This window comes from Chryseobacillus diguaensis (assembly GCF_049220665.1).
Lineage (GTDB): Bacteria > Bacillota > Bacilli > Bacillales > Bacillaceae > Metabacillus_B.
The window spans coordinates 1-57,671 of record NZ_JBMKNV010000017.1 but is presented as its reverse complement, the minus strand read 5'-3'; the positions used below and the strand labels follow the sequence as shown (position 1 = coordinate 57,671).

At 40.1% G+C, this 57,671-nt stretch carries 47 protein-coding genes, 5 pseudogenes and 1 riboswitch (1 of these 53 running past the window's edge); of the genes and pseudogenes, 19 read left to right on the top strand and 33 right to left on the bottom strand.

All coding sequences use genetic code 11. The features are described 5' to 3' along the window. The 17 genes and pseudogenes from ACOT8F_RS18945 to ACOT8F_RS18865 form a co-directional block, all read right to left on the bottom strand. Positions 1-1,206: the 5' portion of an aldehyde dehydrogenase family protein gene (locus ACOT8F_RS18945; protein ID WP_421653500.1), read on the bottom strand. The gene continues 249 nt to the left of window position 1, outside the view; only the first 1,206 of its 1,455 coding nucleotides appear in the window; it begins with the start codon at positions 1,204-1,206; its stop codon lies beyond the left edge, outside the window. A 138-nt stretch (positions 1,207-1,344) separates the two neighbouring features. Further along, positions 1,345-2,406: a homoserine dehydrogenase gene (locus ACOT8F_RS18940; protein ID WP_421653499.1), complete on the bottom strand. Its 1,062-nt coding sequence runs from the start codon at positions 2,404-2,406 to the stop codon at positions 1,345-1,347. After that, positions 2,396-3,643, bottom strand: coding sequence for a M20 metallopeptidase family protein (locus ACOT8F_RS18935; protein WP_421653498.1), 1,248 nt, complete (start codon positions 3,641-3,643; stop codon positions 2,396-2,398). Before ACOT8F_RS18935 ends, ACOT8F_RS18940 begins: the two co-directional genes overlap by 11 nt. A 41-nt stretch (positions 3,644-3,684) precedes the next feature. After that, a complete protein-coding gene (locus tag ACOT8F_RS18930) occupies positions 3,685-4,884 on the bottom strand; it encodes a cystathionine gamma-synthase family protein (RefSeq protein WP_421653497.1) in 1,200 nt (399 codons plus the stop codon). Positions 4,885-4,898: 14 nt separating this feature from the next. Further along, positions 4,899-5,903, bottom strand: a complete 1,005-nt coding sequence (locus tag ACOT8F_RS18925) for a cyclodeaminase (protein ID WP_421653496.1) — start codon at positions 5,901-5,903, stop codon at positions 4,899-4,901. Between the two features lie 28 nt (positions 5,904-5,931). Next, positions 5,932-7,119, bottom strand: coding sequence for a M24 family metallopeptidase (locus ACOT8F_RS18920; protein WP_421653495.1), 1,188 nt, complete (start codon positions 7,117-7,119; stop codon positions 5,932-5,934). 580 nt (positions 7,120-7,699) lie between these two features. Further along, positions 7,700-9,412: a PucR family transcriptional regulator gene (locus ACOT8F_RS18915; RefSeq protein WP_421653494.1), complete on the bottom strand. Its 1,713-nt coding sequence runs from the start codon at positions 9,410-9,412 to the stop codon at positions 7,700-7,702. A gap of 307 nt (positions 9,413-9,719) precedes the next feature. Then, a complete protein-coding gene (gene eutB / locus ACOT8F_RS18910) occupies positions 9,720-10,724 on the bottom strand; it encodes a hydroxyectoine utilization dehydratase EutB (protein ID WP_421653510.1) in 1,005 nt (334 codons plus the stop codon). 239 nt (positions 10,725-10,963) lie between these two features. Then, positions 10,964-11,328, bottom strand: a pseudogene (locus ACOT8F_RS18905) (transposase); the annotation flags it as partial. A 390-nt stretch (positions 11,329-11,718) separates the two neighbouring features. Then, on the bottom strand, positions 11,719-13,824 hold the full coding sequence (locus tag ACOT8F_RS18900) for an ADP-ribosylglycohydrolase family protein (RefSeq protein ID WP_421653493.1): 2,106 nt from the start codon (positions 13,822-13,824) through the stop codon (positions 11,719-11,721). 26 nt (positions 13,825-13,850) lie between these two features. After that, positions 13,851-14,999, bottom strand: coding sequence for an ADP-ribosylglycohydrolase family protein (locus tag ACOT8F_RS18895; RefSeq protein ID WP_421653492.1), 1,149 nt, complete (start codon positions 14,997-14,999; stop codon positions 13,851-13,853). A gap of 16 nt (positions 15,000-15,015) precedes the next feature. Next, a complete protein-coding gene (locus tag ACOT8F_RS18890; RefSeq protein ID WP_421653491.1) occupies positions 15,016-15,327 on the bottom strand; it encodes a DUF4387 domain-containing protein in 312 nt (103 codons plus the stop codon). Further along, positions 15,311-16,690, bottom strand: coding sequence for an acyclic terpene utilization AtuA family protein (locus ACOT8F_RS18885; protein ID WP_421653490.1), 1,380 nt, complete (start codon positions 16,688-16,690; stop codon positions 15,311-15,313). The genes ACOT8F_RS18890 and ACOT8F_RS18885 overlap by 17 nt, the downstream gene beginning before the upstream one ends. A gap of 118 nt (positions 16,691-16,808) precedes the next feature. Next, positions 16,809-18,002 (bottom strand): nucleoside transporter C-terminal domain-containing protein, encoded by a 1,194-nt coding sequence (locus tag ACOT8F_RS18880; RefSeq protein ID WP_421653489.1) that lies wholly within the window; start codon positions 18,000-18,002, stop codon positions 16,809-16,811. 311 nt (positions 18,003-18,313) lie between these two features. Then, positions 18,314-18,417, bottom strand: a riboswitch (purine riboswitch). Positions 18,418-18,792: 375 nt separating this feature from the next. Further along, positions 18,793-20,424, bottom strand: a complete 1,632-nt coding sequence (locus ACOT8F_RS18875) for an MDR family MFS transporter (RefSeq protein WP_421653488.1) — start codon at positions 20,422-20,424, stop codon at positions 18,793-18,795. Between the two features lie 5 nt (positions 20,425-20,429). Then, positions 20,430-20,900, bottom strand: a complete 471-nt coding sequence (locus ACOT8F_RS18870; protein WP_421653487.1) for a MarR family winged helix-turn-helix transcriptional regulator — start codon at positions 20,898-20,900, stop codon at positions 20,430-20,432. 176 nt (positions 20,901-21,076) lie between these two features. Beyond that, positions 21,077-21,796 carry an SDR family oxidoreductase gene (locus ACOT8F_RS18865; protein ID WP_421653486.1) on the bottom strand — a complete coding sequence of 240 codons (720 nt, stop codon included), beginning with the start codon at positions 21,794-21,796 and terminating at the stop codon, positions 21,077-21,079. A 215-nt stretch (positions 21,797-22,011) separates the two neighbouring features. On the opposite strand from ACOT8F_RS18865, the gene ppc reads away from it, so the two are divergent. Continuing rightward, positions 22,012-24,780, top strand: coding sequence for a phosphoenolpyruvate carboxylase (ppc, locus tag ACOT8F_RS18860; protein WP_421653485.1), 2,769 nt, complete (start codon positions 22,012-22,014; stop codon positions 24,778-24,780). A gap of 248 nt (positions 24,781-25,028) precedes the next feature. Next, a complete protein-coding gene (locus ACOT8F_RS18855) occupies positions 25,029-26,825 on the top strand; it encodes a DNA/RNA non-specific endonuclease (protein WP_421653484.1) in 1,797 nt (598 codons plus the stop codon). A 42-nt stretch (positions 26,826-26,867) separates the two neighbouring features. Here the strand turns inward: ACOT8F_RS18855 and ACOT8F_RS18850 are convergent, their stop codons facing one another. Both ACOT8F_RS18850 and ACOT8F_RS18845 read right to left on the bottom strand, forming a co-directional pair. Beyond that, the gene (locus tag ACOT8F_RS18850) at positions 26,868-27,479 is read right to left on the bottom strand and encodes a sterol desaturase family protein (RefSeq protein ID WP_421653483.1); all 612 of its coding nucleotides are present in this window, start codon (positions 27,477-27,479) and stop codon (positions 26,868-26,870) included. A gap of 81 nt (positions 27,480-27,560) precedes the next feature. After that, a pseudogene (locus ACOT8F_RS18845) lies at positions 27,561-28,176 on the bottom strand (PH domain-containing protein). Between the two features lie 183 nt (positions 28,177-28,359). Here ACOT8F_RS18845 and ACOT8F_RS18840 point away from each other — a divergent pair. From ACOT8F_RS18840 to ACOT8F_RS18820, 5 genes are all read left to right on the top strand, one after another. Continuing rightward, a complete protein-coding gene (locus tag ACOT8F_RS18840) occupies positions 28,360-29,769 on the top strand; it encodes a sigma-54 interaction domain-containing protein (RefSeq protein ID WP_421653482.1) in 1,410 nt (469 codons plus the stop codon). Positions 29,770-29,913: 144 nt separating this feature from the next. After that, positions 29,914-31,254 carry an aminotransferase family protein gene (locus ACOT8F_RS18835; protein ID WP_421653509.1) on the top strand — a complete coding sequence of 447 codons (1,341 nt, stop codon included), beginning with the start codon at positions 29,914-29,916 and terminating at the stop codon, positions 31,252-31,254. Between the two features lie 27 nt (positions 31,255-31,281). After that, positions 31,282-32,658, top strand: coding sequence for an NAD-dependent succinate-semialdehyde dehydrogenase (locus ACOT8F_RS18830; RefSeq protein ID WP_421653481.1), 1,377 nt, complete (start codon positions 31,282-31,284; stop codon positions 32,656-32,658). Between the two features lie 48 nt (positions 32,659-32,706). Next, positions 32,707-34,101, top strand: coding sequence for an amino acid permease (locus tag ACOT8F_RS18825; RefSeq protein ID WP_421653480.1), 1,395 nt, complete (start codon positions 32,707-32,709; stop codon positions 34,099-34,101). Positions 34,102-34,291: 190 nt separating this feature from the next. Further along, positions 34,292-34,462, top strand: coding sequence for a hypothetical protein (locus ACOT8F_RS18820; protein WP_421653479.1), 171 nt, complete (start codon positions 34,292-34,294; stop codon positions 34,460-34,462). A 357-nt stretch (positions 34,463-34,819) separates the two neighbouring features. Here the strand turns inward: ACOT8F_RS18820 and ACOT8F_RS18815 are convergent, their stop codons facing one another. The 6 genes from ACOT8F_RS18815 to ACOT8F_RS18790 all read right to left on the bottom strand — a co-directional run bounded on the left by ACOT8F_RS18815 (position 34,820) and on the right by ACOT8F_RS18790 (position 38,745). Further along, positions 34,820-35,596, bottom strand: a complete 777-nt coding sequence (locus ACOT8F_RS18815) for a sulfite exporter TauE/SafE family protein (protein WP_421653478.1) — start codon at positions 35,594-35,596, stop codon at positions 34,820-34,822. Between the two features lie 48 nt (positions 35,597-35,644). After that, the gene (locus tag ACOT8F_RS18810; protein WP_421653477.1) at positions 35,645-35,872 is read right to left on the bottom strand and encodes a sulfurtransferase TusA family protein; all 228 of its coding nucleotides are present in this window, start codon (positions 35,870-35,872) and stop codon (positions 35,645-35,647) included. A 16-nt stretch (positions 35,873-35,888) separates the two neighbouring features. Next, entirely contained in the window at positions 35,889-37,019 is a 1,131-nt protein-coding gene (locus tag ACOT8F_RS18805; protein WP_421653476.1) for an MBL fold metallo-hydrolase, read from the bottom strand. Between the two features lie 192 nt (positions 37,020-37,211). After that, complete coding sequence (locus ACOT8F_RS18800) at positions 37,212-37,784, bottom strand: sulfurtransferase TusA family protein (protein WP_421653475.1); 573 nt, start codon at positions 37,782-37,784, stop codon at positions 37,212-37,214. A 68-nt stretch (positions 37,785-37,852) separates the two neighbouring features. Beyond that, positions 37,853-38,335, bottom strand: a complete 483-nt coding sequence (locus tag ACOT8F_RS18795) for a DsrE/DsrF/DrsH-like family protein (RefSeq protein WP_421653474.1) — start codon at positions 38,333-38,335, stop codon at positions 37,853-37,855. A gap of 149 nt (positions 38,336-38,484) precedes the next feature. Continuing rightward, positions 38,485-38,745, bottom strand: a complete 261-nt coding sequence (locus ACOT8F_RS18790) for a metal-sensitive transcriptional regulator (protein WP_421653508.1) — start codon at positions 38,743-38,745, stop codon at positions 38,485-38,487. Positions 38,746-39,086: 341 nt separating this feature from the next. Between ACOT8F_RS18790 and ACOT8F_RS18785 the strand changes: the two genes are divergently transcribed. From ACOT8F_RS18785 to ACOT8F_RS18765, 5 genes and pseudogenes are all read left to right on the top strand, one after another. After that, positions 39,087-40,634, top strand: coding sequence for a BCCT family transporter (locus tag ACOT8F_RS18785; RefSeq protein ID WP_421653473.1), 1,548 nt, complete (start codon positions 39,087-39,089; stop codon positions 40,632-40,634). 225 nt (positions 40,635-40,859) lie between these two features. Further along, complete coding sequence (locus ACOT8F_RS18780; RefSeq protein ID WP_421653472.1) at positions 40,860-41,087, top strand: hypothetical protein; 228 nt, start codon at positions 40,860-40,862, stop codon at positions 41,085-41,087. Between the two features lie 292 nt (positions 41,088-41,379). Continuing rightward, positions 41,380-41,514 (top strand): annotated as a pseudogene (locus tag ACOT8F_RS18775) (DUF2809 domain-containing protein); the annotation flags it as partial. Between the two features lie 70 nt (positions 41,515-41,584). Next, on the top strand, positions 41,585-41,719 hold the full coding sequence (locus tag ACOT8F_RS18770) for a hypothetical protein (protein WP_421653471.1): 135 nt from the start codon (positions 41,585-41,587) through the stop codon (positions 41,717-41,719). Positions 41,720-41,782: 63 nt separating this feature from the next. Then, positions 41,783-42,232 (top strand): TMEM175 family protein, encoded by a 450-nt coding sequence (locus ACOT8F_RS18765; protein ID WP_421653470.1) that lies wholly within the window; start codon positions 41,783-41,785, stop codon positions 42,230-42,232. 471 nt (positions 42,233-42,703) lie between these two features. Here ACOT8F_RS18765 and ACOT8F_RS18760 read toward each other — a convergent pair whose 3' ends face one another. Beyond that, entirely contained in the window at positions 42,704-42,922 is a 219-nt protein-coding gene (locus ACOT8F_RS18760) for a hypothetical protein (RefSeq protein WP_421653469.1), read from the bottom strand. 207 nt (positions 42,923-43,129) lie between these two features. Between ACOT8F_RS18760 and ACOT8F_RS18755 the strand changes: the two genes are divergently transcribed. Both ACOT8F_RS18755 and ACOT8F_RS18750 read left to right on the top strand, forming a co-directional pair. Beyond that, entirely contained in the window at positions 43,130-43,270 is a 141-nt protein-coding gene (locus tag ACOT8F_RS18755) for a MerR family transcriptional regulator (RefSeq protein WP_421653468.1), read from the top strand. Further along, complete coding sequence (locus ACOT8F_RS18750) at positions 43,270-43,392, top strand: hypothetical protein (RefSeq protein WP_421653467.1); 123 nt, start codon at positions 43,270-43,272, stop codon at positions 43,390-43,392. Before ACOT8F_RS18755 ends, ACOT8F_RS18750 begins: the two co-directional genes overlap by 1 nt. A 265-nt stretch (positions 43,393-43,657) precedes the next feature. On the opposite strand, the gene ACOT8F_RS18745 is transcribed toward ACOT8F_RS18750, so the two are convergent. The 3 genes from ACOT8F_RS18745 to ACOT8F_RS18735 form a co-directional block, all read right to left on the bottom strand. Then, positions 43,658-44,137 (bottom strand): SRPBCC family protein, encoded by a 480-nt coding sequence (locus tag ACOT8F_RS18745; RefSeq protein WP_421653466.1) that lies wholly within the window; start codon positions 44,135-44,137, stop codon positions 43,658-43,660. 3 nt (positions 44,138-44,140) lie between these two features. Further along, a complete protein-coding gene (locus ACOT8F_RS18740) occupies positions 44,141-44,464 on the bottom strand; it encodes an ArsR/SmtB family transcription factor (protein ID WP_421653465.1) in 324 nt (107 codons plus the stop codon). Positions 44,465-44,927: 463 nt separating this feature from the next. After that, positions 44,928-45,950 (bottom strand): alpha/beta fold hydrolase, encoded by a 1,023-nt coding sequence (locus ACOT8F_RS18735; protein ID WP_421653464.1) that lies wholly within the window; start codon positions 45,948-45,950, stop codon positions 44,928-44,930. Positions 45,951-46,074: 124 nt separating this feature from the next. Here ACOT8F_RS18735 and ACOT8F_RS18730 point away from each other — a divergent pair, with 124 nt between their 5' ends. Beyond that, positions 46,075-46,920: a LysR family transcriptional regulator gene (locus ACOT8F_RS18730; RefSeq protein ID WP_421653463.1), complete on the top strand. Its 846-nt coding sequence runs from the start codon at positions 46,075-46,077 to the stop codon at positions 46,918-46,920. 1,656 nt (positions 46,921-48,576) lie between these two features. On the opposite strand, the gene ACOT8F_RS18725 is transcribed toward ACOT8F_RS18730, so the two are convergent. Next, a complete protein-coding gene (locus ACOT8F_RS18725; protein ID WP_421653462.1) occupies positions 48,577-49,971 on the bottom strand; it encodes a sensor histidine kinase in 1,395 nt (464 codons plus the stop codon). Between the two features lie 25 nt (positions 49,972-49,996). Further along, complete coding sequence (locus tag ACOT8F_RS18720; protein WP_421653507.1) at positions 49,997-50,692, bottom strand: response regulator transcription factor; 696 nt, start codon at positions 50,690-50,692, stop codon at positions 49,997-49,999. A gap of 192 nt (positions 50,693-50,884) precedes the next feature. Between ACOT8F_RS18720 and ACOT8F_RS18715 the strand changes: the two genes are divergently transcribed. Genes ACOT8F_RS18715 through ACOT8F_RS18700 form a run of 4 tightly spaced genes read left to right on the top strand, consistent with a single transcriptional unit; the run spans position 50,885 to position 55,544 of the window. Then, entirely contained in the window at positions 50,885-51,526 is a 642-nt protein-coding gene (locus ACOT8F_RS18715) for a hypothetical protein (RefSeq protein WP_421653461.1), read from the top strand. A 1-nt stretch (position 51,527) separates the two neighbouring features. Beyond that, positions 51,528-52,193, top strand: a complete 666-nt coding sequence (locus ACOT8F_RS18710) for an ABC transporter ATP-binding protein (RefSeq protein ID WP_421653460.1) — start codon at positions 51,528-51,530, stop codon at positions 52,191-52,193. Further along, a complete protein-coding gene (locus ACOT8F_RS18705) occupies positions 52,183-52,890 on the top strand; it encodes an ABC transporter ATP-binding protein (RefSeq protein ID WP_421653459.1) in 708 nt (235 codons plus the stop codon). The genes ACOT8F_RS18710 and ACOT8F_RS18705 overlap by 11 nt, the downstream gene beginning before the upstream one ends. Continuing rightward, entirely contained in the window at positions 52,890-55,544 is a 2,655-nt protein-coding gene (locus tag ACOT8F_RS18700) for an ABC transporter permease (RefSeq protein WP_421653458.1), read from the top strand. The genes ACOT8F_RS18705 and ACOT8F_RS18700 overlap by 1 nt, the downstream gene beginning before the upstream one ends. A 356-nt stretch (positions 55,545-55,900) precedes the next feature. Here the strand turns inward: ACOT8F_RS18700 and ACOT8F_RS18695 are convergent. Continuing rightward, positions 55,901-56,584: pseudogene (locus ACOT8F_RS18695) on the bottom strand (serine/threonine protein kinase). A 720-nt stretch (positions 56,585-57,304) separates the two neighbouring features. Beyond that, positions 57,305-57,463 (bottom strand): annotated as a pseudogene (locus ACOT8F_RS18690) (thermonuclease family protein); the annotation flags it as partial. Positions 57,464-57,671 lie beyond the last annotated feature (208 nt).

Here is a 57,671-nt window from a genome sequence, read left to right as displayed (position 1 = left end):
ATTTGATTTTTCAATTGCTGTATCAACATCCGAAACTTGGTAAAGGAGAACGACTGGTCCGAAGATTTCTTCTTTTGCAATCAGACAATCCTCTGGTATATTTTTCAATACGGTTGGTGAATAGAATGCTCCATTCCGAATTCCGCCTGTCAATAAAACTGCACCTTTCTCACACGCTTCATTTACCAGCTTCTCGACGCGCATCGCTTCTTTTTCTGTAATAAGCGGACCCATATCAGTTTGTTCTGATTGCTTATCACCAATGTTATATTGGGTGGTGCGTTTCACAAATAAAGTTTCAAATTGATCCATAATAGTCTCTTGAACATAAATTCGCTGTACACCAAGGCAATTTTGACCTGCTGCCCAAAATGCTCCGGAAACAGTGGATTCTACAGCCTCTTCTACATTGGCATCCTCCAATACGATAACAGGTGAATTTGAACCTAGCTCCATACTGATTTTTTTCAAGCCGGCTTTACGGACAATTTCTTCACCTGCCTCCATTCCGCCAGTAAAGGAAATCATTCGAATTGCAGGATGTGTCACTAGAACATCCCCAATCTCACTTCCAAAACCTGTTATAACAGATAAGATTTTTGAAGGTAATCCTGCATGAGCGAATGCTTTTGCCAGCATCAATGCACTCAGTGGCGTTACAGTTGCCGGCTTTACGATAATGGCATTTCCAGAAGCGATGGCCGGTCCTACTTTGTGGGCAACAAGGTTTAGCGGGTCATTAAATGGTGTAATGGCCCCTATAATTCCAATTGGAAAACGATAATAATATCCAACTCGATTCTCACTGCCTGGCACTTGATCAAATGGAATCGTCTCACCGTGAATCCGTCTTGTTTCTTCTGCACAAATGCGAAGTGTTTCAACACATCTTTCTACTTCTTTCGTTGCTTCACGAATTGTTTTACTGCCTTCTCTGGCAATAGTCCGTGCGTACTCCACAGAATGCTGCTCGATATAATTTGCAGCAGCGCTGATAATTCTCATACGTTCATGTACAGGCATAGAGGCTGCAATCTTGGCACCAACTTTTGCTTCTTCAATACATTTCATCATATCTTCTGCCGATGCAGCTGGTACTGTATCAATAATACTGTTATCTTGAGGATCACGAACCTCAATGATTCGATCACCATTTACCCAATTGCCTGCAAGAAACATCTTTTGACCTGAAAGTTGAGTTGGCATTACATTACCGCCTTTCCATCATTAGACTTTTACTAATTCTGATTTCGCAAAGATTGTTGTCATTCGTACGAGCTCTAATCACGTTTATAGACTGGTTTCGGGTTTTAGTCCTAAATTAAGATTTATCAGCAAAAAAGTTTAAGAAAAGAGCCTTACTAATTGTCTTTCACGTTCTATGGTAATTAAGTCGATTAATAGGGAGAAACCTGTTTCAATTTTCCCGGCACCAGCACCGCTTAATGTCACTGTGCCTAAAAGATCACATTCATAAGTAATCGCGTTCATAGCACCGCTGATTGAGGCAAGAGGATCTGTTGCATCGACTTTTTCTGGAACAACTGAGGCAATTACCCTGTTGTTTTCTTTACGTGCTTTCGCTAATAGCTTCCAGCGTTTCCCCTCTGCTTTTGCTTCTTCAATATCTTTTAATGTGATGTCTGTGATCCCTTTGCAAAATACTTCTTCTACTGTCAGAGGTGCGTTCATGACATAGTTTGATAAGATAACAATTTTGTATCTTGCATCATAGCCTTCTACATCACTAGCAGGATCCGCTTCAGCAATCCCTAACTCTTGTGCCTCTTTTAAAGCTTCTTCATAAGACACACCTTCTTCTTCCATTTTCGTTAAAATGTAATTTGTTGTGCCGTTTAAAATTCCGCGTATTTCTGTGATATCATTTCCTGCTAAAGCAGCAATCGGCATACGCAGAGCAGGTGTTCCACTCATAACAGTTCCTTCAAAGCCCCAGTAAACACCATGTTTATTGGCAAGATCAGAAAGCTCTTTGTAAGCAAGTGCAACAGGTCCTTTGTTTGTCATGACAACATTTTTGCCACTCTCAAAGGCAGCCTTACAATGATCGATCGCAGGTTGACCTGTTTTTACATCTGTGTATGAAACTTCAATGATTGTATCCGCGTTTGTTTCACGAATCGTTTTTAGGCTATCCCATCCTGTCATAAGCCCTGACGTTTGAGGATAGTTTTCGAGGCTGCCAGTTTCTTTTAATACTTGTATAGCCGTATTGATATCAAGTCCGCTCGGAAGATAGATTGAACCTTTTATTAAATCAGAAATTGCTACTATTACAGCCTCAAAGCCTTCATCTTGTTTTAACACTTCTTTTTTATCATTCAGAATTTCAGCTAATCCTTGACCGACTACTCCAAATCCAATAAACGCCAGTTTATGCGCCATATGTTTGCACCTCCAAATGATGATTGCTTGGTAAGCTAAACTCGCCTTTTAAAAATTTAATAGCTGTTTGTCCGAGAATTGCAGCCCCTATCGGTAAGCAGGTTTCGTCAATATCAAAAATTGGCGTGTGCAAATCCCTTTGAACTCCATCTGGTGATGCACACCCTAGAAAAAACATCGAACCTGGAAGCTTTTGTGTCACATAGCCGAAGTCTTCTCCCCCAAGTCCGAATGGACGATTTGTGATCTGAAGGTCAGGATAGATCTCAAGCATCGTTTCGGTAATCCACTCATTGACAAGGGAACTATTGTTTAACGCTGGTTCGCCTCTTTGAACATTCAATGAATACTTACCACCAAGGTGTTCAACAATTGAAAACGCTTTCTTTATTTCTGATTCTAAGAAATTACGGATCTCAGGTGTATAACTGCGAATCGTCCCTTCAATGAAAACCTCGGTCGGGATAATGTTGCTTGCTGTTCCTGCATGAATTTGCCCTATGCTCACAACTGCTGAGTCTAATGCAGATACTTTTCGGGCAACAATCCCATGCAGTGCCTGCATAACAGGGCCTAGCATCCAAATCGGATCTGTGCCAAGCTCCGGATAAGCTCCGTGGCCGCCTTTTCCATAAATTTTCCCTTCAAACACATCCACATTGGCCATACTGTAACCATCGCTAATTTGGGCGGCACCGACTGGAAGCCATGGACACATATGAAGTGCGATTGCCGTATCTGCCTTGTCATAAACACCTGCCTGCACCATATAAGGAGAACCAGAAAGCCCCTTTTCATCTGTACTTTCTTCAGCCGGCTGAAAGATGAATTTAACCGTTCCTGTTATTTGGCCCTTTTTAAAGTGATCAGCAAGTATGGCAGCCACACCTAGTAAAATAGCTGTATGTGCATCGTGTCCGCATGCATGCATGACACCCTTGTTTCTTGAACGGTAACTTGTTGTATTTTCTTCATTAATTGGCAAGGCATCGATGTCAGCTCTGATCGCAATCGTCGGCTCTTCACCTGAAGTTAATGTTCCGACTACACTTGTTTCTACACCGATTCCTCTTTCTACTTTCATTCCATCAATCTTTTGTAATGTTTCAGCAATAAATAGGGCAGTCCCGAATTCCTGAAAACTGAGTTCGGGACGTTGGTGAAAAATACGTCTCCATTCAATCAGTTTGTTGTACAAGCTGTTTGCTTGTTTAACTATGGGATGTTTATTAGGCATTCACCACACACCTCACCTTGGACTAGAAAACTTATCATCTATTAAACTTGCAAGGAACTTTCAACGTGGTTAAATGCTAGTTCAAAATCAGTAATTAAATCTTCAATATCTTCAATTCCGCAAGAAACGCGAATTAACCCTTCAGGAATTCCCATTGCTGCACGCTCTTCTGGTGTACATTCAACATGGCTTGTCGTACGAGCAGGTCCTACAGTAGTTTCAACAGCACCTAGATTCGCAGCACGATTTGCAAATTGTAATTTGGGAAGTAGGTCTCTTACGGTATCTACTCCTCCTTTTACTGCAAAACTGAGCATTCCGCCAAAATCCTTCATTTGCTTTTTCGCGATGCCGTGATGCGGATGTGTTTCAAGACCTGGATAGTAAACACCTTCGACTAGTTCTTTTGTTTGCAAGTATTTTGCAAGCGCCATTGCATTTTCACATTGCTGGCGCACGCGAAGATGAAGTGTTTTCATCCCCCTTAAAATCAGGTAAGCTGCCATTGGATCCATTGTAGCGCCATTGATTTCACGAAAGTGGTAAATTTTTTCAACTAGTTCATGTGAACCGCATACAACACCGCCTAATGCATCAGCGTGACCACCGAGGAATTTCGTTGCACTATGAATAACTAAGTTTGCTCCCAGAGCAAGCGGGTTTTGGTTGATTGGAGTCCCGAATGTATTATCAACGATGACAAGTGCACCAGCATTACGGCCCGCTTTTGCCATGCGCTCAATGTCTGTAATCTTCACTGTAGGATTTGTTGGTGTTTCTAAATATAAAATTTTACAGCCTTTTGCCACTTCTCCTTCAATTGCCTCATGATTTCCTGTTTCACAAAGAACCACATCGATTTGTTGACGAGGAAGGAACTCAGTAAAGATCTTATTCGTACCGCCGTACGTATCTTTAATAGATACAATGCGATCACCAGGCAATAAAAATGTAGATAATGTGTTGCTGATAGCAGCCATTCCTGTAGAAAAGCTTGTTGCTGCCTCTGCACCTTCAAGAATTTTTATTTTGTCTTCAAATGCTTGAACAGTTGGGTTTGTGTTACGTCCATAAATGTGTCCTTTTTTCTTTCCAACTGCCACATCATACCACTCATCCATATCATCATAGCCATATGCTACGCTTAGAACGACCGGTACTTGTGTTGCTCCATGCACTAAATATTCTTTTTCTCCAGCCCATACTGCTTTAGTCCCTGCTTTAATGTTTTTGTTTGTCATATGACCACTCCTGATTAGTTTTTTAATGATAACGTTTTATTTTCAACTTTTAATCCTAGATTACGTTTGACCATCTCGTTGTAAGCAAACAATGCAATCGCTGTATCTTGTACACCTGTTCCTGTTAAATCACAAACAGTAATTTGTTCTTCATTTTCACGGCCGATCAGTTCCTTTGATGTTAATTGGCCTATTTCAGTAATGAACGAGTTTTTTGTTAATACACCACTGTCAAGGGCGTGATGCAATTCTCCAAGTTGAGCACATTGTGCTATCGAATCACACACAAGTTTATCCGCTCGTGCTAATACTTCAGCTTCTATTTCCTGCTTATGTTCAGCATCAGATCCCATTGCTGTGATATGAAGTCCAGGATGCAGCCATTCTGCTTTGATAATTGGCTTATTTGCTGGCGTTGTAGTGATGACCAAGTCACTATTCCGAACTACTTGTTCTGCACTTTCCGCTACTTGGACTTCAATGCCAATTTCGTCTTCCATTTCCTCCGCATATTTTTTTGCACGATTAGCAGAACGGGCAAACACAAGGATCTTCTTAAAATCGCGTACTAGCTTTAATGCTCTTATCTGGAATCTTGCTTGACTTCCTGCTCCAATCACACCTGCTGTTCCTATATTATTTCGTGAAAGATATTTAGCAGCAATTGCTCCTGCTGCAGCCGTTCTTACCTCGGTTAAATAGCCATTATCTAAAAGCAGCGCCTGAGGAATACCAGTTTGTGTACTAATCAGGATCATTAAACCGTTCCCGCTTGGAAGACCCAGATTATAGTTATTAAAGAATCCAGAGGAAACCTTTATCGCAAACATATCTTTGCCTTTGACATATGCTGTTTTTACGTCTACTTCGCCGTTTTGATCCTGAACATCAACACGCATAATCGGTGGCATTTTCACTTCGTTGTTTGCTAGTTTCGTAAATCCATCTTCAACAGTGGTGATGGCTTCAAGATTCAGTTTTACATATTGTTTAAGCTCCTGCTCAGTAAAGATAAGCATCGCTCTGCTGCACCTCCTTATACAGTGTCTAGTTTATTGTTAAAACTCCTTCTTTGATAAACAACTCTCTCGGGAGTTTTGCGAACGTTTCACACCCAGTTTCTGTAACTCGCAATGCTTCACTCGATTCAAATCCGTATTGATCTAACCAAATACCAGGAATAAGATGGAATGTCATATTAGGCTGAAGAATCGTTTTGTCCCCTTTTCGGATACTTGCTGTATGCTCACCCCAGTCGGGAGGATAGTTCAGTCCCATTGCATAACCAAGCCGTGATTCTTTTATAATGCCGCTTTTCTCGATTGTTTTCCTCCAAGTTTCTTCAATTTCTTCACATGCAATGCCTGGCTTTATCATGTCAAGACAAGCATTCAATCCTTCTACAACGACATTCGAAAGGTTTTTTATTTTATCTGAGGGTTTACCAATATGAACTGTTCTTGCAAGTGGCGAGTGATAGCGTTTGTAACAGCCAGCTAATTCTAAAATCACTGTATCCCCTTGTTTATAGCATTCATCTGTCCATGTTAGGTGAGGAGTGGACGTTTTTTCGCCAGATGGAAGCAGTGGCATAATCGCTGGGTAATCACCGCCGAACTCTTCTGTTCCAGTGACTTGCGTATGTAGAATTTTCGCTGCTACATCGCATTCACGAACACCTTCATTGATCAGTTCAATTCCATCTATCATAGCTTTTTCAACGAATAACCCAGCGCGTTTCATATACTCGATTTCTGTATTGGATTTCACTATGCGAACCCAGTTTACTAAAAGTGTTGCATCATGGAACACGGCATTTGGTAATCCTTTTTTCAGCTGCTCATAACATTTAGCAGTAAAATAATAGTTTTCCATCTCGACACCGATGGAACGCTTATCTTGACCAATTTGTTTTAAAATATCGGCAACAAAGTCCATTGGGTGTTTTTTATCTGATTGAACATAATCTTCTGGGTATGCAATAATGTTTTCATGATAAAGCCAAGTTGTTACTTTTGCTCCGTTTGCATCCTGGCCTCTGCCAATCCAAATAGGCTGATCTTCGTCATTAATAATCACTAACATTTGATGTACATAGAATGACCACCCATCATAACCAGATAAATAGTTCATATTAGCCGGATCTGTAATTAGCAATACTTCAATCCCTTTTGCTGCCATTCTCTCTTTTGTTTTTCGAATTCTCTCTTTATACTCTGCAGATCCAAATGACATGGAAAACTTCCTCCTATCCCAATAATGTTTATTGAATTTTTCGAATAATAAATCTATTAATTCATTATAGACGAGGATGACAAAGCAATCATCTGCAAAAATGTATGAATATTCAAATAGTTTGTAGTCAAATTATAAAAAAGTGTGAAATTTTATGACAAACGAGGATTATTTCGAAAAGGATGAGATATGATTGCATTTCATTACGTTCGGAAAAATGAAGATTTCTAATGATCTGTGAAAGTAATCGTTTATTACCTGCAAAATATCCTAATTATCAATTGTCCGTCATCACAATCGTATTTTCCCGGAAAAACAAAGACCGTCATGGAAATCTTTTGTAACTAGATTTTCATGACAGTCTTATTTTTTGGAATGCGCGTGAACAAGAAAGCAAACCTCCAGTATTCACCAGCATAGCTAACTAACCCTGTTACGGTAATTATCTTTTTAGCTGCAGCAAGTTTATCTTTGACATTAATCATCCTGTATGCTTGCTCATCATAGATGACATACATAATAAAGCTGTCTTTTGCATTAAAGCCATATTCTTTTTATCTACTGTTTCTCACTCCGAAGATTATCCTTCTTCTGTTATTTTGTCAGATACACCCATTTTCCAAGTCTTGATGCTTAAGTCTAATAAAAATAAATCATCAGGTTCAATAACCGAAAGACCTGTCAATGATTCTATTTTTCTTAGTCGATACAACAAGGATTGTCTATGCAAATTCAATGACCTTGCTGTTTGGCTTACATTTCCTTTAAACTGATTATACGCACTCAATGTATCAATTAAATCCATATTACGCTGGTCATCATATTGAATAAGCGGTTCAATCGTCGACATAATGACTTCTTTCATTTCCTCATTTTGAGCAAGGGTTAAGAGAACACGTTCAACGCGTGTGTCTTCATACATCATTCGACACCCTGCCCCTTTTTTACGCCTCCCAATGTTTAAAGCAACGTTTGCATTTTGATAGCTATCTGTAAAGCCCTTAAAACCTTCATTGTAGTTGCCAATTCCCCATGATAGAACAACCTCTGGAAGCAAATTTCCTAAACGCCGTTCGACAAGGTTCAAAAAATTTATAGCGTTTTCCATCTTATTTTCGGATGGAATCTCAAGGAAGATAAGCAATTGTTCTCCTTGGTATGTCATCATCACTTCTCGTTTAGTAGATTGTGCTGCGTAAAAAATTTCTTCTTCAATGTAAAGGATCATACTATCAAGCCACTGCTCAAATGAATGATCTTCTTGATGCTGCTTCCGAAAAAGCACCTTAAGATTTTCAGGAAATCCTAAAATGCAAACAAACGGGAGCTTTATATTGTAACCTAGTAATTTTGCTCTTGTATTTGCTTGTTCACAGGAAACAAATCCTCCTTTAGCAAGTTCTAGTACAAAATCACTGCGAAGACGCATTTTCGTCTCCTCGATGGCATTCTTTCTTGAAAGCCAAAGGGCGATTGTTGTTGCGGAATGCTCTAACACGTTTACGCGATACTGGCTTAAGAACTCGTCCGCAGATGTACCGGAAGGCAATATCACAAATAAATAGCCTTGTGGATCACCTAAAACTTGAAGCACTGGAAGCTGCAGGATCGTCTGATTTTCGACTTCAATCATTTGAAACTTCTGAAACATAGGATCACGCGTTAATTCAGATGTGTCTTTTCTTGAAGGAAGAATTCCTCTCAGTACATAATTTTTCCATTTTTCAATAAAATTTACAGAATGACTGCCATTTTCTTGGATCAAACCTGATCGGTCAGTAATAATGATTGAACAGCCAATTTGTTTTTGTATAAAATTTGAGATATGGTTAAGGTCTGTTTCTTTTAGAATTAACTTTAACAGCTCCTGCTGTACTTTCTCTGATTTCTCCCGCTCTTTATATTGAATATCGTTAATCTCTTTCATAACTTCTTCAATAATACTTGCAAATCGGATTTCCCATGGAATGGAAATAATCATAAATTTATGCAATTCAGCTAATTCAATGACCTCTTTTGGAATATCAAATATATACCTTCCCAAAGCAACCATTAGTGCTGATGCTTCAGAGTCAATAATGTCTTGTACAAACTTTTTAAATCCATCAACATTGTTGCTGCATCCAATTCCAGTAGTTAATACTACCTCATTTTTTCGTACGAAATTTTCAACAGGCATCTCAATCACGGAAATCCATTGAATAGTTCGTTCGTTTGCAGCAGCTCTTCCTGTAATAATTCTGGCGTTTTGCATAATCTCGTAATTTAAAACATCCTCTATTGTTAATCTCATGTCGTCCCCCCTCTGACCACTTAAAGATAAAACAAATAGAAAAACATGGCTTATCGGCAAACCAAAGCCATATTTTTTCTTGATATCATACATTATACATTTTATATAGAGGTAATGTTTTACTATCCTTGCAAGTCGTTCATATCAGTATAATAAATGAGGGAAAACGTTTAAAATACAGAGGCCTCAGTAAACTTTTGTCATTTTATAAGGGGTTGAAAATAAGATGGCATAGTATGCTTCCTTTGGCACTTCCTTCGATCTAAAAAAATGGTTTTCAATTTATTACATACCACTTGATATAATTTCACTTTCCAACAACAGTGTAGTTTTGAATTAACTGAAGCAGTATTGAAAGATCTACATTGTGACCACTTATAATAACAGCGATATCACCATCTTGATGAGGGATTTTGGTTCCTAAAACTGCCGCAATTCCGGTGGCTGCTGCGCCTTCCATAATGATTTTATGTTTGTCCATCATAAAAGCCATACTATAAGCAATTTCATCTTCAGGAATGAGTACCAGCTCATCCATATATTGCCGGACCATTGAAAACGTATATTGATTATCAAGACCGATTCCACCTAACAAACTATCAGCTAGTGTCTCACTTTCCTCAAGCATTATTGGTTTACCCGATTTTAAACTTTCATACATAACCGCGGATTGTTCCATTGAGACACCAGTTACTCTTATTTCATGATCATTCGATTTCAATGCCAAGCCAATTCCGGAGAGAAGTCCTCCTCCTGAAAGAGGAACGATCACATCTTTCAGATTAGGAAGATCCTCCAGCAATTCCAAGCCAATTGTTCCTTGTCCTGCAATGACATGAGGATCATCAAATGGCTGAATTACCGTTAATCCCTTTTCTCTCTCCAGCTCATAGCAGCGCTCTCCTGCGTCATCTTGGCTATTACCAACTATCTCAATTTTTGCTCCCAGCCTTTTTAAAGAATCTACTTTTGCTTTTGGCACTCGATTTGAAATACATACAAAAGCATCAATCCCGAGTTTTTTTGCTACATACGCCACAGCCATACCATGGTTTCCAGTTGAAAACGTTGCAACCCCTCGTTTTTTTTCTTCTTCACTTAAGCTCAGTATCTTATTGGCCGCTCCTCTTACTTTAAATGCTCCTATCTCATGAACATTTTCAAGCTTTAAATATACAGGACGGCCAATTTTTTCTGAAAGAATACCAGATTGGATCAATGGTGTTCTATTGACAATCGCAGTAATTCGTTTTCTTGCTTTCCAAATGTCGCAGATTTTTATATCTTTTTTTTCTTTGGCTCTAAAAGTCATATAGTTCTCCCCTCCTTGTATTCTAAGATAAATACTAATTCCTGCTATAAGAGATATCAATTGTAAAAATTGCCTATAAAATGGAGTAACTTTTCATACAGTTTTATCGGTGAAAATCTTAACCTGCTGAAAGTAACATTTATTTTACTAAATTTAAATAAAACTAATGTATTCCATTTTCTAGAACTTCTTTTAGCAATGAAAAAAGACAGTGGATACTATCGAAATGAACCAAGATTTATAAACAAAACCAGGAGGTTAACATCCTTTAACCTCAATTTCACGGAATTTGGTCAGGGAGCTCGGGTCTATGACTTCCTCTTCTGGAGTCATGTCCAGAAAATATTTGAAGGACATATCGTATTTGGAACGTTCGACGATATCCACGTCCGAAAGGTCATGGATCGTTTTTAATAATAGGTATTTGAACATGCGAATGGGATAAATTGCTTTCCTGCCATTATAAGGCAATCCTTATCCTTGAGCTCTTATAAACAAAGGTAAAGTCGAGGTCATTAATCCTGCGCAACCTATTATCCTTTGGCACGATGAGGTCATAGAGAATATAAGGACTTAGCTTGATCGACTGTTGTATTGGCATCATTGGAACCACCCCTACTCGAATAGATTATCTCCATTATAAAACAAAAAAGCCAGATCCCTTAAAAAGTAAGGGATTTGACCTCTAGCAGTTTGTTTAAAGTTATTGGTTTCTTAGCACTAGGCTGATTGAAACGGAAGGTGCGAGACTCCTGTGGTCAGCGGGACAGGTGAGACCCCGGAGGCGTATTAGCGCAGAGGAGGCTCACCGCACGCCCCGCGGAAAGCGAAGCATCCTGGAGTGGAAATCAACCGGCTAATTTAACAAAGGCTATCCTTTAAAGACTTTTTCAGTGGCCTCGTTCAATACAGAGATCATCTTCTTCTAGCTGCCTAGCCTTTTTATCAGTGTCCTTGACAAAGGATACAGATTATAACGGAGAGTCCTTCCTAATCAATTAATTTCCCTGATTTTAAAGTCCCCAATTATAAAGCTCCCTCTATTAAGACTTCCAACTCCATACATCCCTGACTGAAACCTGGGATCTTTCTGTTCCAACACTTTATCCCCATTGATTGAAATTGCAAAGCATTCTCCCTTGCATTCAACCTCAAATAGATATTTCTGGCCATGCGTCCATTTATAGGGAACAGTTTTTAAACGGGTGTATCCAAAGTCATTCAGAATAAAAGAAACCTTACCTTCTCCATCAAAACCTGCCAGATAGTGACGTTTTATTCCTCCTGCCCTTACAATAACGAGATGACTGTTTCCCGATAAAGGAGCAATGACTGCCGAAAGCTGCAAATCTTTCGCATAGTAATTACCTGTATAGGCTGAGCAATCATCAATGCTCTCGGATATCATATGTCCCCCGTCAAGCCTCCATATTCCCTTATGGTGAGAGAATGGCGTAATGGATTTAAACTCTTCACATTGTTTGGAGAAATCAATATGATAGTCTGCGTTTCCGTATATATGAAACTCATCCATCAAAATTCTCCCAAATGCCCTGTTTGCTAAGGTGGAGCTGCTTTTTATGATATATCCTACCTCATCTATGCAGGCTCCCTCTGTGTCTGGTATTTGAAATTCGATACAGTTCCAGATTTTACTGACTAACGACACAGGCTGAAGAGTTATTTCTTTTTGATTAAAGGTGTTTCTTACATAAGGAGTAATAATGATTTCTTCCCCGCTCCATTGATCAAAGTAAAGCTGTACAGAAACGATTTGCCCGCTATAAGCTTTAGGTGAAAAAACAGGCTTATATTTTTCATCATTGAAATCTGCTCTTCGGTAGAAAAGCTTATAATAGATTTTACTTTTATCTGCGGAGGTCATACGGTCTATAATGATTTCCAACGAGCCGTTTTGGCGGAAGCCTCTTTCCTTTGTATGCCGAAGGATCGTTTTAAAAGGATTGTCTGTTTTAAAACCATGTGTGGAGCCTGGAAGAATAAAATCAAAATACACTTCGCCTTTCTTAAAGGAAGCTTTCGTCTCCCTGGAAACCTTCGCCCCACTAAGTCTGGAGGATAGCAGAAGCAATTCCTTTGAAAAGGATGGGATATCAAGATTATTCAAATAACCCGATACACTGGAAGTAATCACCGTATCGTTTATTGGTTTTCTGTAATGATCCGGAATTCCCTCAATGCCATTTAAGACTCCCGCAATCGTACCCACGTTTCCAGCATTGCAGTCTGTATCCCAACCGCACATCACAGCGATTTCAATCATCCTGGAAAAATCCCCAGCACTATAAAGCAGAGCAAGTACGCATACAGCGGCATTCGGAATAATGTGGCATATTCCAGGGAATTTATCATATCCCCACTCAAGCTCGAGGTACTGTTGGCACGCTCTAAAGTCATCTGGGTTCATTCTATGAAAATCGGAAACGGCAGAAGCTGCTTTGTAATAAATAGAGTCATTCGGAATAACGCTCAATCCTGCTTCAAGAATTTCTGTTACGTTTTTAGCAAAAAAAGCCTTTGAAATACAGGCGGCCATAAAGCGCGCACCGTACAAACCATTCTTATCATGAGAAACACTTGCCGCCTTTTCAGCATAATCTGCTGCTTTTTCTATGTTTCCCGGGAACAGAAGGCCCCATGTATCGATAAAAATCTGACCGCCGATCTGCTCAGCTAGAATAATTCCATTTGTATCCGAGGAACCGGTTAAGGGCGGCAGCATTCCCTTTTTTAAATTAAGAAAGGCTGTATGCTCCGTGCTGATTGCCTCTCCTCCCCACCAGATCATCCCGATTCCATCCCGGATATAGTTCTGCCAGGCTTTTCCTACATCTTCGGGCTTCAGCTCACGGCCAAAGGCGTCATCAAGCAAAGCCCTGATAAAAAAGACCGGGCCATTCACATCATCATCAGCTGAAAAGGTTTTGTATTCCTTAACATAAGCCTTAATATCACCATACACTTCTCTTATTCTCTTATACGTCCATTCAATAGGTTCAATCGGGGCCCCGAGCCGAATGCCGGCATTCATTCCTAAAAAACCGGCATAAATCTTTTCCAGGTACTGTTCAGTAAGCAATTCTGTTCCCCCTGTTGTGCCCGTTTTTAATTCATTATATTTTCTCTCTTTTTGTTCAGCTCTATATCATTCTTAATGATTTTCATGGAGGTTGGAATAAAAGCCTCTGAAAGGTTCAGCAGGTTCAATTGATTTGTCCGTTCCAGAATTTCGATGTCTTCTTTTCGAATCACATTGTCTCCATGCATGGCCCCCAGAATAACACCAATCATCACACCGATCGAATCTGTGTCCCTTCCTGAGTTGATGCCATCATAAATGGAAGAATAGTAATCACCATTGTTTAGAAGAATGAAAGCAAGCGCCATTGGCAGCTCTTCAATCGATAATAGCCTGCTTGGTGTGTAATGGCTGGAAGGCAACCCTGTTTTATCAATGCTTCTTTTGACGTCATCCCTCATTGGTGAATAGGCTGCGATCACCCTTTGCAGCTGCTTTACGACTTCATCTCTGTCTGCATTCCGCGCTTTTAAGGAGCGAGCTGCATTTGCCATATCAATAATCGCTTGTTTCGTCCCATCCTTTGCAAATGTGATGGCTGTTTGTACTATATCCTCTGCTTGAGCATTCTCTTCAAAGGCTTTCGCAACACAAGCTGCAAGTACCCCAGCCGCTTCAAGTCCATAGCTGTTTTGATGACCCAGCGCAAACAGAATCGCTTCATCATAGGCACCTTTCGGGTTACCTGCATTCACAACTCCAATGGGGGCTATATACATAGCCGCACCGCAATTGACCATATTCCCGATTCCAGCCTCCCTCGGCTCGCAATTCGCAAGAACATGCCGTGTGAACAAATACTTTTCAGGATAAAATAGGCGATCAATTAAAGGAGCTTCTTTTCTAAACTCCGGGATATAGGTTTTGCGAAAAGCAATTTCCTTCATAAACTCATTTCCGAGATCATATGCGTCCAAATGTCTTTTTTCCTTTAGATAAACTCTTATCAATGCAAGCATCATCAGCGTGTCGTCTGTAACCGTTCCAAAGCCTCGCTCTTTCCCTTGGCTTTCTTCCGGCAAATCGGATTTATACCAGACTGTATTGAGGGATTCAACCCGGCCATACCGTTCCTTTATTTCTTCATAGCTCAGCTTTTCAACGACAGCTCCCAATGCATCCCCTAAGGCCGCTGAAAGGATGACTCCCCTTACCCGTTCCTGAAATGAAATCATGGCCTCACTCCATTTCTTACTGGATTTCGATTAAAAATAATGGAGCATGCTGCTGGGCTCCATATACATCCCTGTCCCCTACTGTTCCTGATGGGGTTTCTCTTGCTATCGTAATTTTTATTCCCCGCGCCTGATCAAAAAATACAAATTGATGAACTTGCTGTTCTGTAATATTGTAGAGCGAGCAAATTCTATGAATGCTGATTTCACCTGAGTTCTTAACTCTCTCGTAAGCTTCTTTTGATTCAAATAAAATATCGAGCGTCAATTCGAATGGTCCTGAATTTTTACTTCTTATCACATGGGCAAGTTCAGTTAGTAAGGCCATAGGATACTCCCCTTCTTGCATACTCTGCTTTGAATAGCCCTTCCTGATCTTCCATCAGGTGATAAATAGAAAATTCATAAACAGCTCCAAATTCAATATCGCTTGGAGCAAAAGGAAATGCCAGATTGCCAGCAGTCGATTTTCTATTTTCATAACCATAGTGCAAAAAGGTAGAGCGGACTGTCGCACAAATACTATTTGCCAGTTCCTGTGTCTTTGCCACTACCTCAAAGAGAACAGCCGCTTCGTGGCCTTTAAACAATTCGGTTTCCTTCGAACCTAAAACGCCGTTCATTCCGTAGTTATAAAAATGGATTCCGTAATCTTCCGGACTAATTTCCGAGTAATAGTCTGCTGTTTGCTGCTTCACCTGTTCTTCGACTTCATCCAGTTTCTCAAGCAAAAGGGGATCCCTGACTCCAGCCAAAACGAACGTGCGATAAGCTTTTTTTCTGGCGCCTTCCAATTTGATCATCCGCTTTTCAGCAGGGAAATATTTGCTATGAAAAACTTCAATCACTCCCGCATCACGCTCCACAAACTCACAGTCTTTTAAATGAAGAACAAAACCTGGTCCCTTTAATAGATAAGGATGCTCTTTTTCATAAAAGGTATGGGCTGCGACACTCACAGACGTGCATTTTCGTTTAGGATTCAGGGATTTTACAGTAAAGGAGTTTTCTTTGATGGTTCCTAAGATACAATCCTTTGTTGTTCCCGGCTCAGCACAAAGAGCCCCGCATTCAAGGATTTTGCCAAGATGGTAGCTAAGACCGGGTTCTTTTCCGTAATAGAGACCAATTGCTGCAAATGGAGAAGGATCATACGCTCTGCCGCACACAATAATATCGCTCTCGCAGTTTAATGCCTCAACGATTGGCTCATGCCCCATTTGTGCAACAATTTGCTCTGTTTCAAGAATAGTCTGCTCGGTTAGTGCGGGAATATTAGGGCTTAAAGAGATGATTTTTTCTTCTTTTAAGGCTTTGACAATGTGATGTTTAGGAATATCGGCTCGAATAACAGCAACTTTGGCATCAAGCTTGTCCTCCTGGAGAATTTCTTCAATAATCTCCAATGTCCAGTCAACATGGATGCTGGCCCCTGCGCCGCCAGCTGAGCCGATAATAATGGGGATTTTTCTTGGCAGCCCGTTCCTTATTAGGATTTGCAGATCTTTTTTAGCGGCTCTCTTACTAACGATCGAAACACCTGCTCCAAGCTTATGAGGTCCTGCATCTGTTGAGCCTGCATCCACAACAATCCCGTGGATCTTCTCTTTTAGCCCAATTAAAAAGGAGTTTTCAGGAAAGCCATATCCAAGCATTCCACAAGGAGAAAGGATGCGGATGTCTTCAGCCATATTTATCTCCCTTTCCTAAAACAGTCTTATTAAAGTTTAGGAGAAGCAAACGGGATTTATGCCAGAAAAAAAAGAGTGTGAACGATTTAATCGCTCACACTCTTTCAATGTCCTATGTCTACCAGACAAACAAACCAACAAACATGGCGCTTAGGAGGGAAACAGCCATACCGCTTACGAGCAGCTTCCATACATTTTTTCCGATGATAGAAGATTTTTCTTCTCCCAAAATGGAATTATAAGTACCGTAAATCATTCCCACAGTACTAAAGTTAGCAAATGAAGTCAGAAAGGTAACAGCTACAGCAATCGTATGAGGCGGCAAGCTTTTCAGCTGGTTCTTTAAATCAAGCATTGCCACAAATTCATTTGTTGCAATCTTGATACCCATCAATTGGGCTACGTACATAGCATCTTTGAAAGGCAAGCCAAGCAGGAACGCAAACGGACTAAATATGATAGAGAAAATCTTTTGAACGGTTAAACCGTGAATAAAGAAGCCTAAAATTCCGTTCAAGGCTGCAGTTAAAGCAACATAGCCAATAACCATTGCCATAATCACAATAACCATTCGTATACCAACCAGCATACTGTTTGAAATGGTGGAGAAGAAATCCTTTTTTTCCTCTTTAGGAGGGGTATAAACAATATCCTCCTCTTTGCTGACCTCAACGGGATGAAGAATGCTAGCCAAAAGCAAGGCATTTAAGCAGTTAAGCGGAATGGCACTGAAAATATACTGAGCAGGCATCATCGTTAAATAAGCGCCGATGATCGAGCCGCTGATGCTGCTCATGCTCATCAAACCAAATGTAAGCAGCCGATGGTTTTTTAGCGCAAGAAGCTGCTGGCGGATAACAGCAAGAGCCTCTGTATTTCCTAAAAACATCATTTGAATGGAGAAAAAACTCTCAAGCTTCGGCAGGCCAGAAATTTTTGAGATCAACCAGCCGACTTTATCTATAATCCAAGGAAGAATGCCGAAGTAGGTTAAAATATCAAAAAACGTCACAATGAAGATAATCGGTAAAAGAGCACTAAAGAAGAAATCAACATTTTGATTGGCCATAACAGACGGGAAAACGAAGGAAATCCCCTCATTAGCGCAGGATATTAGCCAAGAGAAAAAGGAAGCAAACACATGAATAACACTTGAACCAACTTTTGTTCCTTGCATAAACCAAGTAATTAGAAGCTCTGTAACCATTAAAACTCCAATAGACCGAAACTTTACCGTTGATTTATTCGGAGAACAGAGGTAAACCACACCTAACACAACAAAAATGCCAGCCAGATTCAATAAAAAGAACACAACAGCAACTCCTTTTTGTTTGGCTCTTTTCTTAAACTTTGTTGCTTTAAACTCATGATGGAGGAGATTCTAGGTTTAGGATTTACATATTTCAAAAAAAAAACACTCTATTTCATTCCAGCTATCCTGAGAACAACAAATTTTGAAAAAAGCCGAATTAAATTTCCAACATTAAAAAGCCCTTATTTTATTCTCCTTCGGCCACTGGACAGAAAGCATGAAAAAAATAAGAGCTGAATGTTTTCCATTATGCTGCAGAAATACTATTTTCACCATAGACAGCTGCAGTTGGGTTGGCATACATGTTCTTTGTTAAACTCACACTTCCTTGTAGTCCGGCATTTAGCGGCTGCCAGGTAGAAACTATCAGACCAATTGTCACTGATATTATACAAGGATATTAAACTATGGATAATACAGCTTATTTTAATATATTTTTCTAAAAGATACAATCCACCAAAAAAAGATACAATCCTCCAAAAAAAGGGAACAACCGGTTCTTGGAGAGGTACTGGTTTTGGAATTTGGTGGGGGTCTCTTGAATCGGGAATGGGTTCTGGAATTTCCTGGTGCGCTCTTAAAGTTTGTTGAGCGCTCTTAAATTTTTGTCAGCGCTCTTAAATCTTTGTCAGCGCTCTTAAATCTTTGTCAGCGCTCTTAAATCTTTGTCAGCGCTCTTAAATCTTTGTCAGCGCTCTTAAATCTTTGTCAGCGCTCTTAAATCTTTGTCAGCGCTCTTAAACAGGAAAATCCCTTCATAAATGAAGGGATTTTCCAATGGATGGTTAAATTAAACCTGATCGCTCAACGGTTTTAGCTCTGTAAGCTCCTGTTCTTCCTTAGGCTGCTCTTTTTCTTTGCCCTTTTTATTGGAAAGGTTGATTTGCTTAAGGAATAGCGTACAGAATGCACCGATTACGATAAACACAAGGCCCATGAAAAAGACGCTGTGCAATGAATTCATCAGAGATGTTTTCAAAATTGGAACCATTTTTTCAAGTAAAGCCGGAGGCAATTTTTTTAGAGCATCCGGACTGAATAGCATTTGGAACAAGCCTTCCGGATTGGTTCCAATCATTTTTTTGAAGCTTGTAACCATTGAACCAGCCTGAGCAGGCAATGTGTTTAAGAAAGGAACAAATTTTTCGTTTAATAAAGATCCTGCTCTGCTGTTCATAACAGCTCCAAGAATCGTTATTCCGAATGTTCCCCCAATGGACCGGAAAAATTGGCTTGAGCTTGTAACAACACCAAGTTCTTCTTTCGGGAAGCTTTCCTGCAGAGCCAATGTAAGGATTGGCATTACAAGGCCCATTCCGATCCCGATTACAGCCATATAAGAGGTTGCAATAAAGCCGCTTGTATCCATGCTTAATGTAGTCAAAAGGCCAAATCCGCCTGCCATCACAAGCATACCTGCAATAATCTGTGTTTTCATACCGATTTTATAAACAAGCTGACCGCCTAAAATACTTGCAACAATCATCGCAATCATCATTGGGGTCATAATTGTGCCTGACTCTGTCGCACTTACTCCGACAATTCCCTGCATAAAGAATGGAACAAATGTAATGGCACCGAACATTCCAATGGCCATGAAGAAACCAATGAGATTCAAAGATGTAAAGGTTCTGTTTTTAAATAAATACATTGGAAGAATAGGTTCTTTTGCTTTTGTTTCTGCAATAACGAAGCTTACTAATCCGATAGCTGCAAGTATGAATAAGCCAATAATCTGCCATGAGCCCCATTCGTAATCTTTTCCGCCGAAGCTGAGTGCAAGAAGCAAGCTGACTACACCAACAATCATCGTAATCATTCCAGCAATATCGAAATTGATTTTTCCAGTTTGTTTGCGCCCTTGCAAGCCTAATGCGATAAAAATAGTAGCCAGAATCCCAACTGGAAGGTTAATGTAGAATACCCATTTCCAGTTCAGTGCGTCAACAATCCAGCCGCCGATCTGCGGACCAATAACAGAAGCAAGACCGTAGATACCGCCAAATACCCCTTGAAATTTCGCACGCTGCTTACCTGAAAACAGGTCCCCGATCACAATCATTGCCATCGGCATCATAACACCGCCGCCAATACCTTGTATGCCGCGGTAAATAATTAATTCTGTCATATTGCCTGCCAATCCGCATAGGATAGACCCTGCCATAAAAATGACTAAACCAGAAACATAAATGGCTCTGCGCCCAAGTAAATCCGACAGCTTCCCAGCTATTGGAACAACAGTAGTGGATGTCAGCAAGTAGGCAGTAGTCAGCCATGTCATCATGCTTAATCCGCCTAGGTCTCCTACAATTCTTGGCATTGCTGTTCCGACAATTGTTCCGTCAAGCGCTGAGAAAAACATCGCAATAATAAGTCCAATAAGCAATAACGTTCTTTTCTGTTTTTCATGACCAGTTGTCATTTTTCCTATTCTCCTTTTACGGTACATTCCGCTGTTTCTTTTACAACAGGCTCTGTTAAGGCCAGTTTTTCTACAATATCCGCCATATTCAAAAGCTCTTCCTCAGATAAAACGGCTAAGTAGCGTTCAACTATCTTTTTTCTGCCTTCCAAGACTTTCTGGAATTTTTCTTCTCCGAGATCCGTAAGGCTGATGTTCACTACCCTGCGGTCTTTTGTATCATGCTGCCGGATGACCATTCCGTTTTGTTCCAAACGATCGATCATAAATGTGACGGCACTCGGTTTAACCTCCATCAGCTCAACTAATTGACTAATTTTGCAGGAGCCGTTTTTCTTGAGAAAGCTCAATACAAACAACTGGGTTGGCGTTACACCCTGTTCCTGAAAATTCTCCAGCATCTCAGGCTGAATTTTTTGGACAGTTGCATTCAAGCCATTTTGTATTCGTTCGATTGCACGGCTGCCTTTACTCATATGATGAATCACCTTATTTCTATGTCTTAAATATTCAACGGACAAATTATTTTTAGTGTTAATATTTAATGCTAGTTAAATGTATAGCTAATTTAACTATTTGTCAATATAAAACAATTATATTTTTCCAAAAAAAAATAGCCCCTTAGTTGGAACTATTTCAATAAAGTATTTACTTAAATCAGCTGAGCCCCGCCATCATTCAGAACGACTGTCCCAGTTGTAAATCCATTCTTAGCGAGATACACATAAGATTCAGCAATATCCTCCGGCTGGGCAACCCGTCCGACAGGCAGCGTTTTAGCCATTTCTTCGAACATGTCCTTCCTATTCTCTTCAGGCATTCCTGAATAAAGCGGAGTATCCACAATGCCTGGAGATACAACATTTACTCTTATTGGAGCCAAGTCACCTGTTAAGCCCCTCATTAATCCTTCTACAGCTGAATTAATAGAGGCCAGAGTTGAAGCACCTTTAGGCGGACGAACTCCATACACTCCAGAGGTTAAAGTAATGGAACTTTCGTTGTTCAAATAAGGCAATGCTGACAGCACTGTTATATACTGCCCCCAATATTTACTGTCAAAAGCTTCTTTAACATCCTCTATCTTCAATTCACTGAAATGGCCCATTGCTCCATCGCCTGCTGTAATGACCAGATGATCGAACTTCCCTATTTTTTGAAACAGCTGCTTCGTTTTTTCCTCACTGCGAAAGTCCAATTCGTGAGCTTCAACGTTTCCGCCTAATGTTTCTTTAGCTTCTGAGAGCTTTGACTCATTGCGGCTTGCAATGATCACTTCTGCAGATTCATCTAAAAATGCTTTCGCCGTGGCCAATCCTATCCCAGAAGAACCACCGATCACAACGACTCTTTTTCCTTTTAATGAAGACATTTTTCATTCCTCCTAAAAAATCACGTTACTCTTAAAAGATTTTACCCCTTGCCGCTATTATTAAAAAGAATTTGAACTTCAAACAGCAGATCTATATATTACCAAATGCAAGATATCTGAAATACAGACTGCTTTATGATACAATGCAAATAATCTTAAAATTCACAAGAATGTAATTTGTGAATTTTTTCAAATTCAATGAAGAAGGTGATTATATGACAACGATCCCACAAATTATAAAAGAAGAAGATAATAGCTCACCGCTGCGCCGTGACGTAAAGATGCTGGGGAATTTACTTGGACAAGTTCTTGTACAGCAAGGCGGTCAGCCTCTTCTTGATACTGTAGAAAAGATTCGCGAAACGACCAAGTCTCTCAGAAGCACTTCCGAAAAGACGTTTTATAATGAACTGAAAAATGAAATTGCCCATCTGAAGCAGCCAATGAGACAGCAGGTGATCCGTGCATTCGCCGTCTATTTTCATCTTGTCAATATCGCAGAACAAAATCACCGGATCCGCAGACGCCGCCAATATCAGCTTGAAGGAGACTCCGTTCAGCAGCCGGGTTCCTTGGAATATGCTGCAGCGTCTTTGAAAGAAAAAAATATATCTCCTGAATTAATAAGAAATATACTTGAAAACTTATCAATGGAATTGATTATTACTGCCCATCCTACAGAAGCAACAAGAAGAAGCGTCCTTGAGATCCACAAACGAATTGCTCTCGTACTTGATAAATTGGATCAGCAGGTTTTAAGTGACAGGGAAAGAAATGAATTAAACAGCGAATTATTCAATGAAGTAACCGTGCTTTGGCAAACGGAAGAACTCCGTGACAGAAAGCCAACGGTTATGGATGAAGTAGCCAATGGACTTTACTATTTCGATGAAACGCTGTTTGAGGTGCTCCCAAAAATTCATGAAGACCTTGAGGATTGTTTAAAAGAAAATTATCCTTCCGAAGAATGGAATGTTCCGAACTTTCTTCGTTTCGGCTCATGGATTGGCGGAGACCGCGACGGAAACCCAAATGTAACAGCAGAAGTGACTTGGAATACACTTGATAAGCATCGCACGTTAGCTATTAAAAAATATGAACAATCTCTTTTGAAATTAAAGCGCCAGTTAAGCCAATCCTCTAAGCAGGTAAAAATGGATGATGAGCTTCTTGCTTCTGTTGAACAGGAAAGCCATATCCTGGAAGAAGATGAAAAATGGGCTTTAGAGTACGAGGTGTATCGCCGCAAAATTTCCATTATGATTAAAAAATTGAAGCTGGCAGGAAAAAATGAAGCAGGCTATCAAAGCTCTGACCAATTTCTTGACGATTTGCATCTGATCAAAAAAAGTCTTGAGCTGCATTATCCTGAAGGATTTAAGCAGAAAAATCTGGATCATTTAATCCGGCAGGCTGAGCTATTCGGGTTCCATCTGGCTTCACTGGATATAAGAAATCACAGCGGAGAACATGAAGCAGCCGTTAGTGAAATTTTGTCAGCTGTCAATCTTACAGATGATTATCGTTCTCTCAGTGAAGACGAAAAATCAGCTCTGCTTGAAAAAGTGCTGCAGGATCCAAGACCGCTGATTACCAATATCGAAAACTACTCAAAGGAAACGCAGGAAATGATCGGCGTTTTCCAAATGATTAAGAAGGCACACCAGGAATTCGGTGAACGCTCCATACAAGTTTACTTGATAAGTATGACTGAATCGGCTAGTGATATACTTGAAGTGCTCGTTCTTGCAAAGGAAACAGGGATTTACCGAGTATATAAAGACGGAAGCATTGAGAGCAAAATCAGTGTCGCTCCATTGCTCGAAACGATTGATGACCTTACTGCAGGACCTAAGATTATGGAAAAGCTCTTTAAAATGGAGTTTTATCAAAAGCAATTATCTCAGGTAAACCGGGTCCAGGAAATCATGCTTGGGTATTCGGATGGAAGCAAGGATGGCGGAACGCTGACCGCCAATTGGAAGCTTTATCACGCCCAGCAGGAGATTCATGCCATGGCAAAAAAATACGATGTCAGGCTGAAGTTTTTCCACGGCCGCGGCGGATCGCTTGGACGAGGAGGCGGACCTCTTCATAGAAGTATCCTTTCCCAGCCGCCAGAAACGCTTGGAGATGGCTTTAAAATTACGGAACAGGGAGAAATTCTCTCTTCCCGCTACCTGCTTTATGATATTGCCTACAGAAGCCTTGAGCAAGCGGCTTCTACCCTGCTTACTTCTGCTGCCAGTGTAGCGAGCGGTGAAGACCAGACGATTGCTGAAAGCAAGGACTGGGAAAACGTTATGGACGGTATTTCTGCGGATTCCCTTAGAAAATACCAGCAGCTTGTCTTCGGCGACAAGGATTTCTTAACCTACTTTAACCAGGCCACCCCGCTACCGGAGCTTGGATCGCTGAATATCGGATCTCGTCCAATGAGCCGAAAAGGCAGTGCGAAATTTGAAGACCTTCGAGCCATTCCATGGGTTTTTGCCTGGACGCAGAGCCGCCAGCTGATTCCTGCATGGTATGCGGCAGGTACAGGACTCGCCGACTATGCAAAAGACGAAGACAATCTTGCGCTGCTTCAGGAAATGTATGAAAAATGGTCGTTTTTCCATTCCACAATTGATAATCTGCAAATGGCTCTGATGAAGGCAGATTTAACAGCTGCCAGGGAGTACACAGCCATTGTAGAAGATCAGGATATGGCAAACCGAATCTTTTCTGATATCGAACAGGAATACAATAAAACAAAAAAAATTATCTTAAGTATCACGAAAATGGAAAATCTGATGGATAACATTCCAAACATTAAGGATTCAATCCGTCTCAGAAACCCTTATGTCGATCCGTTGAGCTTCCTGCAGGTTGAAGTAATTTCAAAACTTCGGAAAGCAGAGGAATCTGACAAGGAGGACCTGCTCAGAGAAGTACTGCTTACGATTAATGGAATCGCTGCAGGACTTCGCAATACAGGCTGATCTCTTATACACGAACTCCGGCAAAAACCGGGGTTCTTTTTTTGTGTTCTTATATTGATAAAATCAATCATTTTTTATATAATGATTTTGACGAACGCTTGTTCGTATTTTAATCGAAATCAGCTAATCATTCCAAAAATATGCTGATTTTCCCTGTTGAGTTTTCTTTTTAAAAGTTATGGTTGAAGAGCAAGAAGAATTATCTCACCACAAATCCTGATGAAAAAACGAGGAGGTTCCAGTTAATTATGCCCAAAACGGCGGAATGGCAACATGTAAATGAAGAGCTTCGCGAAAAACAGCAGCAAGAAGCAAGGAAACGCTATGAAAAACGCTCAAAGGAACGGGAAACAATAGCCGAACAGCTGCAGACGAAGAACCCTTTTGAAGTGGACACGCCTGAAAGAGCCGCATTTAGGTCAGCTATTATCCATCCCCGCGACGGATTTGCGATTGAACGGATTATCAATAACGATGATTTGTTTCCGATTAACTATTTAGAATCAGGACTTCAAGCAGCTAAATCAGTCTGCAGAATTGAAGTACGGGACCGAATCGGAAGGATACAAGGGTACGGAACAGGATTTCTGGTCTCTCCCTCTCTTCTATTGACAAACAACCATGTATTGAATGATGAAAATGCCGCCGAATCTAGTATGGCTCAGTTTAACTATGAGCTGGACCTGGAGCTTAAGGAACGTAAAATTGAAAATTTCCGTATTGAACCAAAACGTTTTTTTCTGACAGATGAAAAGCTGGATTATACACTTGTAGCAGTTGAGGCATCGTCCACGGGCGGCACCCCTCTTACCCATTTCGGATTTTTGCCGCTTTTTTCAAAGTCCGGGAAAGGGCTTGTTGGAGAATATGTTTCCATTATTCAGCATCCTTCTGGCGCACCGAAAGCTGTCGCCTTGAGAGAAAATAAAATAACAGACGTATTTGATGATTTTATCCATTACTCGACTGATACAAAAGAAGGGTCATCAGGTTCGCCCGTTTTTAATGATGAATGGGTTGTTATGGCGCTTCATCATTCCGGTGTCCCTGACCCGAAGGATGATTCGAAATTTATTGCGAATGAAGGTATTCGAATTAGCAGTTTAATGAAAGCTCTTATGGAGCAGCGCGATAACCTTAGTGAAGAGATGCAGAAACTTGCCAATGACCTGTTAAAAGACACAAAGCTCCCTTCGTACGAGGAAAAGCCTATTATAACAGAGGAATTGAGCAAAGAGCATTATAAGGGATCTGCAGGCTATGATCCTGATTTTCTTGGAAAAAAGAATAGTGTCCCCCATCCTTCTTTCCGTGCTGATCTCGAAAAAGATATTACTCCTGTAGATGGAGAAAACAATATCCTGGATTACATCCATTTTTCGATTGTCATGAGCAAATCCAGACGAATAGCGTATTATACAGTCGTTAATATCGATGGAAAACAATCCAAGGATATAAAGCGCCAGAATGATAAATGGTATTTTGATCCCCGAATTGATCAAAGCCTGCAATGCGGACCGGAATTATACAAGAACAACCCACTCGACCGGGGCCATCTAGTCAGAAGACAAGATCCAAACTGGGGAACAGATGCTGAAAAGGCCAATGAAGATACTTTCCATTTCACAAACTGCTCTCCACAGCATAAAAACCTAAACCAAAAAACATGGCTTGACCTTGAAGATTATCTTCTGACACATGCTGAAAATGAAAAAATGAAGGTCACAGTCTTTACAGGTCCCGTATTCCGTGAAGATGATCTCAAATACAGAGGGGTTCAGATTCCGGCTGAATTTTGGAAGGTTGCTGTCATGGTAAAAGCAGACGGGACCCTATCTGCAACGGCGTATCTTCAATCTCAGAAAAACCTAATTGGGGATTTGGAATTTGCTTATGGCCCGTACAAAACCTATCAAATTCCAGTAGCCAAAGTAGAAGCACTGACAGGCTTGCAGTTTAAAAACCTTACGAAATATGACCCTATCGGTAAAATAGAATCTACAGTTGGTCATGAGATTCAAGGTTCCGCCGATTTGAAGCTTTGATTCCTAGAGGACGCTGACAGCTCTGCAGTGTCCTCTATCTCTTTAAAACCTCCCCTCCAAATCTCTCGCTGTCTGACTCGTTTCCACTTTCTTTTCATCCTTCAATGTTCCAAACAGGGCATCAACAAAAGGAGTCGACACCCCATACCAGTAATTTTCATTTTTAAAATGGTGAAGGATGTGCGTTTTTTTCAGCCATTTTCCAAATCGGGATATCGGTTTCATTGGCCGATGCGCTACATAATGCTTCCATTCGTAGAAAAGCAGCATGGTAATCAGCCCCAGCCCAAATGCCAATGATACATTTACACTTTTCGAGATTAAGTAAAAAAGAAAAACAAGAACGGAAAAGTTCGGCAAGATGTACCAAACTGGTAGAAACAAAAGCTTCAAATCATTTGGATCCACGTGATGATCATAATGTAAGCGCTTCAAAAACTTTAGGAATAAAGGATTTTTTGGAGCTCTTAAATGGAATAGAAAACGATGAGTAAAGTACTCGCTAAACATGAAGGTGATAAGCCCGATTGCCCAAGAAAGAATTAGAAAAACAGATAATCCATAAACAGCTAAATATCCTAATAAAGCTAAACCCAGCAGGAACATGATCAAAACATCCGTATGCAAAAAGAATTCTCTGCAGAAGTTTTTCATACCTTCTCCCCCTCTATTGGTACTCTCCATATCATTCTATTCCTAGCCATATAAAAAAGGCCGCTTTCTGCGGCCCTCTCCTCAGTTGTTAATATATTTTTCAAAAACAGCCCCGAAATCCTTTTCATGATACTGCTCACGGACAGAGGTCATCCATGTAAAGCCAAAATCGGTTAATTCCCTATATGTAATAGCCATCTTGTTATCTTCATTTCTAGTATTCTGCATAACCGTTACTGCCTTTTCAAGGCTTTGATTCGCCATATCGGTATAGATGCTGTTCTCGTGAGTGATTTCCTCTATCCGGAGCAGCGTTTTATAGAGATCCTTCAGCTGTTCAATTTGATCCTTCCTCACATCGATATCAAACTTCACTTTTCCAACCATAAATTTAATTTCAACATCCATATCAATTTTTCCGGCTGTTTCAAGCAAAACATCAGAAATTCTATGCCGTGAATACGGATATCGTTTCAGCGTTCTTTTTGAGGATACGGCACTTTCTCCATCAACCATGGATGATTGCGAGATTCGTAAAGCAATACTCATCCGCTTTTGTTTTAATCAAAAAAAAGATTTTCTCATTATCCTCATGCATAACATAATCATCAGCATCTGTTTTATCGTAGTCAGCAGGGGAAATAATCGTTCCAATATCAGAGAGTCCTAGTGCATCTGCTGCAAGCTTTTTAAACATGGCAACATTCCTTTCTAATTTTGTTCTCTTCCTAATATTAACAATAGATTGGAACGATGGGTAGACTTAGTGAGCAATTCTTGCAATTCCTCAACTCCTTAGACCATTCCGTCTTTTCTTATGTTATCCTTAGTGAAAATTATCAGAATAATGTTTCAATAAGTTAAAGGGGTTGGAATCTAAATGAAGGAACAGCTTAAGCAGCTTGAGCTTGAAATAGAAGGAATCATAAATGGATCTGGCGAGAACATCATCGTTACAAACAAAGAAGGCATTATTTTAAGAGCTGTAAAAAACAGCGAGGAGATGTATGGGATTACATCAGAGGAGCTGGTTGGAAAGTCCGTAAGAAAGCTTGAAAAGGAAAAGATTTTTAATCCATCTGTTACTCTTCGCGTGCTCGAGCAAAAAGTGCCGGTTACCTTTATGCAAAAAACAGGTACAGGAAAGAGCATTATGACTAGAGGCATCCCCATCTTTGATGAACAAAATGAAATCTGTTTTGTCATCAGCTTTTCACATGATAGGACTGAGATTGAAAATTTGAAAAATGAGTATGAAAAGCTCCAGCTGAAAATGAAGCAATACAAAACAGAAATCGCTCAGCTGAGAAACAAAGAAAGCAAGCCTGGCGCTGTTGTTATTAATAGTAAAACGATGCAAACTGTTTGGGAACTCGTAAACAAAGTGGCCCGAAGCGATGCCACAGTGGTGCTCCAGGGTGAATCCGGAGTAGGAAAAACAGTTTTTGCAAAAGCGCTGCACGAAGGAAGTGAACGGAAAAGCCAGCCCCTGATTGAGGTCAATTGCGGTGCGATCCCTGAAAGCCTCTTTGAATCAGAAATGTTCGGCTATGAGCCTGGCGCCTTTACCGGTGCTGCAAGCAAAGGGAAAATTGGCCTTATTGAACTTGCCGATGAAGGAACATTATTTTTAGATGAAGTTGGAGAACTCCCCCTGTCAATTCAGGTGAAGCTGCTTAAAGTGCTGCAGGAAAAGAAGGTTACCAGAATGGGAGGAAACCAAATCCGTAAGGTTGATTTTCGGCTGGTCGCTGCCACGAACCGCGATCTGAGAGCAATGGTACAGGAAGGAAAATTCCGTGACGATTTGTATTATCGGCTCCATGTTGTACCCATTGCAATCCCGCCCCTCCGCAGCCGGAAAGAAGATATTCATCAATTAACAGAAGCTTTTTTAGCCAAATTCAATAAAAAATACAAAACAGACAAAACGATCAGCCCTGCTGCTGTTGAAGCATTTTGGCAGTATGATTGGCCGGGAAATGTACGGGAATTGGAAAATCTTATTGAAAGACTGGTCGTAACGCTTGAAAAAGAAACGATTCTACATGAGCATCTGCCTTTTGGCACACAAGATATCAAAAAGCTTCCCTATGATTCTATCCAGTCCTTTCAAGAAAAAGCGGGATCCTTGAAAGAGGCGTTAGAAGAGGTAGAAAAGAGCTGGCTTTCCCACGCCTGTAAACAATGCCATTCAACGTATGAAATTGCTGAGTATTTAGGGTTAAGCCAGCCAACGGTTGTGCGCCGTTTAAAAAAATATGCAATTCATTCAAAAATGAATCAATGATCCAAAATTGAATCATTTTCAAATGTTTTTTGATTCATTTCTGAATCAAGTGACTTTGAAAGAACTGATTTTCATAGTTGGCATGAAACTTGCTGTATATATTCCTGAAAGCGTTTTATTCTATCCTACTGGTAAAGGGTGACGATAATGGAAAATCAAAAAACATATCAGGAATTGGCGGAACTTGACAAAAAGCATTTTTTGCATCCGACTACCTCTATAAAGCAGCAGCAGGAAAATGGACCAGAGTTTATTTTCGTTGAGGGGAAGGGTGTCCGATTATATGACTTAAAAGGAAGATCAGCCATCGACGGCCTTTCTTCCTTATGGAATGTAAATATCGGCCACGGAAGAGACGAAATAGCACAAGCAGCCTATCATCAAATGAAAACACTTGGATACAGCTCTTGCTTTGCTTCTTTCAGCAATGAGCCAGCCATTAAGCTCGCCGCTAAGCTTGCGGAAATTGCACCAGGTAACTTAAGCGCTGTGTTCTTTACATCCGGAGGCTCGGAATCGAACGACACAGCTTATAAGCTCGCGCGCCATTATTGGATTTTAAAAGGCAAGCCAGAACGGCAGAAGATTATTTCCAGATCACAGTCTTATCATGGTGTTGCGATGGGATCCACGAGCGCAACTGGACTAAAGCCCTTTAGGGACTTTACTAATTCATTAGCACCGGACTTTTATTATGTCGATCATTTTTCCCCTGAAGCGCTTCGGTTAAAAATCGAGGAAGAGGGTCCAGAAACGATTGCGGCCTATATTGCAGAGCCGGTTCAGGGTGCCGGAGGCCTGCACATCGCACCAGAGGGTTATTTTCAAGAAATCAGAACCATTTGTGACGAGTACGGCATTTTATTTATTACAGACGAAGTCATCACTGCTTTTGGCAGGACCGGAGCTTACTTCGGAATGGATCATTATGGTGTTGCTCCTGATATGATGTGCTTTGCCAAAGGAATTACGAGCGGTTATGCCCAGCTTGGAGGCGTTATGATCTCTGCAGATATGCATACGGACTTTATGGAGCTGTCTGAAGGAACACTGCTTCATGGCTATACGTATAGCGGCCATCCAATGGCTTGTGCAGTTGCCTTGAAAAACCTCGAGATTATCGAACGAGAAAATCTGATTGAGAACTCTCGCCTGATGGGGATAGAGATGCTGAAAGGATTTCAGCAGATTCAGTCCGAACGAAAAATTGTCGGGGATGTCAGAGGACTTGGCTTAATGGGAGCTGTTGAATTCGTAAAAGATAAACAGACGAATGAACGGTTTGAAGAACCGATCGCACCTAAGGTTGTATCTGAAGCGGCAAAACGGGGGCTTATCTGCCGCTCCGTGGTCTTTGATCATCAGGATACCCTTGTGTTTGCACCGCCGCTCATTATCACTCAGGAAGAAATCAATGAAATGATCACTATTTTAAATGAAGCCATCCAAGCTGCCGAAACCACATTAGCCTCCGCTGCCAATTAAGCGGACACTTAACTTAAGGAGGATCTCATGAATTCAGTGATTGAAGTAATCAACCCTGCAACCCTTACAGTACTAGAATCTGTCCCGAACGGAGGCCGAAAAGAAGCAAAGGAAGCGGCAGACGCCGCTTTTGCTTCTTTTAAAAGCTGGTCAAAGAAAACAGCAGAGGAACGCAGCACACTCATGATGAAATGGCATCAGTTAATTGATGATTCAAAGCATGAGCTTGCAGAGCTCATGACGAAAGAACAAGGCAAGCCTATAAAAGAAGCTCTCGGTGAAATCAACTATGCTAATAGCTTTATATCCTGGTATGCCGAAGAAGGAAAGCGGGTTTACGGCCAAACCATACCTGCTTCTCACTCGAATAAACGGATACTCGTGCAGAAGCAGCCTGTTGGTGTCATTGCAGCGATTACTCCTTGGAACTTCCCTGCTGCCATGATTACAAGAAAAGTAGCACCTGCTCTTGCCTCAGGCTGTACTGCTGTAGTGAAGCCGGCTGAACAGACCCCGCTGACTGCTTTAAAATTGGCAGAGCTTGCTGAAGCTGCCGGAATTCCTAAAGGTGTGCTGCAGGTTGTGACAGGTGATGCTGCGGAGATTGCCGATGCATGGATGGAAGACACCAGAGTCCGCAAGATTTCCTTCACAGGTTCGACTGATGTCGGCAAGCTTTTGATGCGGAAAGCAGCGGATACAGTGAAAAAGCTATCGCTTGAACTTGGTGGACACGCTCCCTTTATTGTAATGGAGGATGCAAATATCGAAAAAGCGGTTAAAGGGTTGATTGCCTCAAAATACCGGAACGCTGGCCAGACTTGTGTGAGCACCAACAGGGTGTATGTCCATGAATCGATAGCCAATTCATTTAGTGCAGCTTTTGTCCAAGCTGTTTCAAAACTAAAAGTAGGAGACGGGCTTAAAGATGGGATCGACATCGGGCCATTAATTGATCATAGGGCTGTTGAAAAAGTAAAAAAGCAGATTCAGGACGCTGTCGATAAAGGCGGAATTCTTGCCTGTGGAGGCGAAAATAAAAACAACTCTCTATTCATGGAGCCTGCTGTCATTACCGGTGCTTCTGATGAGATGATATGCATGAATGAAGAATCGTTTGGCCCGCTCGCACCAATCGCTTCCTTTAAAACAGCGGAAGAAGCCATTGAACGGGCAAATGATACACCATACGGCTTAGCTGCTTATGTGTACACCGAAAATCTGACCCAGGCTTTCTTGATCAGCGAAGAACTGGATTATGGAATTGTAGGAGTGAACGATGCCTTGCCATCTGTTGCACAGGCGCCATTTGGCGGTACAAAACAGAGCGGACTGGGCCGGGAAGGCGGACACTTTGGAATCGAGGAGTATTTGGAGGTAAAATACGTTTCCATCGGGTTATAACATCCTAGAAAAACCGTATTCAAAAAACAGTCAGGGAGGCGAAAATGATTGGAAAATAAAGAAGGACTTCAGAAACAGCTGAAAACAAGGCACATTACCATGATTTCTTTAGGCGGAATTATAGGTGCAGGACTGTTTGTGGGAGCGGGATCTGTTATTAATACAACTGGTCCCAGTGCAGTGGTTTCTTATGCATTTGCCGGCTTGCTTGTTGTCTTCCTCATGCGGATGCTTGGAGAAATGGCCTCCCGCAATCCTGACAGCGGCTCTTTTGCCACTTATGCCCGCGAAGCCATCGGTCCATGGGCAGGCTACACGATCGGCTGGCTTTACTGGTTTTTCTGGGTGATCGTTATTGCTATTGAGGCTGTTGCAGGAGGAGCTATCATCCACGGGTGGATACCCGTTGTTCCGATTTGGGCATGGAGCTTAATTTTAACCATATTGCTAACACTTACGAATATCTTTTCAGTCAAATCCTTTGGAGAATTCGAATATTGGTTTGCTCTTATCAAAATTATTGCCATTACGCTGTTTATGGGTATCGGCCTAGCGATCATCCTTCACCTTTTTCCAGGGATCAAATCGCCAGGGACCTCTAACCTGATCGAGAGAGGAGGCTTTACTCCAAATGGGGCCGGCTCCATTTTCCTTGGTGTAGCCACCGTTATTTTTGCCTATTTCGGTGCTGAAATTGCTGCCATTGCCGCTGGCGAATCGGAAAATCCGAAGAAAACGATTAAAATTGCCATTAAAAGCGTTGTATGGAGAATTCTCATCTTCTATATCGGTTCAGTAGCTATTCTCGTCACATTACTGCCTTGGAATTCTACCACTGCACTGAAAAGCCCTTATGTAACGATGCTCGAAATGGTTCATATACCAGGAGCCGGACTGATCATGAACATCGTTGTTCTGACTTCTGTGCTATCCTGTTTGAATTCTGCCCTTTATACGAATTCAAGGATGATCTTCTCCCTTGCCAAAAGAGGAGATGCACCCAAAAGCTTCTTAAAACTAAGCAAGCGTGGCGTACCAGTAAGGGCTGTTTGGGTAGGCACGATCGTTGCTTTTATAGCCGCCATTTTTAATTTTGTTTCACCGGACAAGCTGTTCTTATTCCTTGTGAATGCGTCTGGTGCCATCGCTCTGATCGTTTATTTAGCCATCGCCATTTCCCATATCATTATTCGGAAACGACTGGAAGCGCACGGCGAGAAGCCCGAACTGAAAATGTGGCTCTTCCCCGGTCTTTCTTACGCCACCATCTTAAGCATTGTTGTCATTCTCGGCTCCATGGCTTTTATCGAATCCATGCGATCACAGCTATTCCTCACTTTGCTGCTGACATCCTTGGTCATCCTTTCCTATTTCTTGTTTAAAAAGAGAAATGAAGCAGCAGCGAGAAACCGTTATGAGGAAAAGCCTTCAAGTACGATTTAATAACTGGATTTTCCATATATTAACCAAAAAAGCTAAACTCTCCATTTGGGTTTAGCTTTTTTGATGGAACGGCTAAAATAGAGCGCGGAAAATATTCTGAATTTTTCAGCATATACTACTTGACGAATATCTAATCCCAGGTATAATTCATAGTATATCAATAGGAATTAACGGATTGGAGGCAGTCAGCATGAGTCTATTTAGCCGTCTATTCTCTGAAAAATGCCCGAAATGCAGCAAGGAACTAGTAACCAGACAATCTAATCAGGCATTCTCGCTTATTATTAAATCTTGCCCTGAAAAGCACTTTGAAAAGGTGTATCATCCTGCGCTTGAAACCTACATTGAAATCGATCAGTAATAAGAAAAGCGCAAGCGCCTTGTTCAGCCCCGACAAGCGCTGGAGGAAAATCCCACAAAGTCCGGTTTTGACTTTGTGGGATTTTCTGAAGCGACCTCGAGGGGCTAGGCGCTGGAGCTGGACATATCAACTTAGAATTTTTTATACTTCTTACCTTTAAATAAATGAGGCTAATTCCAATTGAATATGTCTCTTTGTTTATAAAGGTTCTTTTGTTAAACGTTGTTGTGTTTCACTCTTTTAAGTGCCTTATAGAACAGAATGTATAGGCCACTTTTAAGAAAAGATGCCCCAAAGCAAGGCAAAATGCGTGATAAAAGCTTTTACGAAAAGCAACAATCTCTGCAAAAACAACCTTTATAAAATATCAAACCAGATTTTCACTGCCGTCGTTAAGATTAAAACCGATAAAATCACTTGGAGAACCTTTGTATTGACTCTTTTTCCCGTAACAGCTCCGAGCGGTGAAGCGATCAGGCTTGCGGCAACTACCACAAGCGCAGGCAGCAAGTGAATTTGACCTGTCGTTATTTTCCCTGTCGTCGAACCTATGGAGGAAAGAAAAGTGATTGCAAGTGAAGATGCGATGGTCATTCTTGTTGGTATTTTTAAGATGAGCAGCATAATCGGTACAAGCAAAAAAGCCCCGCCTGCACCAACAATCCCAGCGGCAATTCCAACAGCAAAAGCTAAAGATGAAGCAAGCCATTTATTGAAATTCACACTGTCTAATGATTTTTCATCAAGCCCTCTTTTTGGTATGAGCATCATAATAACGGCCAATAAGGCGAGTATTCCATATACGATATTCACTCCTGTTTCACTCAACAGCTTTGACCCATACCCACCAATAAAACTTCCAGCTAAAACACTGATTCCCATATAAGTAATCAATGATTTGTTTAAATACCCGCCTTTCCGGTAAACGAGTACTCCGCTGATTGATGCAAAGAGCGCCTGCACTGTACTTATACCTGAAACGTCATGCGGGCTGAATGCGGCAAAACCGAGCAGCGCCGGAATGTACAAAAGCATCGGATAATTAATGATGGCTCCCCCAATTCCAAGCATTCCTGAGATAAACGATCCAACGATGCCGATTAAAAATAATGTAAGAATAAGACCTATGCTCATTGGTTTTCCTCCCTGGGAAAAGGGAACCTTAACGGGTTCCCTCCTTTTTCAGCCTTTTTTAATCAAAAACTTCAATACACTGTTATCCTCTTCCTCTTTCATCATCTCATGCCCGCCAGATTTCGCCCATGCTGCCAGATCATTTTTTGCCCCTTTATCTGTTGCATGAATTTCCAGCACATCACCTGACTTTAGTTCATTGATCGCTTTCTTTGTTTTAATGATTGGCATTGGACATGCTAATCCTTTTGCGTCTAATACTTTTACAGTTTCCATTGTTTAGCTCCTTTCTTTAGGATCTCACAGCACAGCGGTTCGGACCAATTTCCATCTCGCGCTGTTCTTCTTCATCAGGATTGATTTTCCCCAGGTTAGTTTCACGAATTTCCTGATAAGCATTTGGCTGAGGCGGTAAATGTTCTGTTACTAATCTTTTAAAATCCTTCTCATTCTGTATTGATAAACCATGATTTTTTTCAAATAACACACCTAGCTTTTCAGAAATGCTGCCGTCTTCATTGAGTTCTTCTATTGTCATAAAATGAGCAGGCAAAACGATTAAATCAGCTGATAACTGTTTGTACTGTTTATATAACGAATCCCTTAACTGGACAGCTAAATCCTGAGCCATCCCAGCGAGGTCGGGCCTTCCAATTGAATCTATAAAAAGTATATCACCTGAAAGCAAAAATGTTTCATCGATTATAAACGAAGTAGATCCAGCTGTATGGCCTGGTGTAGGCAATGTATGGATTGCCACCGTTGTTCCGTCTATTGTTATTTCATTGCCTTCTTCTAATGATTTGTATTCAAAGGCGGCTCCCTCAGAATCCTTTGAAGGAAGCCAATAGGCGGCTCCGGCCATTTCAGCAAGCTCTCTGCCGCCTGAAATGTGATCTGCGTGAAGATGCGTATCAAGTACCTGCGTAATTGAAACACCCTTCTCTTTTGCAAAAGAGAGATAGTGATTCGTCATTCTTGATGCATCAATAACAGCTGCTTCGCCATTTGACAGGACCATATAGGACAAACAGCCTTTGCCAAGTCTCACAAACTGATAAATCTCTCCTCCATTTTTAAGGCTTCCAGCTTTAATCGGCACAAGGTATTCACTCCATGCCTTCATCCCGCCTTTTAGATAGAAAACATCCAGACCTGCATCTGACAGCATCTCAGCTACCATTATGGAAGACCCTTCCTTTGCACAGACGACTAAAACATCTTTGTTAGAAAGAATGCTATCTAAAATTTCCTCTACTCCATCCAGAAGATCAAAGTAAGGGACGTTCAGATAGTCAAAATTTACCCCTTCCATTTTCCAGTCGTTAAAATCATTTTCGTTTCGCACGTCTAGGATAAATATTTCTTGTTTCTCTATAACTCTTTCAGCAGCTTCTTTAACTGTTAATGGCTGAACCGCCATAAATATACCTCCTCTTATGCTTGTTTTCTAACCATCTTATTAATGGCTCTTTTCTTAAACTTTGTTGCTCATGACCCATTTAGTCCAGCAAACCATCTATAAGGCAAGAACTTTAAGAAAAGATGCCACGAAGCTATTCAGAATGAGTGATGAGAGCTTTTACGAATAACAACAATCGATGGGAAAACAGCCTTATTGATTAACCATTTTTTCCACTGGTCCGCTCCACTCGCTCATACCTGGAATAACATTTGTCACTTTCCTAAATCCTGCTCCAGCAAGCTTTTGAGCAGCCAGGTCACTGCGGTTTCCGGTTCGGCATATCACAAAAATCTCTTCCTCATTGTTAAGCTCATTAAGTCTTTTTTCCAGATCTCCCAATGGCAGGGACAAGGCATTTGGTATATGGCGAAAAGCAAACTCTGCTGATTCCCTTACATCAAGCAAAAGAAAAGCTGAATGGCTCTCCATTTTTTGAAGCAGTTCTTCATTTGTCATCGTATTTGGATGCTTCTTTTCCTGTTTTTCCTCACCGCTTGCTTTGCGGAGATAATGCTTTAAAATGCCTGCCTCGTCAATCGTCCCTAAATATTGATGCCCTATGCCTTCTGCCCATGCCTTTAAATCTGCCGTGGATCCCTTGTCTGTTGCTTGAACCTCTAAAACCTCGCCTGCTTCCAGTCCATCCATGGCCTTCTTTGCTTTCACAATAGGCATTGGACATGCTAGCCCTTTAGCATCTAATACAGCATTTGTATGAATCATCCTATTTCCTCCTTTGTTTTTATACGGGTGGGGGTATATTTTTTAAAAAAATTATTCAGTCCTGCAATTTAAATGAATAAGTTTACGTTCCCTTCCTGAGCTTCCCCTAAATAAGCTGCCACACCTGCATATTCAATTCCGTCTAATAGCTCCACTGATTGCAAACCTAATAAATCCATGGTCATCGTACAGGCAATCAAATTGACTTCTTGTTCCTGAGCCATTTCAATTAATTGCGGGAGGGTCATGGCGTTATGTTTTTTAATAACCTCCTTGATCATCTTTGGACCCATTCCAGCAAAATTCATTTTGGATAAACCCATTTTATCAGCACCGCGAGGCATCATTTTTGCAAACATTTTTTCTAGAAATCCTTTTTTCAAAGTTAATGGCCCATCCTTGCGCAAGGCGTTTAATCCCCAGAATGTATGAAAGATTGTTACTTCATGATCATACGCTGCTGCGCCATTTGCGATGATGTAGGCAGCCATCGCTTTGTCATAGTCCCCGCTGAAAAGAATAATCGTCGTCTTTTTCTTTTGTTCCGTCATGTAGAATTTTTCCTCCTTTAAATGTACATACATATACCGGCATGGGTATGTTATAACTTAAAAAATATACGGATACCCGTATAGGTATCTAAAATAGTAAAAATGAAAGCTCCTCAACACTCCATAATAGAGCTGCTGATGAACTTCATTTATCTACTTTTAATTAACAACTCGACTGCTTCTCTAACCAAATGCTCTGTGCCTTCCCCTTTTTCAATATTCTCACGTACACATTGCTCGAGGTTCGTACTGACAATCACACCCATAATGCGGTCAATAGCGTTCCGGGAAGCGGATAATTGCGTAACAATATCTCTGCAATCCTTCCCTTGCTTCATCATTCCTAAGACGCCTTTTATTTGTCCTTCAACCCGTTTTAGACGGTTGATCACATTTTTATCGTACTCGATCACCTCACCAAACCTCCTTCTTTATCATTTATGCTTAACACGTTATACCCCTAAGGGTATTTTGTCAAGCTTTAAGTACCTTGTATACTTTAACCCTCAAAATGTAAACGCAGATATATCTAGCCAAAATCCTCAAACAGGTATCATTTTCCTCTAATAATAATAAAGAAATTCCTGCTACCGCTTTCACCCCCGCCATGATAGTCCTGCATGAACACATGGCCCGACCATTTAGTTGAAACTGGGGATTTCTGACTTTACATAACAAATGGTTATCGTTAGACTGTATAATCGTGTGAGTGTGCGATTGAAAATAAGAAAGGAGTCGTTTATCAAAATTCATGAATATCGTAAATTTTCGTAAACACAGTGTATTTTTCATTTCCATTCTTTTAGTCGTTATTTTTATTGTATGGGGCGGATTTTTCACGGAAAATTTCAAAGGGATTACGGACGTGGCTTATAAATTCATCATCGATGATTTTGGTTGGGTTTATACTGGTACAGCCTTTTTCCTTGTTATTTTTTCTGTCTACCTGTTATTTTCAAAATTCGGTGATATTAGGCTCGGCAAAGATTCTGACAAACCCGAATTTAAAACTGGCTCATGGCTCGCGATGTTATTTGGAGCCGGAATGGGAGTCGGCATTGTATACTGGGGGGTTGCGGAACCTGTCACCCATTATATGAATCCTCCATACGGAAAGGGCTTCACAGATGCCGCAGCTAATACAGCGATGAAGTATTCCTTTTTCCATTGGGGTCTTCAGCCTTGGGGAATATATACCGTCATCAGTTTAGCGCTGGCCTTTTTCCAGTTTAAAAAAGGACTCCCAGCCGCAGTTAGTTCTGCTTTTTATCCGCTTTTAAAGGATAAAATCTATGGACCAATCGGTAAGTTCATCGATATCCTATCCGTATTTGCTACCGTTTTTGGTATTGCTACCTCGCTTGGACTTGGAGCGATGCAGATTTCAGCAGGTATGCATGCCCTTACTGGAACACCTGACTCCGTAATTGTTCAAATTATTGTTGTGGCAGCAGCAACCTTATTGTTTATCCTTTCAATCAGCACTGGACTTGAAAAAGGGATTCAATTTTTATCAAATGCAGCGATTCTTCTTTCCTTCTTGATCATGCTTTTGGTTATGATTCTTGGACCAACTTTAACTATATTTGAAGTCTTTTTCAATTCTATGGGCAGTTATCTGACGGACTTCGTTCATATGAGTCTGCGTTTTCAGCCATTTGGAAATAACAAATGGATTGGGGACTGGACGCTTTTCTACTGGGCATGGTGGATCGCATGGTGTCCATTCGTAGGAATGTTTATTGCCAGGATTTCAAGAGGAAGAACGATCCGCGAATTTGTCATAGGTGTACTGTTTGTTCCGACAGTCGGTACATGCCTCTGGTTCGCCACTTTCGGAGGGGCAGCTCTTGACATCATTGCAAACATGGGTCATCAGGAATTAGCGAAATCCATTGCATCAAACGTATCCTTGTCCATCTTCAATTTCTTTAATTATCTGCCTGCAAGCTCATTGCTTAGTGTCATTGGCTTTGCAGTTATTGCGATTTACTATGTTACAGTAGCCGACACGTCATCTTACGTTCTAGGTATGCTGAGCGAAAGAGGAAAATTAAACCCTAGCACGAAGATCAAAGTCACTTGGGGAGTTATCCAATCTGCAGCAGCCGTTGTCCTTCTGCTGGCCGGAGGGCTTGAAGTTCTGCAGACCGCATCTCTTGTAGCTGCATTCCCTTTTGCCATCGTATTGCTCTTTATTTGCTGGGCATTATTTAAAGGACTGAAATCGGAGCTGAAAGAAACGCACCGATTAGAAAAAAAGACAGAAAACTTAAAGCAGCAAGAATCCATTTCATAAAAAGCATAGGTCAATTGCACAGAGAAAAAGCCTCGAATAATTTCGGGGCTTTTTTTTATTACCCATTTTAAAAATCTAAGTAAACTCTATACATTCTTTTACCTGAAGATCGAGTTTTATTGAGAGTTTTATGATTATCAAATATTCACAATTTTGTAATTAAATAGTTTGGACCCTAAATAATAGGGGTATTAATTTGTAAAAATTCCTGTAGGAGAGATTGCCATGAAATATATAAATGTAGGGAAAGAACGCATTCGCTTTGACTATGTAGGAAGTGAAGAGTATGAGCACGTGCTCTGCTGTCTGCAATGCGGTTATGAATTTAGAGTTCTTTTAAATAGACCATCTTTTTCATGCAGCTTATGTGGCAATCTCAATTCAATTAAAGAGGTAAGTTCTTTTAAGGTTATAGGCTGTATTGAACCGCATCGTGTTTCACAAACCGCCTAACATTCATTTAAATAAAAAGAAGCAGGGTACTTTTTAAGTACCTGCTTCTTCGATTTTGATTGTCATTCCCGCTGGGAAAAGTACTCAAGTATGTCAATTCCGCTCATCAGTACTCTCGCGTACAATCAGGAAAGAGGCTGCTCCCAGAAGAAGGATTGGGTTAGCCTCTTTCTTAATAACCTGATTCAAAAGGGAATTTTTATTCTCTTACATCTATTTTATAAATATCTGTCTCATCTATTAATTACAAATAAAACAGGAGGCCGACAGCAATAAAATCTTTTGTTTTCAAATTCGTGCTACAACTCTCGGAGGATTAATATTAGGCAAAGGTTTTCTGTTTGTAGATTTGATTAGATACACAGCAGGGATTTTAATTAATACCCTCCTGGATAAGAGACTGCTCTGGTTTTTATTCCGAAGATAAACCGTTAAATCTCCTCAAACATTTTCTATTGATGGTTTAATTCAACCTTAAATAAGAGATAAAATCAGTAATGGATAAACGATATCCGATGGAACAAATTCCAGACGCTAATAGATATGTAGAGAAAGGTCACAAAAAGGGAAATGTGGTCATAACCTTGACTCGTGACCACATTATAATTATACTGGTACAGCTCTTTTCATGAGAGGGTTTCAATCCTGCTTGTCGAATATATTCACCGATATCTTTTATTGAAAAGAGTGATGAGTTGAAAGTACATCGTATGGAAGCCTTTAGCGATGGCGTATTAGCTATTATTATTACAATTATGGTACTGGAATTCAAAGTTCCAGAGGGACACGATTGGAAGTCTTTGTTACAGATAGCTCCTAAGTTTTTGAGCTATGCTTTCAGCTTTGTTTATATCGGAATATACTGGAACAACCATCATCATCTTCTTCATACGGTTAAAACGTTGAATGGAAAGATCATGTGGCTAAATGCCCTGCTGTTATTCTGGTTATCCCTTATTCCTTTCTCTACAGCGTGGATGGGAGAAACCCGCTTTGCTCCAACGCCTACGGCATTGTATGGGATCATGCTATTGTTCTCTGCTATTTCCTATGGATGCTGCAGCGATCCATTATCAAACAGCATCACACTGATTCGCCTATTGTCTCGGCAATGGGAAGAGACTTTAAAGGAATTGTTAGTATAGTGCTTTATCTGTTCTCGATTTTGACCGCATATCTCAGCCCATGGGTGTCTTGCTTTTTCTTCGTATTGGTCGCGGGAATCTGGTTTGTTCCTGACAAGCGGATTGAGCATGCATTGAAGGGTGGAGCGACTAGTTCTTGTGAGTAAGTATTAGCAGTCCACAGCTGAAGGACACGCTGGGGGCTTTTCATGCTATCTTTTGTAGAGTAATCGATGATCGGTTTCACTAGATGTTTGGAAACACAATTATCCATACAACTTGATCATTTGGAAGGCATTTGTTGGCAGAGATGTAAAGTCCTATCTATATGCTTAGTGAAAATGGTTTCAATTGCAGCAAAGGACACTAAGTTAGCGAAATATAAAGCCTGTATCTTAGCTTACCGAGTAATCATTGATAAAGGCTATTTTAAAACATATTTCTTGTGCAACTAATAAGAGATGATGCTTTACTTGAAAGGAATATACAAATTTACCTTTTCTTCTTTTTTGAATTGTCTACAGTCGCTTTATTTTTGCTAACGCTTTCAAATATAACTTTCGCATGAACATTTTTTTCATCGATATTCGTAACATCTGAAACTTTTCCTTTGCGGCCTTTAATTTTTATTTCTTCCCCAATGGATGGAACACGTTTAAACAGCTGACTTAATACAATATTTCTGTCGTCAAAAAAATGGACAGTAAACATCTTCGTCTCACCTATTTCATATGGTATGAGTTACAAAAAATGCTCAAATTATTACCTTCATATAAAATATAGGATCATCGTTAGATTTAGAACAAAAAAGTGTTATACACAGCCGATTTTGAATGGACACTTCGTTTGCTCATCAACTGCCACAGGATATGTGCGTATTCACTGCGCTTCTAAGAGAAAGAAGGCGTACTTCCCCATGTGAATCGGGATGAACACGGCAATCATAAATACAGCAAGGGAGACATGGAATGGATCGAAACCGTGCAGGTGTTGCGCTCAACCGGATTGTCTCTGAGAGAAATCAAAGAATATGTGGAGCTCTATCAGGCAAGGAACTAATGGCGCATCAGAAAGAGAAAGTAGAGCTGCAAATCGCTCGGTTGATGAAAACACTCGAGAAAATCAACTATAAGATGGCGTTATTTGATGTCCAGGAAAAGGGAATTGACAAGCTTCCGTAGGGTGTATTTGCAAACTGAAGATTTTTCTGCTCCTTAAAATAAACATAAACTTGGCAATGATTAATAAGCTCCGAATCGGCTTGAATGGAAATCCCCATTTGCCGATTGGGAGCTTTCTTATTGACTCTTTCTGCCCGTTACTTCAATAACAAAGAAGACCACCGTGGTAATAAATGACTCTTACTATTCTATATGCCCCTTAAATGAAACTGGACGCATTCCTTATTAAAGAAACGCGCCCTTTTGTTGAGGAATTTTATATGGACTAAAACTGGTTGATTATTCTTACATACTTCTCGTACCATTTTTCCCATTCCCCTTTTGGGAAATCCATGTATTGACCTTCCAGTACAGCACTAAGCATAATTAGACATACATGCCATCCAGATAAATCTTTTGGAGTATGATCACTGAGGGTAGGGATATATTCTTTTAATACTAATAAACAACCATTATCTTTAGGAGATAACTCGAATCGAACCCAACCTTCTCCCCATTCATACTGCAAGTAAGATTGTTCTTCGAAATCTAAGATCGAAATATCGAAAGAGTTACCTGTGCCGTCATTCATATTGAACTTAATTATTCCGCCTTTTCGAAGGTCCACAACTTCTAAGTTTGGCATCCATTTTTGCAATTTATCATTCTGTGTTAATGTAGCCCAAACCTTTTCAACTGAATGATTTAGTGGTCGATTATATGTGGCTATATAGCCCTCCTCTTTCTTTTCTACAACTGCTAGCATACATTACTCCTCCTCATCTAATAATTGTTCTAGGGTATCTAACTTATCTGACCAGTATTTTCGATAAGGTTCTAACCAGTTATCAATTTCTGCAAGAGGTTCCGCATTCAAATGATAAATATGTTTCTGAGAATCCTTATTGATAATCACTAGCCCTGCATCCCTTAATTTTCGAAGGTGTTTAGAAACCCCTGGCTGGCTTAATTGTGTACACACAACTAATTCTCCTACAGACCTTGGTCGTGCTCTAAGAAGGTCTATAATTTTTCTCCGGTTTTCCTCAGCTATAACTTCAAACAAAGTTGTGGTGTATTTTCCCTCACCCATATTTATCACATTCCTACAGTTAATCTATAACCACACGGTTATATTACCGATTGGAAATATAAAAGTCAAATTATTTATCATACCAATAATAGATTGATTCAGTTATTAAACAATCTAGCACTATTCAAAAAGACGCACTTGCTCAAGAATTGCGCCCGATTGTGGAAGATCCTTTTTTTTTGAATAGTATCGTTGTACTGCGCAATGGCTTTTTGGCTTTTTAGTAAAAGAAAAAGACGATTACTTTTGAGGTAATCGTCTCCTTAATAGGTATATTGCGAGTATCGTTGCCCTACGCTAAAAATAACAAGACATCTAAGATACAATTATGGGATTTAAAGCAACAGATTGGTTACATAGACAAAATAATTATTATATTATTCAATTTTGCTCACATTGGACATGGAAATTAATATATTCTTGGTTGCCCACTGGACATTCTCCACCACTTACAAATAATATACTATCCATTTGTACGAATCGTAAATAAGCGTTTTAGGTTGTCATCAATAAATTTATTATCGGTACTGTTAATTCCACGGCCGGCAAAATGCCCCCAGATGGATTCAATGGGATTAAATTCAGCATTAGATATAAGCTTAGCCTCATATTCGTTATTGTCCGCCGTGCAGAAGAGATCCGTGCTCCCTGGCATGACACAGGTAGGCGCTTTTATGTTTTTGAGAGCCTCATCAAAATCTCCGTTATATACGGGGTTTGCGCTAATATCTGCATGTTGCCCTGTCCATAACATGGCTAGGACGTTGTGAGGATCCATACTCATAAAACTATTTTCCCAAACTCCAACCGCAAAATCTTCCAATGTGTCAAATCCCAGTTCACGATAAAGTTCTTCTTTATAAAAGGCCTGTGATAATCCCCATCCTGCATAGACACGGCCAACTGCACGCATGTCTTCAGAAGTCAACTGGTTTAGCTTAGTAGAATCCGAGCCAACTGAGGCCATGAGGGCTGCCTTCATTCCATCGAGGACCACATACGTTTGCGGCCAAGTCTTTGCATTTCCACAGAAAGATGCAATTCGTTCGACCATGTTAGGATAACTTACCCCCCATTGGAATGATTGAAGACCTCCCATTGACCATCCAACTATGAGAGCAATCTTCTGAATGCCGAATTTTTCGGTCACTAGTCGATACTGTAATTGAACGTTGTCATAGATGGTTACCTGCGGAAAATTAGCCTTGTCGAATGGTGCAGGCGTATTACTTGGAGATGAAGATAATCCGTTCCCCAGCAGATTTGGAACGATAATGAAATATTTCTGAGGATCTAGTGCCATGCCGTTTCCAATCAACCATTCATTCTGAACATGCTGGTCGCCAAAAGCCGTTGGATAAACGATGACATTATCTTTCCTTTCATTCAATTTTCCATAAGTCTTATAAGCAAGAAAAGCACTTGGTAACGTTACTCCGGATTGCAAGGTTACATCACCTAAATTAAAAATCTCATAATCATCCATTGATTTGTCACTCCTTTCTAAATGAAACACAAACATTTAGAATGTATGTATTTCTTGTTATTAAGTATAAAACTGTGTTACCTTCAACAAAAGTGAACAAAATTGAAAGTAGTATACAATAATATTGAAAGTTAAAGGGGGGATACCCTCCAACGTCACGATGCAAATAAAAGCATTGGAGGAAGAGCTTGATGTTCGTCTCTTTGATCGTTTGGGCAAGCAGCTCGTTCTCACAACTGCGGGTAAACGTTTTTTAACTCACGTCCAGGACATTCTAAATAAATTGAACGAAGCTCGCAGCGTCGTACATGACAATGAAATTCTAAGCGGTACCCTAACGATCAGTGCCAACGAGGTTGTTTGCGCCTATCGACTTCCAGATGTCTTTAAACTTTTTCGTTCGCGGTATCCGGGAGTTCGTCTTATCTTCCGCTCCGTTCCAAATCAACAACTCAAACAAACGCTCTTTGAGGGAACCTCGGACGTCGTCTTTATACTGGACGAACCCATTCGATCAACGGGACTTGCAGTGGAACCATTGACGGAAGAAACTTTTCGCTTTTTCGCCGCTCCAGTTCATCCACTTGCGAAACAAACTGTATTACAGCTTGAAGATTTTCACGGAGAAGTGTTCCTAATTAATGAAAAGGGTTGTCCATATAGAACCATGTTTGACCGAGCATTTAAGAAAGGAGATATTGATAATATCTCGTCTTTAGAGTTTCAAAGTGCCGAAGCCGTTAAACAATGTGCAATTTCGGGAATCGGTATCGCCTTTCTTCCTGAAATAGTAACTGAAGCCGAAGTTGAACTGGGCGAACTTGTTGCTCTTCCATTGCGAATCCCAGACTTGCATGTATATACACAGATGTCATGGCATAAAGACAAGTGGCTTTCACCCATTATATTATCTTTCATAGAAGCAGCAAGGGAGGTTAAGGCTATAGAGGAGGAGAATAAGATCGTTTAAACTATTTAGACATATTTTCCTAAATTCTTTGTTATCTAATGGGTACTTTCTATCAGAAAACTCAATACCTACACATTAGAAAGGCATCATGGTTCTAAGATGCCTTTTTCATATGCCTCTATAAATAATGATTTAAAAACGCCTATAACATATATTAAGAGCTTTCCGACGATGATGTTAACTAATATGTAAAATCTATCACAGAAAAATATAACCTCTTTACTTTAAAATGTGTTCTTTCATTCATAAACGAAATATTTAATGCGCAGTATTTAGTCTACTACGTAATAAAAGAGTTATCCCACAATATGGCCCGATTGCGGAACAAAAAATAACCTTGCCAAGACTTCAACAGAATTATTATCAATCTTTATATTAAATAAATCATTTTTGTTTTAAATGATCATTCTTATTTATTAAACTACAATTAAAAATAACCTTGCTTAAGCCAGAAAACCCCTTCTATTTTTACAGAATAGAGGGGTTTTTGTATCAAATGGCCATAGCTCAAACTCTATGCTTGTTAACAGCCTGCACTTCGTGTAGATGCATGGGTAATAATAAGAGAGAAATATCAAGGAAATAAATTAATAACTGAGGCAATAGATATTTGGCTTCAAAAAAATCCTCATGATGACGTAGGCATAGCATTAGCATCACTAGCAGGGTGTAGTGATATTGCAAAAAAGATTTTACTTGAAAAAGTACAATGTTCTAGTTTCCCACATTGGTCAGCATGGGCATTACTAGAGGGATGGGACATGCAAGATGAAGATATTGCTGCTACCCTTACTGCGATTGTTAAGGGGTCAGATTCGAATGCTTATAAAATAGGTCATCTAATTCCTAGGATCTTTCAAGATAAGGATATGGCTAGAAGTAAATTAATGCAGTTAATCCAGAGTCACTCTAATATTCGGTTTAGAGAATGTATGGGATATTTCAATTGAAGGTAGTATAAAGGAACATCTATTAAACATAGTTACAAGTCTCGATGAAGACGGCGACTCAATTTTTAGCAACCGAGTTACGGCTATAAATTTCTTAATCCAAAAATTCTCTGAAGATCCTAGAGTCAAAGACCATCTGACATTTGACTTCTGACGAGTAAACCAATAGATGATGACTCCTAAATAAAAAACATAATCCAAGTTATTTGCAGTAAATACCATAACAGGGTTTAAAAAAGAGTAGGTGGCTGAAGTTGATTAATCACTTGAAACCAATGATAATCTAGTTGTGATAAATTCAACATAATCTTCCTTTCTGTGCTCAATATCTAAAAAACATAATTGAATTGCTTGTAAAACAAAAACTGTTTTGACCAAGATAACAGAAAACGTAGTTTGCTTTTGGGATGCTTGAATTGATAAAGGACAACAAGATCTATGGACCAACCAGAAAGGATGAAAAAGTCAATCTTTGATGAATACAAGAAGGAAGATTTTGACTAACCTATCTGTTATGAGATGGAGTTTAACCTGTCGGAAAAGATATAATATAGCATATTAAGAAAAGACAACCAAAGGACAAAAAAAACCTGTACAAAGCGTATCCAAGTCATGTTTTTTGGTATTCTTTCCTTATCCTTTTTATCTATTGCTCGTTCTGCGGCTTCTTTTGCGGAGTAGTCCGCATACTAATGAAATCATCATTTTAATTACTTATAGGTAGCTTGACCGTAAATGTACTTCCAACCCCTAACTTGCTCTCAACCTCTATCGTGCCTCCGTGGCTTTCGATAATTTCCTTGGCTATGGACAATCCCAATCCTGCTCCTCCCGTTTTCCTTGAACGCGCCTTATCAATTCGATAAAACCTTTCGAATATTTTATTAATATCATTTTCATCAATACCTATTCCTGAGTCTCTTACTTGTAATACGCCCCAATTGTTTTGAGGAAATACTGAAATGAATATGTTCCCTGAATCATAGGTGTATTTAATCGCATTTTCGATTAAAATTATCGCTACTTGTCTAATTTGATCAAGATTCCCCTGAACTTTAACATTTTCCTCTATAACGCTAGAAATATCGATGCCAGGCTGCAGGCTTAGAATTAATTCCTGTTTTACCTCTTCAATAACGGATCCAAGATTTAAAAAGCTTCTTTTGATATATGGTGAATCCGTACGCGCCAGAGTCAAAAGTTGGTCGATTAATCGCTGCATTCTCTCGCCTTCTACTTGTAAGGATTTAATCGATTGCTCTAAAATCTCAGGTTCTTTTTTTCCCCACCTTTTTAAGAGATTTAGATGTCCACTAAAAGCGGTAATTGGTGTCCTTAATTCATGGGAAGCATTTGAAACAAAAGCTCGTTCTTTATCAAATTGGTCTTCAATCTTTATTAACAGTGTGTTGAAGCTGTTAGCAAGAATGGTCAATTCATCTGGTCCTTTTAGTATTGGGATTCTTGTTTTAAAATCCATGAACTCTATCATTTTACTGACCGTTTTAGTAATCGTTTTTAAGGGATTAATGGTTCTTTTTGTGACTAGAAAAATTATAATCGAGCCGAGAATGCCTCCAAGAACTGTTGAAATAATTAATACTTTAGAAAGAAGGCTCAAGAAGTCCCAAATAGGTTTCAACTGAGAAATGACGACAATTTTTCCCTTTTCACCGTTTGCTTCTGTCCAAGTGGCAGAACTTTTATAACACAAACCATTTCCTTTGTTAAAGATTACATGTTGAAGCAAGCCTGTATAATTTTCTGTATCTTTTACACTTGAAATATGTTCCCAACCATGAGAACGTGCTATAGTTTTCCCTTTTGAATCTATAATGTCCACGTAGTAATTCCCGTAATTGGGGTATAGAAGATTATCTATGGCTTCCTGCCAATCGATTTGTTTTTCAAGGGATGCTTTAATTAGTTGGCTTTGCAATATATAGGTATCTTGTTTTGTGTTATTGATTAAAAAATAGCTCGCTGCAAATAGTATAATGCTTCCAATGATGACCATGATTACAAATAAATTCAAAATGTAAAATCCAGTTAATCGAACCGTTAGTGAGTTCGAAAATCGCAACTTCATCCGACTTTTCAAAACAATGCCTCCAATTGCATATCTATCAACTTTCAGTTTCAGGTCTGAGAACATAGCCCACGCCACGAATTGTATGGATTAATTTCGTACGATAATGGCGATCTAGTTTGTTTCTTAAATAGCGGACGTACACATCGACCACATTCGTTCCTCCATCAAAGTCATAACCCCACACCTCAGATAGAACTTGATCCCGGGATAACACGATGCCTTGATTTTTTATTAGAAAATACAAAAGATTAAATTCTCTTGGTGTGAGATCAATTAAAACTCCTTCACGAGTGACTCTTCGTCCCAAGAGATCCATGTCAAGGTCGGCGACCCGTATAAATCCTTCTTGATTCTGATCGATTGGTTTATAACGACGAGTGACAGATCGAATCCGTGCAAGCAGCTCTTCAATGTCAAATGGTTTGGTGATATAGTCATCCGCACCTGTATCCAATCCTGCAATTTTATCTCCCAGATAATCTCTAGCGGTAATAATGATAATGGGAACTGCACTTTTCTTCCTGATTCTGCGGCAGATTTCAAGTCCATCGAGCATCGGTAGCATCCAGTCCAATAAAATCAGATCCCAGTCTTCTTTTTCAAATAAATTGAAAGCTGTTTTTCCATCAAAAGCAACGGTTACATCGTACCCTTCATGAACAAGCTCCAATTCAATAAACTTTGAAACATTTTCTTCATCTTCTGCTAGCAAGATTTTTAATTTATCCATAATTGACACCTCATTAAAAAATCCTTTCAGATACTATTCTACACCTTTTTAATGGAAACAAATGAAAGACGGATAGGAATATTCTCAACGATTTCTCATTTCTCTTTTCTTACTTTCTTATCCACACCCTGTATGCTCTATTATGTTAAGAAATCCTTTCACTTTCTTAAAATAGAGCAGGAGGTAAAATGAATGTTTAAACAAACGACTACAGCGATTGGGTCGATTTTATTATTGTCTTCTCTTGCTGCTTGCAGTGGACAAAGTACTGCTGGCAGTTCTCAGAACCAAGCTCCAGCCCAATCTCAAACGAATCAAAATGGTACGCAACCATCAGCAGAAAAACCTGTTGCACAAGAAAAAAATCCATTGGGTGATATTTCGGATTCTCAGGCTTTTGTCGATTTTACCTCACAAAAAAACACTTATTCTCTGGTCGTTCCGGAGGGTTGGGCACGTTCTGCGAACGCAAATAACGTTCAATTCGTTAGTAAACTGGATGGCGTCAAAATTTCAGAGGAAATACCGTTTGCCTCAACGCTAACTGTTGATGACGTTAAGACAAATTGGATTCCAAAGTTACAGAGTAATGAAAGAGCGGTAAATGTAGATAGTATTACGAAAGTGCATCTTCCTGTCGGGGATGCCGTTCGGATTGTTTACAGCTCAAATTCAGAACAAAATACAGTTACAGGCAAGCAAGTTCGATTAGAAAATAATGCATATCTATATCAGAAAAATAACACGTTAGTCATTTTATCTTTATGGGCTCCATTAGGATCAGATAATGTAGATCAGTGGCGAAAAATGTCAACGAGTTTTAGGTGGAAATAAGATGGATGTATTAACAGCTCATGAACTATATCGTTTTTATCATGCTTCTGAAGAGGAAATAATGGCGCTACGCGGTATTAGTCTATCTATTAAAAAAGGGGAATTCCTTGCCATCATGGGACCATCAGGAAGTGGGAAATCAACTCTGTTGTCTTGTTTAGTTGGGATAGATGAACCGGACGGTGGGTATGTGGAATTGGATGGTAGACGGATAACAAGGAGAATGGAAGCAGAGCGGGCAGCCATACGTTCCTCCGAAATCGGTATTCTTCTTCAGACGGGCAACCTGTTTCAGCATCTCACGGTTGAAGGGAATATTCGATTACAAATGAATCTTGCAGCTAAAAACGGGAAACAAACTATTGCTCATCTCCTCGATCTTGTTGGATTAAATCATAGAAGGAAATCTTATCCAAAACAGTTATCTGGTGGTGAGGCAGCGCGTGCAGGACTCGCGGTTGCTCTGTCTAATTCTCCTAAATTGCTGATTGCCGATGAACCAACAGGTGAAGTAGATGCAGAAACAGAAAAGCATATCATACAAATCTTTAATAAACGCAGAGAAGCAGGTGAGTCCACCTTAGTTGCGACTCATAGTGAAGCTTTAGCGAAACATGCAGATCGTATTATACGTTTATTTGATGGGAGGATCATCAATGAAACCTGAATTTAATAGCGGCGGTTCTTCCACTAAATCACAAAAAATTTTAGTCCAAGCTAAAGACATTGGCTGCATATACACAACCGGCGTTAATTCAGTGGAGGCTTTAAAATCGGCAACCTGCCAAATTAAAATGGGTGACAGAATCGCTCTTGTTGGAAAATCAGGAAGTGGCAAATCAACGCTTCTTCAACTGCTAGGTGGTTTAGAAAAACCGACATCAGGTCACTTAGATTGGACATATTTTGAGGAGGATAAGATATCTCCACTACGGCCATTGGGAATCAGCTTTATTTTTCAGATGCCAAGTTTGATTCCATCACTTAACGTATTAGAAAATGTATCACTTCCGTTACTGCTTGCTAATCAACAAAAGAACCAATCAGAAGAACTTGCTTTTTTCCAATTAATGAGATTAGGGATAGACAATTTAAAGGATAAGCTGCCAGAAGAGCTTTCAGGCGGACAGGCCGGGCGGGTGTCTGCAGCACGAGCATTGGTTTGTAAGCCCAAACTCATCCTTGCAGATGAACCAACTGGACAGCTTGATCAGACAACAGCTAATCATTTAATGAAAGTGTTATTAGAGGCATCTGAAACAGAAGGGATATCACTTCTAATTGCAACCCATGACCCCAATGTAGTGAAACATATGGACAAGGTATGGGAAATTGAGCAAGGAATGCTTGAGGTGAAAGAATAGTGTCAACATGGTTACTTTGGTTAAAAGGATTAATAGCAAGCCTAAACGGCAGGTTAATAGGAGCGGTAGCAGGTGTTTCACTCACGGTTGCTTTAATTGCATCATTAGGCAGCTTTATCGTCAGCAGCGATGCGGTTATGACGGAAATAGCCATTAAAGATGTCCCTGTTGATTGGCAGATATTGTTAAATGATAATAATAATAAAGATCAAGTTATATCAGCTGTTAAAAAAGCCACTGGATACACCGCATTGTCCACAGTAGGTTTTGCAGATGTTAAAGGCTTTGAAGCAAAGACAGGTTCAACAACTCAAGTGACTGCTGCCGGGCAGGTGGTTGGGATTGATAGCAACTATATCAATCTATTTCCCGGACAAATCCGGTCACTTATAGGACAAACAAAGGGTGTCCTGGTCGATCAGCAAACAGCTGCGAATTTGCAAGTTTCCGCCGGCGATTATGTATCTATTAGACGAGTTGGATTAGATCCAGTAAAAATAAAGATTGATGGAATTATTACGATTCCAAATGCCGATTCACTGTTTCAAAAAGTTGGTGCACCGCAGGGAGCCCAACTGCAAGCACCACCTGATAATGTGATTCTTTTACCATTAGATACCTGGAATCAAATTTTTGAACCGCAATTGAAAAACAACCCTTCCTCTGTGCATACTCAGTTACATGTAAAAATTAAGCACCAATTATCACAAAATCCAGACACAGCTTATACTCAAGTAAACCAACTTGCCAAAAATGTTGAAGCTCAAATTGCTGGTAGTGGGGTTATCGGAAATAATCTTGCAGCCAGATTGGACGGGGTTCGTTCGGATGCACTCTACGCCTATGTCCTGTTTATTTTCTTAGGACTTCCAGGAGCCTTCTTAGCGATTCTATTAACCATTGCGGTGGTCAATTCTGGTCGTACCCGTCACAGAGAGGAACAAGCCTTATTAAGAGTAAGAGGCGCTTCATTAAATCAAATTCTGTATTTCCGAGTAGCCGAAGCGCTTATTATAGGAATCGGCGGAATTGTAATCGGAATGATTTTAACCTTTATTCTTAGTCATTGGATGACAGCCGCTCATATCGCGATGGACTCAACACTGTTGCTATGGCTAATAATATCATCTGCTATTGGTTTAATCCTTTCCTTAGCTGCAGTCCTTATACCAGCTTGGCAAGATACTCGCAATACCACCGTTTCAAGTAGGAAGGTAGTGGGGCGGCTTAAAAAACCATTATGGCAAAGGTTATACATTGATATTCTATTCTTGTTAATTGCAGGAGCATTTTTCTGGAGGTCGGCGAGCACAGGGTATCAATTGGTGATGGCTCCTGAGGGTGTTCCACAGACGTCTGTAGATTATACAGCATTTATTGCACCATTTTTCCTATGGGTTGGGGGTTCATTATTATTCATGCGTTTGCTTTACAAATGGCTTGGTATTAGGAACCTTATTTCAGTTCTTTTAAAGCCCATTTCAAAACAGTTGTCTAATGTGGTCTCCTCATCGATCAGTCGCCAGCGTCTATTAATCGTAAGAGGGATTATCTTAACTGCACTTGCCTTCTCATTTGCTGTCTCGACATCCGTTTTTAATTTAACCTACAATGTTCAATCACATGTTGATGCTGTGCTTACAAACGGAGCGGACGTAACAGTTACAGCAACAACGAATAATCCGGCAACTTCCAAGTTGTCAGACTTAAAGGCAATACCAGGAGTTGTAAAAGCAGAAGCAATGCAGCACCGGTATGCATACGTAGGAAATGACCTACAAGATATATATGGGATAGACGCGAAACAAATCTCCGAGGTAACAAGTATGTCAAATGCTTACTTTCAAAATGGGGATGCAAGCCAAACGCTATTAAATCTGGCTAATACTACTGACGGAGTTCTAGTGTCTGAAGAGACAGTTAAAGACTACCAACTTAAAAAGGGAGATATCATCAAATTACGCTTGCAGAATGCAAAGGACCACCAATACCATGTCGTTCCTTTTCGATTCATTGGGGTTGTAAGAGAATTTCCAACAGCTCCTAAGGATTCCTTCTTAGTTGCAAACGATTCTTATGTTAGTCAAATGACTGGTATAGATGCAAAGGAAACGATATTGTTAAAAACAAACATGGATGCTGTGTCAATTGCTGATAAAGCAAGAAAAATAATATCCGGTATTCCTGGGGCTAAAGTCAATGACTTAAATTCAACCCAAAGTATTATAAGCTCTGGATTAACGGCGTTTAATTTACACAGCTTAACAAGCCTTGAGCTTATTTTCTCCATTTTATTTGTTGCAGGAACAGCAGGCCTAATTCTTGCGTTAGGACTTAATGAGAGACGAAGGACTTTCGCCATTCTAAGTGCATTAGGAGCCAAACAAAATCAACTAGGCGCTTTTCTATGGAGCGAAGGGGTTATGGTTCTCATACCTGGAGGAATAATAGGAACACTACTTGGCTTTGGTATTGCACAGATGCTAGTTAAAATGTTAAAAGGTGTATTTGATCCACCACCAGAAACATTATTTATTCCATGGGGATATTTATGGTGTCTTATGATCTTTGCTACAATATCGATGGTCATTGGTGTGGTAAGTTCAATCTATATTTCACAAAAGCAAGTTACAGAAGACCTTCGAGGTTCATAAAAAAAATATATAGGAAATGGGTAACTTAAAAAATAAGAAAAGGTATTGGTTTTGTCGAAACCACTTTTATCTAGGACAGTATCCGTAGGAAAACCTTTCATCCTACGGATACTCATATATAAAGCTATCTTGTATTGAGATGGCTTTTTATATATTTTTAAAATTAGATTGAAGACACAGCTCCGAACTATAAACAGTATACTAGGTGGGACGTCAGTGTTTAGTATAATATTGCAATTTTGATGCAGAAAGGTAATGTTTATGCAGAATCGAACAGATCAAGAGAGTTGACCCAAAACAAACCAGTACACGAAACGGGGACAACAGCGGATTATGATTCGCAGTTGATTATTATCTCACTTTCTTTTGTATCCAAAGAAGAGCTCAGTCATCCTTTGAGAGAAATCCTTTAACGCAATTGTTGCAGAATCCATTCGATAATACTGATGTTTAATTGTTTCAAGTATCCACGAAGGAATAGGTACGCCATCAACTAAGGGATAAACGTGGTGATAAGCCCATAGCAAATGTTCCTAGCGTTGATCATCTCCAGATTTAACATACTCTGAGACATCAAGCACTTTACCTCTTCCATTTTGTAATAGGACATTTTTCAAGTGAATATCACGTGGATTAAGCCCTTTAGTACGTACAAAATCGCGAGCATTTTCAACGTCAGTAATTACTTGCTTTGGGATATGTTTGCCTTGTAATAGACAATCGTATAACGTAATGCCTGGTTCATAACTAATAACTAAATAGTTTGATCCAGACCCATAATAATGAGCAAAATACTTTGAACCATGTAATTTAGTATAAACGCTCGCTTCAATTTCCTTTTTTGTCAATGCCTCAGATGTGTATACTTTAAATGCAAATGATGGAGTTTCTTGAAATAAAAATACAGCCGCATCTGTTCCAATTCCAATACAATGTAACCCTTGTGTATCGCCCTGGACAGTAACAGGCTCATTGTTATCGTTTGCTAACACTTCAATGCCACAGATAGCCTTTTCAGCATTTTTCCATTCTTCAACGATTTGTGTCATCTCCTTTCCATTATTTAATGAAGTAATCGTGACTCGCGCCAAACTCGTTTTAGTGTGGTAGCTCGCAAACCCACCCGACCCATCTCTAATAGTGACTATGCATTTGCACTTTTCAAACTGTCTATAAAGATTATCCTATAACAGTCCCAACGATAATATACGTTCACATCCAATGTAAACTCCCATGAAAATAAAAAATGAAAAAGGGCATACAAAAATAGACCCAGAAAAACCAGTTTTTTAAAAAAAGGCTGAGCCTCTAGAAAGGTTGATTATTAGGTTGTCTTGTAAATCAATTGAAAGAGACACCCTTCTACATAAAATAAAATCAAATATAAGGCTGGGCTGGCGTAATGACCAAAAAAGGATTAATCTCCCATGAGTGCTACCCCTAAAGGGCGCGACAGTCGGTGGTACACCGTGGTCGTTGGAGTCAGACTAACGGATGGGCTCAAAGGCACCATAGTTCAAAGACCTTCTTCGCCAGCATTAAAACAGTATAGACTGCTAGATTGATTTTCATTCTCCGTGGTGAATCTCCGTTTTTGAGCTTTATGGGTGGCTATCGTGAAAGAAGACTGAACTCATTGAAAATGACAATACTTAAGAAGACCCTGCTCAATCGTTAAAAAAAAGAGGAGAGCGTTAATAAATAAGTCTATGGATTAGCGTCGACTAGATTAAGGTCAGTATTAACACTTCCTAACCATTTTCATTCTCTGTGGTGCTGCGCTGCTTTTGTGCTGCATGGACATACGCCACTCTTGCCAGTCCCTTTTTCAAAAGCTCTTCCTGTACGCTCTTGCCATTCACATAGACGTAGAATAGTAATCTTCCATACTTATCCCGTTCTCCTACATCTTTTTCCAAGGTTCAGGGTTTTTACGTGATGCCGAAATACCACAGATTCTTTAAAGTGACAATAAAATAAACAAAGTGTTCCTCCACAATTGCGCCCTTTCGTATTATAAGGTCATCCAGATTGTTATTTTATCTGGCTGGCCTATTTTTTATAGGCTATTCTTTAGGTAGTCGGGGTAGGACGCATGCGCCCTTGGGACTATTGGTATCAATAGAT

Coding starts and splice junctions, on each gene's coding strand:
- ACOT8F_RS18870 (WP_421653487.1), bottom strand. CDS start 20,900: ATGAGTAAAGGCAGCCGTGCAATCGAACGAATACAAAATGGCTTGAAT.
- ACOT8F_RS18740 (WP_421653465.1), bottom strand. CDS start 44,464: ATGGGTGAGGGAAAATACACCACAACTTTGTTTGAAGTTATAGCTGAG.
- ACOT8F_RS18795 (WP_421653474.1), bottom strand. CDS start 38,335: ATGACGGAACAAAAGAAAAAGACGACGATTATTCTTTTCAGCGGGGAC.
- ACOT8F_RS18940 (WP_421653499.1), bottom strand. CDS start 2,406: ATGGCGCATAAACTGGCGTTTATTGGATTTGGAGTAGTCGGTCAAGGA.
- ACOT8F_RS18915 (WP_421653494.1), bottom strand. CDS start 9,412: ATGAGATTAACAATAGAGGATGTTTTAAATTACGAGATTATGCAAAAC.
- eutB (WP_421653510.1), bottom strand. CDS start 10,724: ATGACTTTTAGAGCCAAAGAAAAAAAAGATATAAAAATCTGCGACATT.
- ACOT8F_RS18735 (WP_421653464.1), bottom strand. CDS start 45,950: ATGGATGATTATGAGATTTTTAATTTAGGTGATGTAACCTTGCAATCC.
- ACOT8F_RS18925 (WP_421653496.1), bottom strand. CDS start 5,903: ATGCTTATCTTTACTGAGCAGGAGCTTAAACAATATGTAAAACTGAAT.
- ACOT8F_RS18875 (WP_421653488.1), bottom strand. CDS start 20,424: ATGACAACTGGTCATGAAAAACAGAAAAGAACGTTATTGCTTATTGGA.
- ACOT8F_RS18890 (WP_421653491.1), bottom strand. CDS start 15,327: ATGGCCTTACTAACTGAACTTGCCCATGTGATAAGAAGTAAAAATTCA.
- ACOT8F_RS18750 (WP_421653467.1), top strand. CDS start 43,270: ATGGCGCATCAGAAAGAGAAAGTAGAGCTGCAAATCGCTCGGTTGATG.
- ACOT8F_RS18840 (WP_421653482.1), top strand. CDS start 28,360: ATGAAGGAACAGCTTAAGCAGCTTGAGCTTGAAATAGAAGGAATCATA.
- ACOT8F_RS18810 (WP_421653477.1), bottom strand. CDS start 35,872: ATGGAAACTGTAAAAGTATTAGACGCAAAAGGATTAGCATGTCCAATG.
- ACOT8F_RS18715 (WP_421653461.1), top strand. CDS start 50,885: ATGTTTAAACAAACGACTACAGCGATTGGGTCGATTTTATTATTGTCT.
- ACOT8F_RS18930 (WP_421653497.1), bottom strand. CDS start 4,884: ATGACAAACAAAAACATTAAAGCAGGGACTAAAGCAGTATGGGCTGGA.
- ACOT8F_RS18920 (WP_421653495.1), bottom strand. CDS start 7,119: ATGTCATTTGGATCTGCAGAGTATAAAGAGAGAATTCGAAAAACAAAA.
- ACOT8F_RS18830 (WP_421653481.1), top strand. CDS start 31,282: ATGAATTCAGTGATTGAAGTAATCAACCCTGCAACCCTTACAGTACTA.
- ACOT8F_RS18935 (WP_421653498.1), bottom strand. CDS start 3,643: ATGCCTAATAAACATCCCATAGTTAAACAAGCAAACAGCTTGTACAAC.
- ACOT8F_RS18805 (WP_421653476.1), bottom strand. CDS start 37,019: ATGGCGGTTCAGCCATTAACAGTTAAAGAAGCTGCTGAAAGAGTTATA.
- ACOT8F_RS18850 (WP_421653483.1), bottom strand. CDS start 27,479: ATGAAAAACTTCTGCAGAGAATTCTTTTTGCATACGGATGTTTTGATC.
- ACOT8F_RS18770 (WP_421653471.1), top strand. CDS start 41,585: ATGGATAAACGATATCCGATGGAACAAATTCCAGACGCTAATAGATAT.
- ACOT8F_RS18895 (WP_421653492.1), bottom strand. CDS start 14,999: ATGATTTCATTTCAGGAACGGGTAAGGGGAGTCATCCTTTCAGCGGCC.
- ACOT8F_RS18710 (WP_421653460.1), top strand. CDS start 51,528: ATGGATGTATTAACAGCTCATGAACTATATCGTTTTTATCATGCTTCT.
- ACOT8F_RS18745 (WP_421653466.1), bottom strand. CDS start 44,137: ATGCTAGCAGTTGTAGAAAAGAAAGAGGAGGGCTATATAGCCACATAT.
- ACOT8F_RS18780 (WP_421653472.1), top strand. CDS start 40,860: ATGAAATATATAAATGTAGGGAAAGAACGCATTCGCTTTGACTATGTA.
- ppc (WP_421653485.1), top strand. CDS start 22,012: ATGACAACGATCCCACAAATTATAAAAGAAGAAGATAATAGCTCACCG.
- ACOT8F_RS18820 (WP_421653479.1), top strand. CDS start 34,292: ATGAGTCTATTTAGCCGTCTATTCTCTGAAAAATGCCCGAAATGCAGC.
- ACOT8F_RS18720 (WP_421653507.1), bottom strand. CDS start 50,692: ATGGATAAATTAAAAATCTTGCTAGCAGAAGATGAAGAAAATGTTTCA.
- ACOT8F_RS18785 (WP_421653473.1), top strand. CDS start 39,087: ATGAATATCGTAAATTTTCGTAAACACAGTGTATTTTTCATTTCCATT.
- ACOT8F_RS18855 (WP_421653484.1), top strand. CDS start 25,029: ATGCCCAAAACGGCGGAATGGCAACATGTAAATGAAGAGCTTCGCGAA.
- ACOT8F_RS18865 (WP_421653486.1), bottom strand. CDS start 21,796: ATGTCTTCATTAAAAGGAAAAAGAGTCGTTGTGATCGGTGGTTCTTCT.
- ACOT8F_RS18760 (WP_421653469.1), bottom strand. CDS start 42,922: ATGTTTACTGTCCATTTTTTTGACGACAGAAATATTGTATTAAGTCAG.
- ACOT8F_RS18885 (WP_421653490.1), bottom strand. CDS start 16,690: ATGGCTGAAGACATCCGCATCCTTTCTCCTTGTGGAATGCTTGGATAT.
- ACOT8F_RS18705 (WP_421653459.1), top strand. CDS start 52,183: ATGAAACCTGAATTTAATAGCGGCGGTTCTTCCACTAAATCACAAAAA.
- ACOT8F_RS18815 (WP_421653478.1), bottom strand. CDS start 35,596: ATGAGCATAGGTCTTATTCTTACATTATTTTTAATCGGCATCGTTGGA.
- ACOT8F_RS18800 (WP_421653475.1), bottom strand. CDS start 37,784: ATGATTCATACAAATGCTGTATTAGATGCTAAAGGGCTAGCATGTCCA.